Here is a 55603-nt window from a genome sequence, read left to right as displayed (position 1 = left end):
ACGGGCCGTTGTCGTAGCTTGCGCCGACGCTGACCGTGTTGTTCGCGCCGACCGACCCCGCGACGTTGCCGAAGCCGTACAGCGCGCCGAACGTGAGGCCCGCCAGCGACGGGCTCGTGTACTTGACCGAATTCGCGACGCGATTGCTGCCCGCGACGCGGTCCCAGTCGAAGGCGCCGGTCGGGTTGTTCGGCAGCGCGAGCTTGTCGAACGGCCCGTTGCGAAAGCCGTACAGGCCGACGAGATCCTGCGCGATCTCGTTGCCGCTCGCGGCCAGCGAATCGACCATGAACTCGTACTGATTGCCTAGTGTCAGCGTGCCGTAGCGATCGTTCTGCAACCCGACATAGGCGGTGCGGGCAAACAGCCCGCCGCCGATGATCGACCCGTTGCCGAGCGAATACTGGTTGACGAGCCGGAAGATCGCACGCGTGCCCGCGCCGAGATCCTCCTTGCCTTCGAAACCGAGCAAGTTCGGAAAGAAGATGTTGTCGTCGAATTTCGCGGCGCCGTGGCCGCCTTGATTGCTGACATAGCTGATGCCGGCGTCCATCAGCCCGAACATCGTCACGCTGCTCTGTGCGAACGACGCGGCGGGAATGGCACATGCCGCGAGCGCCAGAAGGGTCTTTTTCGTCATCTCCAATGTGCTCCTCACATGTTTCAGATCGGGTCGGATATTTTTTGATTGGACTACTGATTAGTATGAGCAAACCTGAATCGGCCGAGGTGCCGATTCGACCGCGGCCGAAGAAAGCCGCGGCCCGCGCGCACTGCACTAGACCGTCGAATACCCGCCGTCGACCGGCACGACCGCACCGGTCACGAACGACGCACCGGGCGAGCACAGGAACAGGATCACGTCCGCGACTTCGTCGGCCGTTCCCCAGCGCCCGAGCGGCGTGCGCTCGAGGATGCGCCGCGACGCGTGCGTGTCGGCCATCAGGCCGCGGCTGAGCGGTGTATCGATCCAGCCGGGCGCGACCGCGTTCACGCGGATGCCGCGATCGGCCCACGCCTGCGCGAGCGAGCGCGTGAGCTGCGCGATGCCGCCTTTGCTCGCGCTGTACGCGGGGCGGTCCTTGCTGCCGAAGTACGTGTACATCGACGCGACGTTGACGATGCTGCCGCCGTGCGCGGACAGCGCTGGCCGGGCGGCGTCCGATGCGCGCATCACCGACGTCAGGTTCACGTTCAGCACGAGCTCGAACTGGTCCATCCGGTATTCGTCCGCGTGCCGGCTGATGCCGACGCCGTTGACGAGCACGTCGAGCCGCGGCAGCGCCGCGATCGTGCGCGTCAGCGCATCGCTGTCGGTCACGTCGAGTTCCACACACCGGATGCCCGCATGCACGGGCGCATGCGGGCCGGCCGCATCGAGCCCGAGCGCGACGACCGACGCGCCCGCTTGCGCGAACCGCAGCGCCGTGCGGGCACCGATGCCCGACGTGCCGCCCGTCACAACGACGGACCGGCCCTCAAACGTCCACTGACGACTCATGCTCGATGCTCCCGGTGAGGTGTGCGCGACGGGCCGGCCGCTGCGCGGGTGAAACGAGGATCTTGATCTGCGTGCGATCGGCGAGCAGTGCGTCGAAGCCGTCGGTGATGGCGTCTTCGAGCGACACGGTGCGCGTGACGATCGACGTGAGGTCGAGCGCGCCCGATGCGACGATACGCAGCAGGTCTTCGTACGCATGCCGGTAGCCGACGCTTGCCGTGAAGGTCAGCTCGTCGTTGACCGCGCGGAACGCGTCGAAGCCCGCATGCGGCATCAGGCCGACCATCACGACGCGGCCGCCCTTGCGCAACGCCCGCATCGCCGATTCGAACGTGGCCTGCAGCCCGGCCGCTTCGAAACTCGCGTCGACGCCGAGCCCGCCGGTGGCCGCGCGGATCGCGTCCTGCAGCGCCGGTGCGTCGTACGCCCGCGCATCGAACGCATGCGTCGCGCCAAAGCGCGTGGCTGCCGCGAGCCGTTCGGGCGATACGTCGACGGCCACGATCGTGGTTGCGCCCTGCAGCTTCGCGAGCGTGATCAGCAGCAGGCCGATCGGCCCGAGGCCGAATACCGCACAGGTTTCGCCGAGCCGCAGTTGGCCGCGGCGCAGCGCGTGCAGCGCGACGGCGGCCGGCTCCATCACCGCGGCCTGTTCGAGACTCACGTCGTCCGGCAGACGATGCAGCATGTAGGCCGGCACGACCGCGAAGTCGGCCATCCCGCCGTCGCCCATCAGTCCGGCGAAGCCCATCGACACGCACAGGTTGTACGACCCCGACCGGCAGTACGCGCACTGGCTGCAGCGGTATTCGGGTTCGACGGCGACACGGTCGCCCGCGCGCAGTGACGTCACGTCTTCGCCGACTTCGACGACGGTGCCGCAGAACTCGTGGCCGAGCGTCAGCGGCGCGGTGCGGCGCGACAGCGGATGCGGTGCGTCGACCGGGATCGCATGCGGGCCGTCCGCATATTCGTGCAGGTCGCTGCCGCAGATCCCGCAATATGCGACCGCGATGCGCACGTCGCCGGCGCCGACGCGCGGCGTGTCGATTTCCACGAGACGGACGTCGCGCGGGCCATGCCATTGAAGTGCGCGCATGTCAGCGTCCTCCGAGGTTTGGCGTGTCGAGGCGGCCGGCGGCGCCTGCGGGCGCGCGCTTGCGCAACACGGCGGGCGCGGTTTCGACGAGGCCGAACGACAGCACGCACGCGAGGATCGCGCCGGTGGTCGACGTCCACATCGCGAACTGCAGGCCGTACCTGTCCGCCGCGAAGCCAGCGACGGTCGGCGCGACGAAGCCGCCGATCAGCTCGCCCGCGCCCATGATCAGCCCGAGCGCGCTCGCGATTGCGCGCGGCGGCACCGTCTCGGCCGGGATCGTCGCCATGAACAGCGTGAAGCAGCCGAGGCCCGTGTAGGTGACGAACACGAGCGCGCCGAGCGCCCAGACCGAGCCGACGTGGATCATCACCATCGGGCATGCGGCCGCGATCAACGCGAACACGATCATCGTCGGCTTGCGGCCGATCCGGTCGGAGATCGCCGGCACCGCGAAGCCCCAGAACACCCACGCGGCGCCGAGACAGGTCATCACGACGCCCATGTCGGACGGCGACAGGTGGCGGCTCTCCACGAGGAATACCGGCGCGAACGAGATGATCACGACGAACCACGTGAGAAAGAAGCAGCTGATCAGCACGCAGAGCAGGATGTTGCGTTCCTTCAGCAGTGCCCAGCGGCTGACCGCGGCGCCGCTCGCGGCCGCCGCGCCGGCGGTATCGGCCTGTGCGTGCCGCACGCCGCCGGGCGGCACTTCGCGCACCCAGCGCCAGATGCAGAACGCGATCAGGAAGCCCGGAATGCACGACACGTAGAACGCTTCGCGCCAGCCGTACACGGTCGCGATGCCGATGACCACCGGCGGCCCGATCATTGCGCCGAGCAGGCCGGCGGCGGAGCCTTGCAGCAGGCCCATGTTCAGCCCGCGGCGGCTGGGGGTCGAACTCTCGACCATCAGCGACTGCGACAGCGGCAGCACGGGGCCTTCGGCGATGCCCATCAGCGCGCGAAACGCGATCAGGCTCGCGAAGCCGCCGACGAGCCCGGACAACGCCGAGCACACGGAAAAACCGAGCACGGCCGCGACCAGCAGCGGCTTGCGCGTGCCGCGCGCGTCGGACCACGCGCCGGTGGCGGCGCCCGACAGCGCCCACGTGAGCGCGAGCGCGGACGACACCATGCCGAGCTGCGCATTCGTCAGGTGCAGCTCGGCCGACATGAACGGGAACAGGAACGACAGCGCGAGGCGGTCGAAGAACACGAAGCCGAACGTCATGAACAGGATCAGCAGCAGCCTGTTCTCGTACGTCCAGGCGGATCGGGACGAAGAAGCGGATGTCATGGCGGGCCTCGTCGCGCGTCAGCGGAACAGCTTCTCGATCGCGTGCGCGCCGAGGCCGACCTTCTCGTAATGCGCCTTGCACATCGCGATGTACGAATGCACGTCGAAGTAGCCGTCGGGATTGCCTGCTTCGTCGAGCCAGATCAGCGGCCCCTTGACGATGAAGAACGCGCGCATCGGTTCGGGGTGGTCGAACGCGACGAGCGTGTGGCCCTCGCCCGGTGTCTCGTACACGAAATCGCCGCGCGTCGCAGTCCATTCGTGCTCCAGATAGCCCCATTTCCCTGACAGCGTGTAAGCGAACACCTCGTGCGGGTGATAGTGCCGGTTCACGAGCCCGGCTTCCTTGGCCATCAGGATGTCGCACCATTTGTTCTGCGACGGCGAGATCCACAGCGGCCGCGACGAAACCGTTTCGGTAAACGGAACGTAATAGCGTTCGTCGTCGGTGGCCGCGTTCGCGATGTACGCTTCGGGCAGCGCATCGGGCTTGAACGGATTGGCAATCGGCGGAATGTTTTGCCAGAATTCGGATACGGCTTTGTCGACCACGGCGTGTCTCCTTGTGTATCGGTTGTCGTGGGCTCGACTTTAGCCAGCCGGTGCGCGCCGCTCTTGACTGGGCGGGACGAATTGCTTGCCCGCGCCGGACATTGCATCGCACCGGAATCCAGACGAACCATCCCCCAATCCGCGCCGCTCCGCACGACAGGCGCCCGCAGGAGGCGACGTGACGAATTCGACCGTTCTTTCACGCACGCGAGGCTCGACGGCCGACGTGCCGGCGCGCGACAGGATGGCGTACTGGGACGCGTTCAACGCGGCGACGCTGGTCGGGTTGCGTTGCTCGTCGCTTTCGCCGGCCGGGCTCGAGGTCGAGAAAACCGACATCGCGCTGCCGGGCCTCGGCGTCGCCGACATCAGCGGGCAGGATCACGTGATCGAGCGCAGCCCCGCGCTGGTGCGCCAGTTGCCGAAGGAATCGCTGTTCGCGTGCCAGATCCTGAGCGGGCGCGCGTATTTCATCCAGCGCGAGCGCTGCCTGCTCGCGGAAGCGGGCGATGTGGTCGTCTACGACACGCGCGTGCCCTATCTGTTCGGATTCCTGACACCGATGCGGCAGTTGCTGATCGATATTCCGGTCACGACCTTCGACGACCGGCTCGATGCGGAACTGGCCGCGCTGCCGCTGCGGATCGCGCCGAAGCCCGGCGCGGGCGCGATGCTCGGCACGACGTTGCGCGCGAGCGTCGAGCGGTTCATGAAGGAGCCGCTCGAGCGCGACGCCGCGCGCTTCGCCGAACACACGCGCACGCTGATCGCCGAGCTGATCGATGCGGAGGTGAACGGCGCGGGCGCATCGCGTGCGTCGCTGTCGTACCTGCTGACCGCGAAGCAATACATCGCGACGCATCTCGGCGATCCGGAACTCGGGCCGCAGGCGGTCGCCGACGCGGTCGGGCTGTCGCTGCGGCATCTGGGCCGGCTCTTCGCGGCCGAAGGCGAATCGATCACGCAGCACATCTGGTCGGAACGGCTGTCGCATGCGCATCGCGAACTGACCGATGCGCGGCTGCGCAAGACGAGCGTCGGCGAAATCGCATTTCGCTGGGGCTTTTCGAGCCAGGCGCACTTCAGCCGTGCGATCCGCGAGCGCTACGGCGCGTCGCCGATGGCGCTGCGCGACGCGGCGCGCGCGAGCGGTTGAACCGAACGCGGGTCGGATGCGGCTGCGGCGGCGCGTGAATCACGCGCCGCTTTCGCTTTCGGCGCGGGGCCGCGTCACGCCGCCAGCATGAACTCGGCGCAGCGCTCGGCGATCATGATCGTCGGCGCGTTCGTGTTGCCGGACACGATGCGCGGCATCACCGACGCATCGCAGATCCGCAACCCGTTGACCCCGCGCACCGCGAGGCGCGGCGTCACGACCGCGTGCGCGTCGTTGCCCATCCGGCAGGTGCCGGCCGGGTGATAGACGGTTTTCGCGCGGTGCCGCACGTAGTCGGCGAGGGCCGTATCGGTCAGCGTCTCGGCTTCGCGAACGATGCGCGCGAGCGACGGCGCGCGGAGGATCTGCCGTGCAAGCGCGACGCCGCGCACGAGCCCGTCGACGTCGGCCGGATCGGACAGCGCGCCGCTGTCGAACAGGATCGGCGCGGCCGGATCGTTGCCGCGCAGTCGCACGGCACCGCGCGAGCGCGGCCTGAGCAGGCACGGGTTGATCGACAGGCCGTGGCCGGGCAGCGGTGCGCGATCGACGTCGCCGACGAGCGTCGGCAGCACGTGGAACTGGATGTCCGGGCGGCCGCTGCCGGTCGTATCGACGAATGCGCCGGATTCGACGACGTTCGACGTCAGCAGGCCCGTGCGGCACAGCATCCACTGCAGCCCGTGGCGCAGCGCCTTCAGCCCGCGATCCTCGCCCAGCAGGCTGACCGGCGCGTGACTGCGGCCGTAGATCGACACTTCGAGGTGGTCCTGATAGTTCGCACCGACGTCGCGGCTGTCGTGCAGCACGTCGATGCCGTGCGCGTGCAGGTGCGCGCCGGGCCCGATACCCGACAGCATCAGCAGCTTCGGCGTGCTCAGCGCACCGGCCGCGAGCACGACGTCGGCGCGCGCGGCGGCCGAACCCGTCGCGCCGCTTTCCGTGCGCCATTCGACACCGGTCGCGCGGCGGCCGTCGAACCGGATGCGCGTGACGCGGCAGCCGGTCAGCACGCGCAGGTTCGGGTGGCCGATCGCGTCGGCGAGATAGGTGGCCGCGGTGCTGCCGCGTTGTCCGTCGAAGATCGTCGTGTGATAGAAACCGACGCCGTGCTGCGCGGCGCCGTTGAAATCGTCGTTGTACGCGATGCCGGCTTCCTGCGCGGCCTTCACGAACGCGAGGCTCAGCGGATGCCGGAAGCGCGTGTCGCCCACCTTCAGCGGCCCGTCGGTGCCGTGAAACGGCTCGGCGAGCCGCAGATGCGATTCGGCGCGCTTGAACACGGGCAGCACGTCGTCCCAGCCCCAGCCGGTGCAACCTAGCGCGGCCCAGTCGTCGTAGTCGTCGCGCGTGCCGCGCACGTACAGCATCGCGTTGACCGAACTGCCGCCGCCGAGCGTGCGGCCCTGCGGCACGTAGGTCTTGCGTCCCGCCGCCCCGGGCTGCGGCTCGCTTTCGAACGTGACCGTGCGCCGCGTGCCGAGCACGCGGATGAACGTCGCCGGAATCCGGATGAACAGGCTGTCGTCCTTCGGGCCGTCTTCGAGCAGCAGCACACGCCTGCCGGCCTTCACCAGCCGGTGCGCGACCGTGCAGCCGGCCGAACCGCCGCCGACGACGATATGGTCGTACGTCTCCATCCCGCTTCTTCTCCTTGCAGTCGGGCGGCGAAACGAATGCCGCCGCGCAGGAAGCCAGCTTAGCGAGCGGGTTGCGGGCCGATTTGACCGGGACGGACGCCGTGCTTGCCTCGCACGGACACGCTCAAACGTGACGACGGGCGGACTATCGCGCGTCAGCCGGCGCCGGCGCGGGCGCGCGCGTCTCGCTCGGCGTCTCGCCGAAGCGAGCGCGATAGCTGCGGCTGAAATGGGCGCTGTTGTTGAAGCCCCAGCGGAACGCGATCTCGCTGACCGTCAGGTGCCTGAGCGACCGGTCGCGCAGGTCGGCGCGGCAGCGTTCGAGCCGCCGCGCGAGGATGTAGCGCGTGAGCGGCATCCCTTCGATCTCGAATACGCGCGCGAGCTGGCGCGGCGACAGGTTGATGGCGCGGCTGACCGACCGGCTGTCGAGGTCGTCGTCGGCGAGATGGCTGTCGATGAACGCCTTCGCGCGCGACAGCGTATGCACGGTCGACTTGGTCGGCGACGCGTCGCCGTCGCGTAGCCGCAGCGTCGAGCGCACGAGATCGAGGATCGCGGCGGCGCGCCCCTCGCGCGCATCGGGCGTCGGTTCCGTCGGCGCGGCGAGCAGCGCATAGACCTGTCGCATGGCCGACGACGCGATACCGTCGTCGCGGTCGATCTTGACGAGGCTGCGGTAGCGCCACGGGCCGACGCGCGCTTCGAACACGTCGCGCGGCACGTCGAGCACGGTCATCGCCATGTCGGCGGGAAAGCCGTGGCCGTACGGCATCGACGTGTCGTACATGACGAGGTCGCCGGGGCCGTGCTGCATGCAGTCGACGTCCTGGAACGTATAGCCGTGCCCCGCATGCATCAGGCAGATGAACACGGCGTCGCGCGGGTCCACATGGATGGTGTGCGGCGTGCGCACGACCGCGTGCCGGTTCGCGACGATGTCGCACGCGCCGAACAGCCCGAGATCGCGCCTGCGCATCGACGCGTCGATGCCTTCGGACGACTTCCCGCTGCATTCGATCCGCACGAGCGTGCGCGCGACGTGGTCGACCCAGAAGTCGACGCGCTCGGCGCCGCGTACGGCGCGCGTCGACACCGTGACGCTCTCCGTGCTGGTGTCCGGCATGACGTTCTCCCAATGACCGCCTGAGCGGCGCAGTCTCGGGCACTCCGAACGGCGCGGTCAATCCGTGAAAGACCCGGGACGGGCGTGTGACGCGCGTGCAGCGGGGCGCTGCGGGCGGACGCGCGATCGATGTCCGGCCGGGTCAACGGAAGCGGCCGTTTCAGTCAAAACATCGATGCGATTTTGGGTTAGGTCGTGCCGGTTTACTTCGATGACGACGATTGGAGCCCGAGCGACACGTCCTGCTCGTCGCCCATCTTGCCCCGCGGAACGCGACGCTGCCGTGGCCGGGCCGCCGCGCATCCGCGCGGACTGTGCAAATCGCGCGATCGTGTCGGCGGCCCGCTACCGTCGGCTTCAGCCCGCGCTGGCCGCGTCGATCCGTCGAATGTCGTCCTCGTCGAGCTGCACGCGGATCGCATCGCCGAGCGATTTCAGCTGCGCAAGCGACGTCGCGCTCGCGATCGGCGCGGTGATCGTCGGCCGTGCGATCTGCCACGCGAGCGCGATCGCGGCCGGTTGTGTGCCGTGCTTCTCCGCGGCCGCGTCGAGCGCCGCGAGAATGCGCAGCCCGCGTTCATTGAGATAGCCGGCGACGCGATCGCCGCGCACGCTCTTCTTCAGGTCGGCCTCGCTGCGGTACTTGCCCGACAGGAACCCGCTCGCGAGCGCGTAATAGTTGACGACGCCGAGCTTCAGGTCGCGCACGACCGGCTCGAGATCGCGTTCGTAGTCGGCGCGGTCGATCAGGTTGTATTCGGGCTGGATGACCTGGTACGCGGGCAGCCCGTCGCGCTCGCTGATGGCGGCGGCTTCGCGCAGGCGCGCGCCGCTGTAGTTCGATGCGCCGATGATGCGCACCTTGCCCGCGTCGATCAGCGTTTGATACGCGCCGAGCGTTTCTTCGAGCGGGGCCGTATCGGCGAGGTCGCGGTGCGAGAAATACAGGTCGATGTAGTCGGTCTGCAGGCGGCGCAGCGAATCGTCGACGGCCTTCAGGATGTTGTCTTTCGACAGCCCCGCGCGCGCGGCCAGCAGGCCGACCTTGGTCGCGATCACGACCTGCTCGCGCTTGCCGGAGCGCTTGAGCCACTTGCCGATGATCGTTTCCGATTCGCCGCCGTGGTTGCCGGGAACCCAGGCCGAATAGACGTCGGCCGTGTCGATGAAGTTGATGCCGGTGTCGGCGAGCGCGTCGAGCAGCGCGAACGACGCGTTTTCGTCGACGGTCCAGCCGAAGACGTTGCCGCCGAACGCGAGCGGCGAAACCTGGATGCTAGATGTACCGAGGGTGCGATGTGCCATGTTCTGCTCCGTAAGCTGCGGGTGACGGGAGGGGACTGCGGGACGTGAAGCCGGTCGCGTTGAGACGGCGAAGCGCGTGGCAGGTTCCGTCGCCGGCGCACCCACCGGCGAGTTTCGTGCGCGCGCGCCGGCATGCCGGACGAGGCGACGTCATCGCGGCGGCGATCTCCGTTCGAGCGCCGGCGCCGCCGCGCGCAAGGTACTGTATTTATTACCGATTTTCCGTGCCGAGGTAGGGAAATGACGTACGGCGTCAACGTTGTCGCGACGCGATGTCTACGATATCCTTTCATCCCAAAATCAAGGGAGGCAGCGGCCGCTGCCACACGAACGAAAAATCATTCTGAGGCGGTCATGGCTGACCTGGCGGCATTCACTCGAACCCCGTTTTTCCTGCAGGACAAACGCCTGCTCGCGCTGTCTTTTCCTCACGACGACGCGCCGTCGGTGACCGACTCGTACGGCCGGCAACGTCCGGCGCGGCTGGTTGCCGAGCGTCTCGTCGCGCACGAAGGGCTGGGGATCGATTTCACGTTCGAGGTGACGCTGCTGTCGGGCGAGGCGGGCGTCACGCTGGCCGACATGCTGGGCAAGCTGCTCGCGGTGTCGATGGTGCGACCGGACGGCGGCTTGCGTTATTTCACCGGTTACTGCACCGAGTTTTCGCTGGTCCGCAACGACGATTCGATCGCGGAGTATCGCGCGGTGCTGCGCCCGTGGAGTCATTTCCTGCTGACGCGCGTGAACAACCGCCTGTTCCTCGGCCAGTCGCTTCAGCAGCAGATCGGCACGCTGCTTGCCGACTACCAGGGGCTCGCGCCGTCGTGGGAGTGGCGCGTGCGCGGCGACGATCCGGCGCGCACGATGAACGTGCAGGGCGGCGGGCTCGGCGAAAGCGACTGGAACTACATCGTTCGCCATCTGGAAGCCGCCGGGTTCCTGTACTGGTGGGAGCACGACGAGAAAGGCCTGAAGCTGATCGTCGGCGACGACAGCACGGTGCAGTGCCCGGCCATCGACGGCCGCTCGCCGCAGATCCGCTTTCAGACGCACGACGGCCCGATGGCCGCCGACGCCATTTCGCAATGGTCCGCGGTACGGTCGTTGTCCGCCGGCAGTTACAGCGCGACGGCGTTCGACTTCAAGGCGCCGCATGCGGCCAACGCGCAGATTCCGACGCTGCATCCGTCGGGTGTCGCGCCGCAGGTCGAGCATCACGAATACGTGGGGCACTACGGCTTCGCGAAGCAAACGCGCGCCGGCGACGCGCTCGCGCGCGTGCGGATGGAAGAGATCGAGGCGACCGCGACGCGTTTCGACGCGGCCGGCAATCATCACGGCATCCTGCCCGGGCGCTGGTTCCAGCTGTCCGATCACTCCAGCGTGGCGTCGGGCAGCCCGCAGGATCACGAGTACCTGATTCTCGAAGCCCGCCACGAAGCGGCGAACAACTACCTGCAGGCCGACGGCAAGCCCGAGTATCGCAACCGCTTCGTCGCGGGCCATCGACGGACGCCGTGGCGCCCGGGGCGCGGGTTCAACAGCGAACCGGTGCGCGTGCTGGCGCCGCAAACCGCGACCGTCGCCGGCGCGAAGGGAACCGGCAGCGTCGACGTCGACGAATACGGCCGTGTCTGCATCGTCTACCACTGGGATCGTGCGGCGCAGATCAGCGCGCGGATTCGCGTGGCCGCCGGCTGGGCGGGCGGCGAGAAAGGGATGATCGCGCATCCGCGCGTGGGCAGCGAGGTGCTCGTGATGTGCCTCGACGGCAATCCCGACCGGCCCATCGTGTCGGGCACCACGTACAACGCGGAACGGATGCCGCCGTGGGCGCTGCCCGACCAGCACGTGCTGACCGGCCTGCGCAGTCGCGAGCTGTCCGGCGACAGCGGCAACGCGGCCGGCGGACGCTCGAACCACGTGCTGCTCGACGACACGCCGCAGCAGCTCCAGCTGAAGCTGCGCAGCGATACCGACGCGAGCGAACTGACGCTCGGGCACAACGTCCGCATCGACGCGACCCAGGGGCGCACCGATCAGCGCGCCCGCGGCTTCGAATTGCGGACCGACGCGCATGGCGCGGTCCGGGCGGCCAAGGGCCTGCTCGTGACGAGCGAAGCGCGCTACGACGCGCGTGCCCATGCGACCGACATCGGCGAGACCGTCGCGCGCCTCGACAAGGCGCACGACCTGCACGAATCGTTGTCGGGGTCCGCGCACGACGTGAAGGCGCAGGAGTCCGGCGATCAGGACGCCGTCCATCAGGCGCTCAGAACGCAGAACGACGGGCTGAGGGGCAGCGGCGGCAATCCGCAGCAGGGCGAGTTTCCGGAGTTCGCGCAGCCGTTCCTGGCCCTCGCCAGCCCGGCGGGGATCCTGGCCACGACGACGGGGTCGACCCACGTCGCGAGCGATCAGCATGTCGCGTTGACGAGCGGCGCCCACACGAGCATCGGCGCGGGCAAGAGCATGCTGGTCAGCGCGCAGGAGGCGGTGCGCGTCGCCGCGTTCGAGAAGGGCATCCGGCTCGTGGCCGCCGCCGCCGACATCGACATCCAGGCGCTGAAGGACAGCATCAACGTGCTGGCCAAGCTGGACGTGAAGGTCGATGCGAACCGCATCACCATCACCGCAAAAGAAGAAGTCCTGATCAACGGCGGGACCAGCTATACGCGCTGGAACGGCAGCGGCATCGTCCACGGGACGAAGGGCGGATTCACCGCGCATGCGGCGTCGCATACGTTCATCGGGCCGGACAGCCTGCCGGTGCCCGCGCGCGCGTTCCCGGGCACGGCGTGCGCGCCGTGCATGGTCAACGCGGCATCGATGGCGTCGCCGTTCGCCGCCAAGGCGTGAAGCGGGGCAGCGCATGACGAACGACCCGATCGCCGCGCAGGCGGCCGATGCGCTGCAGGCGGCGCTGGCGTCGCAGGACGGGCTGCGCGCTTACGTCCTGATCGATGGCGCATTGCTGGATACGTTGCCGGACGATGACAAGGCGTCGTGGCCCGCGTTCGTCGCGGCTTCGCTGCTCGACGCCGCCGACGACGATGCGAGAATCGTCGGACCGCTGCTGTACGAATGGCAGCCCGGCGCCGACGGTGCCGATGCCGCGGATGCCGTCGAGCCGCGCAGCATTCCGTGGCCGGCGGCGAGCGTGCTCGTGTCGCCGCTGTCGCTCGAGCGACTGGCCGCGCATCTGGCGCCGATGGTGGACGTCCAGCTCGAGCAGATGGAGAGCGTGATGCTGATGCGCTTCTTCGATCCGCGCGTGCTGCCGTTCTGGCTCGACATGCTGCCCGCCGCGCATCGCGCGTATCTGGCGCAGGGCGTGCGGCACTGGATTCACCGGGATTCCGCACTGCAGATCCGGACGGTGGAAATCGCCGCGCCCGCCAACGTCGGGCAGGCCGCCGAGTTTCCGCTGCAGTTGACCCAGGCGCAGGAGGACGATCTGCTCGCCGCCTGCTATCCGTACACGATGCTCGAGCGGCTGCGTGTCGAAAAGCCCGCGCTGCTCGCGTCGTTGCCGGCCGAGGCGCACTACGGCTTCGTGCGCGATCAACTGGTACGCTGCCGGGCGCACGGCGCCGAAAGCGCGGCGTCGCTGCTGATCTATTGCGAACTGGCGTTGCGCTACGGCGCGCGCTTCGACGAGGATCCGGCGATGGCCGTCGTGTTCGACGCGGTCGCGCAAGGGGAGGCGTTTCCGGAGGCGCTGGCGCGGGTGCCGGCGGAAGACTGGCGGCGGATGCAGGAAGCGGCCGGGTGATGGCGCGTACGCGACGCGACTCGAATGAAATCGACTGGAAGAGAAGGAAGTTCAATATGAACCGCTGCTGGATCACCCTGCTGTCCGTGATGGTTTTTTCCACGGCTGCGTGCAGCAAGAGCGTGAACGATGCCGAAAAGGACAGCCTTGCGCCCGGCGAAGTGAATAAATGGAACGACCCGAACTACGACATCATCACGGCCGGTTCCTTCAACTATACGGATTACGACATCTACGGCGTCTATCTGCTGCCGCCCGACAAGAACAGCCTCGACGATGCGGCAAGCGCCGATGGCGCGAGTGCGACGCCGCGGAGCGCGAAATACTGGACCGGCGGCGGCGGGCAAAGACCGAGCCTCGCATGGGATTTCCGCTGGAAGACCCCGAAGACGTTCAAGGTGTGGTGGGAACGCGTGGTCGACAAGCGCGCGATGGAAGCGTCGTCCTCGAACTACGACCCGTACACCCACCGGGAAACCCAGCCGGGGATGGCATGGTGCGAAGGCGAGATCACGGTCACGCGCCCGCCCGTCAAGGGCAAGAGCGGCGGTATCGTGCTGCACTTCTTCCCCGATGGCCGGGTGGAAGGCGACATGGATTTCGAAGCCGACGGCCCGGACCCGAAGGTGGCCCTGTCGAAGCGCGACGCACAGCGCAAGCTGACCGACCGCGCGTGCCTGAAGGAAATTCCCAATCCGTTCTATGGGCGCAAGAAACCGGCCCAGTGGAACTGACGCTGGACGCGTGACCGGAACAGGAGCGTAACCGCCATGAGCAATCCCCCCCTCATTCGACGCATCACCGATATCACGCCGGTCGAGGAGTCGATCCGCAACGGGCACCGCGAGGCGCTCGATCCGCTGCGGGTCGAGCAATGCAAGGAGTGTCCGAAACCCGTGTGGTTTACGGCCTTCTTCGACGGCACGGGCAACAACTACGGCGAGGACGGCAACGGTTCGACGGACGTCGCGAGGACCAAGTACAGCAATATCGCCAAGCTCGCGATGTTTGCCCATGTCCCGTTCAACAAGGCCAATCCGCGCACGATGGGCCGGTACGTCGAGGGCGTCGGCACACCCTGCAGCAAGGTCGGCGATTCGGGCAAGGGTATCGACGGCGCGCTGGGCATGGCGGCCGCGAGCAAGGGCGAGGCGCGCATCCGCTGGATGCTCGGCGAGCTCGAAAAACATGTGGCGAGCCACATGCCGGCCGTGAGCCAGATCAACGTGGCCGCGTTCGGCTTCTCGCGCGGCGCCACGGAGGCGCGGGCGTTCGTCCGCATGCTGACCGAGCAGCTGGCCGAGAACATCGGCGGCCGGCTCTGGTGGAACAAGAAGAACATGAAGGGGATGCGTCCCGAAGTGGTCGTCTACTTCATGGGCATCCTCGATACGGTGGCGTCGACAGGCTTCGGCGGCAGCCGCATGGAGAAGGCGGCCCCCTACATCGTCGGCGGGATCCTGGGGCCGGTATACGGCGGCCTGCTTCACAGCATCGACAAGGGCGGCCACGCGGAATGGGCGAACGACATTCGCATTCCGGACTACGTACGGCAATGCGTTCACTATGTCGCGTCGCATGAAGTCCGCGAGAAATTCCCCGGCGATTCGGTGCGCGAGGACCAGACGCTTCCAGCGAACTGCCGCGAGGTGTATTACCCCGGCATGCACTCGGATGTGGGCGGCGGCTACGAGCGCAACTACCAGGAAGGGCGCACCAACGAACTGGCCAACGTCGCGTTGAACAATCTCTACATCGAGGCGTGGAAGGCCGGCGTGCCGTTTCGCGAGCCGAAGGAGATCGTGGAATCGGCCGGCGGGCTGTTCGCGATTTCCGCTGAGCTGGAGGCGGCCTGGAACGTGTACATGGGGCAGGGCAACGAGCGTCGCGCGGGCGTGGCGTCGAACAGCGACAGGCTCGAGTCGCAGATCATCTGGCACATGAACCGCTACTACCAGTGGCGCGCGAGCCGCAGCCGGCGCCTGCACGACGGCCGGATGAAGCCGCCTGGCGGCGTGGACGCCCACATGGCGATTACCGACCGCGAATGGAACGAAGATGCGGATCTCATCCGTCGCGCCAACGGGGGCGTCCTGACGCGGACCATCTCGGAGCAGTACAAGGCGATCGACGCGGCCACGCGGGTCACCGGCAACTGGCTGGGGGGCATCGATCCGGCGGCGCGCGCGACGTTCGACCGATTCTTCGATCACTACGTGCACGACTCGATCGCGGGCTTCAAGAAACAGATGGAAGACGGTCACGTCGGTTTCGCCGAATCGAGCCGCTGGTCGGTCAACCGTCAGTACTTCATGGGCAAGCGCGGCAAGAAGTTCCTGTTCTGGCGCTACGAGGGCGACAAGGCCGAGCAGGCCGCCACGCAACTCGCGAAGGCCGATCCGGCGAAGCAGTCGGACCCGACGGCGGCCAACGAACCGCAACTGGCCAGCAACCAGCCCGCGGCGATCGGCGGCACGCTGCCCGACGCGACCTCGACGGCCTGACGCCGAACGCGATACCGGTCGCGACCGCGACCGTCTGACCTGACGTCGCGGCAGACAGGATCTGCCGCGACACGCCCCGCCCTACCGCAACTGCACCGCTGCGAGAAACAGCACCATGCTGCCGATCGCGCCATCCAGCACGCGCCATGCCACGGCCTTGCGGAACCACGGCGCCAGCAAGCGTGCGCCATAGCCGAGCCCGAGGAACCACACGACGCTGACCGTCATCGCGCCGATCGCGAACGCGAGCCGCGCGCCTTCCGGCTCGCGTGCGCCGGCCGTGCCGATCAGCAGGAACGTGTCGAGATACACGTGCGGGTTGAGCCACGTGAATGCGAGCGTCATCAGCACGATCGCGAGCGCGCCTTGCGGCGGCGGCGCGACTGCGTCGCCGCGCACGTCGAGCGTGTCGTGGCCCGGCTTGAACGCACGACGCAGCGCGTTGATGCCGAACCACGCGAGATACGCGAGGCCGACGTACAGCACCGCATGGACGAAGGTCGGATAGCGTTCGACGAGCACCGATGCGCCGCCGACGCCCGCGCCGATCAGGATCATGTCGGACACCGCGCACAGCAGCACGATCTTGCCGACGTGCGAGCGCATGATGCCCTGCCGCAGCACGAACGCGTTCTGCGCGCCGATGGTGACGATGAGCGACGCGCACAGTGCGGCGCCGTGGGAAAAAGCGAGCCAGTTCAGCCAGTTCATGATGGGGGACAGCCGTGGAAGCAGTAGACGAATGAATCGGGTAGCGCTAGTCTGCGGTCGGCAGGAAAATAAGAGAAGCTAAATCACCTAATGCAGATTAAGGAAATCTAATGCTCGACTACGCGTTGCTCGATGCCCTCGCGGCCGTGATCCGGCACGGCTCGTTCGAGCGGGCGGCCAAGGAGCTGAATGTCACGCCGTCGGCGGTGTCGCAGCGCGTGAAGCTGCTGGAGGAGCGCGTCGGCAGCGTGCTCGTCAAGCGCGGGCAGCCGTGCGTCGCGACCACGTCGGGCGCGCTGCTGTGCCGGCATACCGAACGCGTGCAGCTGCTGGAAGCCGAACTGGGCGGCCGGATGCCCGCGTTGCCGGGCCAGATCGCGAGCGCGTGGCCGACGTTGCGCGTGGCCGTCAACGACGACAGCGTCGCGACGTGGTTCATCGATGCGGTCGGGCCGTTCTGCACGGAGCGCGAGACGCTGCTCGACCTCGTGATCGACGACCAGGATTACACGGCCTCGCGCATTCGCGACGGCAGCGTGCAGGGCGCGGTGACAGCGCAGGCCGAGCCGATCCAGGGATGCCGGTCCGAGCGGCTCGGGCGGATTCGCTATCGCGCGGTGTGCTCGCCGGCGTTTTACGCGCGTTATTTCGACGCGGGGATCACGCGCGATGCGCTGCGCCGCGCGCCGTGCGTGATGTTCAATCCGAAGGACGGGCTGCAGGCGCGTTTCATCCGGCGGGTGACGCGCGCGGATCTCGATCCGCCGCAGCACTGGATACCGCATGTCGCGGGCTACCTGCGCGCATGCGAAACGGGATTGGGATGGGGGATGTGCCCGGACCGGATGGTCGACCGCCAGCTGGCGGCGGGTGAGCTGATCGACATGTCGCGCGGCCGAACCATCGACATCGATCTTTATTGGCAGAGCTGGCGTCTGTCGATCGGCTGGCTCGACGATTTCAGCGCGGCACTGAAAGCGCGTGCCGCGCTGTTTCTCGATTGATTCGCAGTGCGATGCTGGCGGCGCGCGAGGCGCGCGCCGTGCGGTGTGATCAGAGGTGCTGGAGGCCGTCGAAATCGACGATCTGCACGTGGCGGCCCTGCATTTCGATCAGGCCGCGCTTCTGGAATTTCGACAGCGTGCGACTGACCGTTTCGAGCGTCATGCCGAGATAGCTGCCGATGTCTTCACGGGTCATCCGCAGGTTGAATTCCGACGGCGAGTAGCCGCGTTTCAGGTAGCGCGACGACACGTCGAGCAGGAACGCGGCGACGCGTTCTTCGGCATTCAGCGAACCGAGCAGCATCGTTTGCGACGTTTCACGCACGATCTGTTCGCTCATCAGCTTGTGCATGCGCAACTGCATCGAGCCGGCTTCCGAGCACAGCGCCTTCAGTGCGCTGTACGGAATCACGCAGACCGAGCTGTCTTCCAGCGCGACGGCGGTGCGCGGATGGGTATCGTCGCAGATGCCGTCGAGGCCGAGCGCTTCGCCCGCGAGATGCAGGCCGGTGACCTGTTCGCGGCCGTCGTGGCGCGTGGCGACGGTTTTCAGCGAACCCGAGCGTACCGCGTACAGGTTGTCGAATGCATCGCCTTCGCGAAACAGCGCCTCGCCGCGCTTGACGGGGCGCGCCGCGCAGATGACCGATTCGAGGCGACTGAGCGCTTCGGGCGCCAGGCCCTGCGGCATGCACAGGTGCCGCATCGCGCACGTCGAGCAATGTGCAGCCTGGCGAGGCGCCCAGCTACCGGCATGAGGTGTGGCAGCGGGACGTGTGGCGACGGGCGTCAGCATGATCGTTTACTCCGGCGTTGAATCGACGGAATCATTGTCCCACCGCAACTTGCCGCTGTCGGGTGACAAAACGTCGCGACTGCCCGCGCATGCCGAATGCCGTTCACGCGGCCGGTTCGTCGGCGTTGGCGGCCGCGGGAATCAACAGCACGGGCAGCGTGGCGTGGCGCACGCATTGTTCGGCGATGCTGCCCAGCACGAGACGACGGAAGCCGCGGCGGCCGTGCGTGCCGAGCACGAGCAGATCGGCATCGAATGCTTTCGCGCCGTCGAGGATCAGCGACGACACGTCGTTGAGCGACGTCGCTTCGCTCAGCCGCGTCTCGCCCTTCACGCCCGCGGCCTGCATCAGCGCGGTGAAATCCTTCGCGAGCGCGTTGCCCTGCGTGACGAGTTGATCGCGCAGCACGGACGGATCGTAGCCGGGTACGTTGTAGTAGATCGCGGCGTTCTCGACGACGTAGAACGGCTGCAGCTCGGCGCCGTGCGATTTCGCGAGCGCCAGCGCGGCATCGAACGCGTGGCGGGACGTGTCGCTGCCGTCGACGGCAACCAGAATGCGCTTGTACATAGTGTCTCCGAGTGGCGGGTTGAAACGAAGTCGGCCGAATGGCCGATCAGGCTGGGCAATGCGCGATGCTGCGGGGCAGAGTAAACCAACGGCCGGGACTTTGCAGTGAGGTGCCGGTCGTGATGGGTGGCGCCGCCGCTTGTGCTGTCGCAGCGCGCAGACATGCACGTGGCGCATGCCGCATCGCGTGACGCGTCGCGGGTTGGCGCCGCGGCTGTCGTCCGTAGCGTGGGCGCAAACGCATGCGCGCACGCATCGTCGCGCACGCCGGTCGAATCGACGCGATACGACGCGATACGACGGCTGCAAGGAGGCATCGCCCGCATTGCCATTCAATCGCAACCGCGCCGTGTCGACATGACCTCGATCAACACCCGTGCATCGGTGCGTTTCGCGGCATGCGCGACGCTGCCGCTGCCGCTGCGCGGAAGCGTTCGCTCCTGCATCGCGCAGTTGCCGGTGCAAGATCGGCGCACCGGAGCAGCGCACCCGATCGTCGCCATCGGCTCGCGCCGCATGCCGGTCCGCAAACGAACGATCGATTCAAACGCCGCGCCGGCTATTTCGGGACGGCCGTCAGCTCGAAGATGCGCTCCGGCCGCCGCTGGTGGCCGGGCCAGTACGCGCTGCCGTACATCCGGTGAACCGGGCCGAACAGCGCATCGCCGATCGGCGGCGGCGCGTCGAAGCCTTTCTCGATCACCATGTAGCCGGCGCGCAGTGCGAACGCGGGATGATTGCCGCCGGCGCGGCTGTCGAAACCGGCGAAGCCGTCGGCGGCTTCGGGCATCGCGCCGACGAGCGACGCGTTGCTGCGCGTGATCTCGTCGGGCGAGATCGGCCCGCCGCCGGCGAGGCGCGCCGCCTCGCGGTTCTTGCCGTCGGTATCGACCGTGCTGTCGTGCGTGTCGTCGTTGTCGAGCTCGATGCTGCGCGGGCGCGAACGACCGGTTTGACCGGATGATTCCATCGCGGCTCTCCTCGCGGCGAAGCGTGCCGGATCGAAGCAAATCCCGTTCCGGGCGTGACGGGAAAAGGCGCGCGGGCGATCGCCGCGGTCGCGCGGCGCGCACTGATTTGTCGTGATTTATTTCAGCTAGAAGACGCGTTTTCTACAGAGTATGATTCTTTTCCTGCGAAGCGGCGAGAGGGGATTCGGTCGCGCCGCCTCTGCCCGCGCCGGGGGCCGCAGCACCCCTTAAAGACGGGTAGTGAACAACAAAGCAAGGGACTAGAGGTGGCGGATTCATGCAAGCGACTACTGCCTTCACGCACCGCGGTTATCTGTTGAATTGCGCGCCCGCGCGCGCCAGCGACGGTTCGTTCAAACCCTACGTCGTGATCTCCCGATCGAGCGACGGGGAACTCGTTGCGAACCGTTTTTTTCCGATCGAGCTCCAGTTCCACGACGAAGACGCCGCGATCGCGCACGCGCGCGACTGGGCCGTGCGATGGATCGACGCGAGCAGCATCGCGATGTAACGCCGCCGCACTTGCGCGGCATCGGCCATCCGGCCGATCCCCGGCGTGCCGCTCGCGGACAAAAAACGCGGTAATCTTGCGGAACCCGTCACTTTATTGGCGGCCGTGCGACCGAGCGCGGCCGCTTGCATTGGCATATGTCGACATCACCCGCCCGTCAGTGGGGCCTTGAAGAAATCGTTGCCGGCTTGCGCGAGTCGCGCGAGGAACTCCATCGCACGCGCCATCCGCGCGGCATCCGCGAACTGCCGTCGCGCGATGCGATCTGCAAGATTGTGACCGGCCTGCGCGCGTCGATGTTTCCGACGCACTACGGTGCGCCCGATCTGACCGACGAAAGCGTCGATTTCTATGTCGGCCACACGCTCGAAAGCACGCTGCGCATCCTGTCCGAACAGATCCGCCGCGCGCTGCCGTTCCTGCCCGAGCATGCCGATACGCCGTTCGCCGAACTCGACGAACGCGCGTTCGAAATCGCCCGCGAATTCGGCCGGCAGTTGCCGGCGGTCCGCGCGCTGCTCGTCAGCGACATTCAGGCTGCGTATGCGGGCGATCCGGCCGCGCAGCACATCACCGAGATCCTGCTGTGCTACCCCGGCGTGCTGGCCATGATGCATCACCGGCTCGCGCATGCGCTGCACCAGCTCGGCGTGCCGCTGCTCGCGCGGTTCATCAATGAAATCGCGCACTCGGCCACCGGCATCGACATCCACCCGGGCGCGCAGATCGGCCCGAGCTTCTTCATCGACCACGGCACCGGAGTGGTGATCGGCGAGACGGCGATCATCGGCGAGCGCGTGCGCGTGTACCAGGCCGTCACGCTCGGCGCGAAGAGTTTCCCGGCCGATGGCGAAGGCGCGCTGGTGAAGGGCAATGCACGCCACCCGATCGTCGAGGACGACGTGGTGATCTACGCGGGCGCGACGATTCTCGGCCGCGTGACGATCGGGCGCGGCTCGGTGATCGGCGGCAACGTGTGGCTCACGCACAGCGTGCCGGCCGGCACGAGCGTCGCGCAGGGCAAGGTACGGGAAGGCGGCAGCGCGGAAAAGCCGTAACGCGGCGGCGCGCCCGGTTCGCGCGGGCGCGTGCGTCAGTGCTTGCTGTCGGGCGCGCGGTGCTTGTACAGCACGTCCTGGTCGACGCGGATCAGGTTCTGCCCCGCATCGACGACGAAATCCACGCCGTTGTATGCGTTGCCCGTCAGCATCAGGATCGCGCTCGCGACGTCGTCGGGGCCGGCGATGCGCGCGAGCGGCGTCGATGCGCGGCTCGCGTGCTCGAAGTCGGCCTGCGTCTGGTCGTCGCTCGGCAGCATCAGCCCGGGGAACACCGCGTTCACGCGCAGCACCGGCGCGGACGACAGCGCGAGCATCTGCGTGAGGTTGCCGAGCGCGGCCTTCGCGACCGTATAGCTGAAATGGTCGCGGTGGAAGTTTTCCTTGATCTTCTGGTCGACCACGTTCACGACGACCCCCTGCGTGCCGGCCGCGCGGGCTCGTTCGTAGAACGCTCGCGTGAGCAGGATCGGCGCGCGGCAATTGACGGCCCACGCCTGGTCGAATGCCGCGAGGTCGAAGCTCGGGAAATGGTCCTGCCAGAACACCGACGCGTTGTTGACCAGCACGTCGAGGCGCCCGAAGCGCGCATACACCTGGTCGATCAGCGCGGCGATCTGCGCCGCATCCGACAGGTCGGCCTGCAATGCAGCCGATTCGTGCCCACGCTCGGCGATCGCGCGGGCGGCCGCCTGCGCGGCATCGGCCGAACGGTCGTAATGCACGGCGGTGCGATAGCCGTGCGCGGCGAAATACTCGGCGAACGCGCGCCCGGCCCGGCGCGCGGCGCCGGTCACGAGCACGACGGGCGCGTGCGCCGTTTGCTTCGTCTGCTCCATCAGGTATTCGTCAGGTTGACCGAGGAAGGATTCGCGACGATCGACAGGAATTCGCGTCGCGTCGACGGATCGGTGCGGAACGTGCCGAGCATGCGCGACGTGACCATTTCGACGCCCGGCTTGTGCACGCCGCGCGTCGAGATGCACTGGTGCGCGGCTTCGAGGATCACGCCGACGCCCTTTGGCTGAAGCACGTCGAACAGCGTGTCGGCGATCTGCACGGTCATCTTTTCCTGGATCTGCAGGCGCTTCGCGAACGCGTCGACGAGGCGGGCGAGCTTCGAGATGCCGACCACGCGATGATTCGGCAGATACGCGACGTGCGCGCGGCCGATGATCGGCACCATGTGGTGCTCGCAGTAGCTCTCGAAGCGGATGTCCTTCAGCACGATCATCTCGTCGTAGCCGTCGACCTCGCTGAACGTGCGCGCGAGGATGTCGCGCGGCTCCAGCGCATAGCCGGCGAAGAACTGCTCGTACGCGCGCACGACGCGGGCGGGCGTGTCGAGCAGGCCTTCGCGCGCGGGATCGTCGCCGGCCCAGCGCAACAGCACGCGCACGGCGTCTTCGGCTTCTTCACGGCTCGGCCGGGATGCGGCGGGCTCGGGCCGCGCGGACTTCTTCTTACCCATGTTGTAGTGGCTCCATCGAAGGCCGCGAGCGGCGGCCGATATCCGGGCATTGTTTCATGGTTTCGCGGGGCGTGTGTACGGGCCGCCGCTCATCGTTCGTCACTTCGGCCATTCGTCCTGCTCGTCGTTGAACAGCGACGCGACGACGCCGCGCAGCCACGCGAGGCGCGGGTCGTTGTGGTACTTGCGATGCCAGTGCTGCTTCAGGTCGAAACGCGGCAGCGCGAGCGGCGGCTCGACGGGCACGATGAACGCGTGCTCGGCCGCATACGCATAGCCGATCGCGTGCGGCACCGTCGCGATCAGGTCGGTGCGGCTCAGGATGAACGGCAGGCTCATGAAGTGCGGCGTCTCGAGCACCGCGCGGCGCTGCATGCGCTGCTTCGCCAGGTATTTCTCGAGCACTTCCTGGCTGCGGCCTTCCGCACGCACCACCGCGTGCCCGCACCCGAGGAACTGCTCGACCGTGAACGGCGGCGCCTGCTCGAACGGATGGCCGCGCCGCATCAGGCACACGAACCGGTGCGTGAACAAGCGCTGCTGGAAGAAGTTGTTGCCGTCGAGATCGGGGAAGTAGCCGACCGCGAGATCGATCGACCCGGCTTCGAGGCCGCGGCCGACTTCGTCGTGCGCGAGCGAGACCGAACGCAGGTTCGCGTGCGGCGCGCGCGTCGCGAATGCCTGCAGCAGTTTCGGCAGGAACACGATCTCGCCGACGTCCGACAGCGCGATCGAGAACGTATGCGTGCTCGCGGCCGGGTCGAAGTCGTGCGGCGCGACGAGGCCGCGCTCGATCTGCGCGAGCGCGTCGCGCGCAGCCGGCAGCAGCGCGAGCGCGCGCGGCGTCGGCTCCATCCCGCGCGACGTGCGCACGAACAGCGGATCGCCGAAATAGTCGCGCAGCCGGCCGAGCGCCGTGCTCACGCGCGGCTGGCTCACGCCGAGCAGGTCGCCCGCGCGGCTGACGTTGCGCGTGTCGTCGAGCGCGACGAGGTAGGGAATGAGGTTCAGATCGAGCGCTTCCATCGCCGGGCCAGTATCTTCAAAACGTATACAACATATCTCCTGAATCGCGTTGCCGCATAGTCGGGAAAGCGCTCAAATGTGTTCCATTACTCGAACCAATGTTCAGGAGACGAACAATGCGCACCCAAGTCGCGATCATCGGCGCCGGTCCGTCCGGCCTTCTGCTTTCCCATCTGCTGCGCCTGCAAGGCGTCGATTCGATCCTCGTCGAAGCGCGTTCCCGCGAATACTGCGAGAACCGCATCCGCGCCGGCGTGCTGGAGCAGGGCACCGTCGACACGCTGAACGAAGCCGGCCTCGGCGACCGGATGCGCCGGGAAGGGCTCGAACACCACGGCATCGAGCTGCTGTTCTCGGGCCAGCGCCATCGCATCGATCTGTCCGCGCTGACCGGCGGGCGCGCGATCACCGTCTACAGCCAGCACGAAGTGGTGCGCGACCTGATCGCGGCCGGCGTCGAGCATGGCCACGCGATGCATTTCGAAGTGAGCGACGTGGCGCTGCACGATGTCGAAAGCGAGCACCCGTTCGTCACGTTCAAGCACGCCGACGGCCGCGAAGACCGCATCGACTGCGACTACATCGCCGGCTGCGACGGTTTCCACGGCATCGCGCGCCAGACGATTCCCGCCGAGCGGCTGAACACGTTCGAGCGCGTCTATCCGTTCGCATGGCTCGGCATCCTCGCCGACGCCGCGCCGTCGCTCGACGAACTCGTGTACGCGCATCACGACAACGGCTTCGCGCTGTTCTCGATGCGCTCGCCGACGGTCACGCGCCTGTATCTGCAGTGCAAGCCCGACGAGGATCTCGCCGAATGGTCCGACGCACGGATCTGGGACGAACTGCACACGCGCTTTTCGAACGACACCGGCTGGACGCCGACAGAGGGCCGGATCACGCAGAAGAGCGTGACGCCGATGCGCAGCTTCGTGTCCGAGACGATGCAGCATGGCCGCCTGTTCCTCGCCGGCGACGCCGCGCACATCGTGCCGCCGACCGGCGCGAAGGGGATGAACCTCGCGGTGGCCGACGTCCGCGCGCTGTCCCGTGCGCTCGGCGCGCGCTATCGCACCGGCGATACGGCGCCGCTCGACGCGTATTCGGCAACCTGCCTCGAACGCGTGTGGCGCGCCGAGCACTTCTCGTACTTCATGACGAACATGCTCCATGCGTCGCCGGACGACTCGCCGTTCGTCAATCGCCTGAAGTTTGCCGAGCTGAAATACGTGACGCGCTCGCGGGCCGCCGCGCAGTCGCTCGCCGAAAACTACGTCGGGCTGCCGTTCGACGACGCGACGCCCCCCGAGGCAACCCGCCTTGACAACGCGCTGTGCGCGACTCTATGATCGGCCATCGTTCGCTAATCGAATCTAGGTTCGAATAGCGAACAAAACCGGAGTCGACATCGGCCCCGGCGCGGCACGCGGCACGCGCGTGTCCCCTCGACAGGCCGCGCATCGAGCCGCGGGTTCGTATCAGGAAGAGACATGGTCAACAAGATTTTCGAATCGCTTCAGTCGGCGGTGGCCGACATCCACGACGGCGCGACAATCATGATCGGCGGCTTCGGCACGGCGGGCATGCCGTCCGAGCTGATCGACGCGCTGATCGAACAGGGCGCGCGCGACCTGACGATCGTCAACAACAACGCGGGCAACGGCGAAACCGGCCTCGCGGCGCTGCTGAAGGCGAAGCAGGTGCGCAAGATCATCTGCTCGTTCCCGCGCCAGAGCGATTCGCAGGTGTTCGACGGGCTGTACCGGGCGGGCGAGATCGAGCTGGAACTGGTGCCGCAGGGCAACCTCGCGGAGCGCATCCGTGCGGCGGGTGCCGGCATCGGCGGCTTCTTCACGCCGACCGGCTACGGCACCAAGCTCGCGGAAGGCAAGGAAACGCGCGTGATCGACGGCAAGCCCTACGTGTTCGAGACGCCGATCCACGCCGATTTCGCGCTCGTGAAGGCGTACAAGGGCGATCGCTGGGGCAACCTCGTGTATCGCAAGACCGCGCGCAACTTCGGGCCGATCATGGCCAGCGCCGCGAAGGTCGCGATCGTGCAGGTGTCGGAAGTCGTGCCGCTCGGCGCGCTGAACCCGGAACACATCGTGACGCCGGGCATTTTCGTGCAGCGCATCGTCGAGGTGCCGCAGGCCGCGCACGCGGCCGAGCTGGCTGCCGAACACGCTACGTCCCACGCCGCCTGACCGCCCGAGGAGCATCCAAATGAAACGACTGACCCGCGATGAAATGGCCAAGCGCGTCGCCCAGGACATCCCCGAAGGCGCGTACGTGAACCTCGGCATCGGCGTGCCGACGCTGGTGGCGAACCACCTCGATCAAACCAAGGAAATCTTCCTGCACAGCGAGAACGGCCTGCTCGGCATGGGCCCCGCGCCCGCGCCCGGCGAGGAAGACGACGAACTGATCAACGCCGGCAAGCAGCACGTGACGCTGCTCACCGGCGGCGCGTATTTCCACCATGCGGATTCGTTCGCGATGATGCGCGGCGGCCACCTCGATTACTGCGTGCTCGGCGCATTCCAGGTGTCGACGAGCGGCGACCTCGCGAACTGGCATACGGGCGCGCCCGACGCGATTCCGGCGGTGGGCGGCGCGATGGATCTCGCGATCGGCGCGAAGCAGGTGTTCGTGATGATGGAGCACCTGACGAAGCAGGGCGAGAGCAAGATCGTCGCGCAGTGCTCGTATCCGGTCACCGGCGTGCAATGCGTGAGCCGTATCTATACCGATCTCGCGGTGCTCGACGTGACGGCCGACGGCCTCGCGGTGAGCGAGATCTTCACCGACCTGTCGTTCGACGAACTTCAGAAGCTGACCGGCGTGCCGCTGATCGACGCGACGCGCAAGGCCGCCGCCTGAACCGCCGGCGTGCCGGCGCGTGCGCTCGCGCGCATCCCGGCACGCTTGGGTGGACAATAGGCGCACGCCGTTTCCCCAATCAGATGCCATGCTCGAAGACAGCGCCCGCCTGACCTCCCTCATCTGCGGCACCGAGCCGCTCAACCGGATCTGGTCGCCCCGCGCGACGATCCAGCGGATGCTCGACGTCGAGGCCGCGCTCGCGCGCGCGCTCGCCGCGCATCAGGTGATTCCCGCCGCCGCGGTCGCGCCGATCGAGCGCGCGTGCGACGCCGGCCGGCTCGACGCCGATGCGCTCGCGCACGGTGCGGCGCTCGGCGGCAATCTCGCGATTCCGCTCGTCAAGCAGCTGACCGCGCAGGTGAAGGCCGACGACCCGGAGGCCGCGAAGTTCGTCCACTGGGGCGCGACGAGCCAGGACATCATCGATACGGCCACCGTGCTGCAGCTGCGTGACACGCTCGACGTGCTCGAACCGATGCTCGACGAAGCCTGCGCGTCGCTCGCGGCGCTTGCGCGCACGCATCGCGCGACGCCGATGATCGGCCGCACGTGGCTGCAGCAGGCGCTGCCGATCACGCTCGGCCTCAAATTCGCGCAATGGCTCGATGCGCTGCTGCGCCATCGCGCGCGCTTCGCCGAATTGCGCGCGCGTGCGCTCGTGCTGCAGTTCGGCGGCGCGGCCGGCACGCTCGCGAGCCTGCGCGAGCAGGCGGCCGGCGTCACCGCCGCGCTCGCGGCGGACCTGCAACTCGCGGCGCCGGCCGTGCCGTGGCACACGCAGCGCGACCGCATCGCGGAAGCCGCGTCGTGCTTCGGGATGCTGACGGGTACGCTCGGCAAGATCGCGCGCGACGTGTCGCTGCAGATGCAGACCGAAGTCGGCGAGCTCGGCGAGCCGGCTGCCGCCGGCAAGGGCGGCTCGTCGACGATGCCGCACAAGCGCAATCCGGTCGGCTGCGCGGCGGTGCTCACTGCCGCGGTTCGTGCGCCGAGCCTCGTCGCGACCGTATTCGCCGGCATGGTCCAGGAACATGAGCGCGCACTCGGCGGCTGGCAGGCCGAATGGGATGCGCTGCCCGACCTCGCGCGCCTGACCGGCGGCGCGCTCGCGCAGATCGCGCAGATCGTCGCGGGCCTCGACGTCAACACCGAACGCCTCGCCGCGAACCTCGGCCTGACGCGCGGGCTGATTCTCGGCGAAGCGGTGATGCTCGCGCTCGGCGACAAGATCGGCCGGCTCGATGCCCATCACGTCGTCGAACATGCGTCGAAGGAAGCCGTGCGCACGGGCGCGACGCTGTTCGACGTGCTCGCGGCCGATCCGACCGTGACCGCACACCTGTCGCGCGACGCGCTCGCGCGGCTGCTCGATCCCGCTCATTACGTCGGCGAGGCGCAGGCCTACGTCGACGCCGTGCTCGCGCTGCATGCGGGCGCGCAATAACCAGGAGAACATCGATGCCTTTCGCCACTGTCAACGGCGTGAAACTGCATTACCGGATCGACCGGGCCGCGCGCGACGATGCGCCGTGGCTCGTCTTCTCGAACTCGCTCGGCGCCGACCTGCAGATGTGGGCGCCGCAGATTCGTCCGCTCACGCAGCACTTCAACATCCTGCGCTACGACACGCGCGGCCACGGCCATTCCGACGCGCCGGCCGGTTCGTACACGATCGACCAGCTTGCCGGCGACGTGATCGGCCTGCTCGACCACGTCGGCATCGAGCGCGCGCATTTCTGCGGGATCTCGATGGGTGGGCTGACGGGCGCCGCGCTCGCCGCACGCTTCCCGTCGCGCATCGTGCGCGCCGTGCTGTCGAATACCGCCGCGAAGATCGGCTCGCCCGAAGTGTGGGCGCCGCGCGCGCAAAGGGCGCGCGCCGAAGGGATGGCCGCGCTCGCCGACGCCGTGCTGCCGCGCTGGTTCACCGACGCGTTCGTCGAGCGCGAGCCGCGCCTGTTCGACGCGATCCGCGACACCTTCGTGCACACCGACAAGGACGGCTATGCGGCGAACTGCGACGCGTTGAATGCCGCCGACCTGCGCGAAGAAGTGAAAGGCATCGCGCTGCCGGTGCTCGTCGTGACCGGCGCGACGGACATGTCGACGCCGCCCGACCAGGGCCGCGCGCTCGCCGCCGCGATTCCGGGTGCGCAGCACGTCGAATTCGACGCCGCGCATATTTCGAACATCGAGTGCACCGACGGCTTCAACCGCGCGCTGCTCGATTTCCTGAACGCGTGAGGTAACGGCAATGGACGACCAGGAACGTTACGAAGCAGGGATGAAGGTGCGCCGCGCGGTGCTCGGCGACGCGCATGTCGACCGTTCGATCGAGAATCGCACCGAGGTGACCGACGAATTCCAGAACCTGATCACGCGCTATGCATGGGGCGAGATCTGGACGCGCGACGGCCTGCCGCGCCATACGCGCAGCCTGCTGACCATCGCGATGATGGTAGCGCTGAACCGTGGCGAGGAACTGGCGCTGCATCTGCGCGCCGCACGCAACAACGGCGTGACGCGCGACGAGATCAAGGAAGTGCTGCTGCAGACCGCGATCTATTGCGGCGTGCCGGCCGCGAACTCCGCGTTCCATCTCGCGGACAAAATCTTCAAGGAGCAGGATGCGGCCGGTTGAGTGCCGGGCGTAGACCGATCCCGATTCGAGGCCCGCTGACGGTTGGCGGGCCGTCGATATCGAATGATCGTGCCGGCAGCGTATCGGCGCGTGAACAGAAGAAAGGCGCGGCTGGGAGGCCGCGCTTCTTGCATCTATATCGGTGTTGCATGGGACTGGCGTAACAACGCCGGCCGACAAGGAGACTAGCGATGAATCGCACACCCGTGGTCGATGTCCAGACCTTCATCAACGAGCAGCCGTTCGGCGGTTTTCAATGGCTCGTGTTCCTCATGTGTTTCGTGATCGTGCTGCTCGACGGCTTCGATACGGCCGCGATCGGCTTCATCGCGCCGTCGCTGCTCGGTGAATGGAACCTCACCAAGCCCGATCTCGCGCCGGTGCTGAGCGCCGCGCTGTTCGGCCTCGCGTGCGGCGCGCTCGTGTCGGGGCCGCTGTCCGACAAGCTCGGGCGCCGCTCGCTGCTGCTCGGCTCGGTATTCCTGTTCGGCATCGCGTGCCTGATGTCCGCGTTTTCGACGACCATCGGACACCTGACGATCCTGCGCTTCGTCACCGGCGTCGGGCTGGGCGCGGCGATGCCGAACGCGGTCACGATGATGGGCGAGTTCTGCCCGGACAAGCGCCGCGCGACCGTGATCAACCTGATGTTCTGCGGCTTCCCGCTCGGCGCCGCGTTCGGCGGTTTCCTCGCCGCATGGATGATTCCGCATTTCGGCTGGCGCAGCGTGCTGATCCTCGGCGGCGTGACGCCGCTGCTGCTCGGCGTGCTGTTGCTGCTGAAGATGCCGGAATCGGTGCGCTTCATGGTCGCCAACGGTCACGCCGTCGACAAGGTCCGCGCGACGCTCGCGCGCATCTCGCGCGATGCGCTGAACGCAGGCTCGTTCGCGATGACCGAAGCCGCGCCGCAGACCGGTAGCAAGGGCCTCGGCGTCGTGCTGTCGCGCCCGTACATCGTCGGCTCGGTGATGCTGTGGATCGCTTACTTCATGGGGCTCGTGATCTTCTACGCATCGATCAACTGGATGCCGATCCTGCTGAAAGATGCCGGCCTGGCGCCGAAGAGCGCGACGCTGATCTCCGCGCTGTTCCCGCTCGGCGGCGTGGGCGCGGTGCTGTGCGGCGTGCTGATGGACCGCTTCAACGCGAACCGCGTGATCGCCGTGTGCTACGCGCTGACGGCAGTGAGCGTCTATGCGATCGGGCAGGCGGCCGGCAACGTCGGGCTGCTCGTGCTGGTCGTGTTCGTGGCCGGCGTGTTGATGAACACCGCGCAATCGTCGATGCCGGCGCTCGCCGCTGCGTTCTATCCGACCGAAGGGCGCGGCACCGGTGTCGCATGGATGCTCGGCGTCGGCCGATTCGGCGGGATTGCGGGATCGTTCCTCGTCGCCGAGCTGACGCGCCGGCATTTCACGTTCGCCGGTGTGTTCGCGACGATTGCCGTCGCGGGCCTGCTCGCGTGTGTCGCGCTGCTGATCAAGCAGATGGCGCGCCCGCATGGCGTGGCGCAGCCGGCAGGCAAGATCGAATCGCTCGGGCATTGAGCGAACGCGGGCCGGTGTGACGCGCCGGCCCGCCGATGCGGCGGCCGTTGGCTGCCGCTATTCCTCCGCGTCGTGTTCCTTCACGAAGTTGCGCAGATACGCGCGCAGCGCGGCCTCCCGGCTGCGATGATCGGCGAGGTTCGCGGCGCCCATGTCCTCCTCGTCGCCGAACATCGTCGGCGGCGCGCAGTAGACGCCGATCTCGATGTCCTCGCGCAGCACGCGAATCTCGTGCGTGAGCGGGTGATACTCGGCAATCCAGTGCATGCCCTCGATGTGTTCGCCGGCCCTCAGCTGTGGCTTCATCGGTACTCTCCCGGCAGCGGCGGCGCAACCGGGGAAGCGGTTGCGTGCGCCCATGCCGAAAGGGTACGCCTGCGTCGGATGAATCTCAACGGGCGCGCGGTGAGCGCTCACTGCGGCAGCAGGTGCGCGACGAGCGGGTAGAGCGACAGGATCAGCAGCACGGCCATCGTCACGTTGAAGATGCGCAGCGCGCGCGGATTCGACAGGAAGCGGCGCAGGCCGAGCCCGAACGCGGCCCACAGGCAGATACACGGGAAACCGATCAGGATGAACACGACCGCCATCCATGCGGCGTTCATCCCGTAGTCGGCGGACAGGCGGATCGTCGTCGCGGCCGTCAGCACCATCATCCAGGCTTTCGGGTTGACCCACTGGAACGCGGCGGCTTCGGTGAACGTCATCGGCCGCGGCTTGGCGCCGTGCGCCTTCACTTCGCCCGACGTGCCGATGCGCCACGCGAGATACAGCAGGTACACCACGCTCGCGGCTTCGAGGATCGTATACAGCAGGGGCAGGCGCTTGAACGCTTCGCCGAGGCCGAAACCGACGCAGAGCATCAGGATCGCGACGCCGATGCTGATGCCGAACAGATGCGGCATCGTGCGGCGGAAACCGAAATTGACGCCGGAGGCGAGCAGCATCGTGTTGTTCGGGCCGGGCGTGATCGACGTGACGAGCGCGAAAAGCATGCCGGCGGGCAGCGCGCTGAGTGTGAGGAATTCCATCGCGAAGGCTCCATTCGTGTTCGAGGCTGGGATGGAATCAGTGTAGCGACGGTTTTCTGTACAGTACCGGTACGGTTTGATGGATGGATGCCGGTACGGGGCGTTCGAGGAGCGCTATCGGGACGCTCATGCGGTCGAGCTGGTGAGCGGAGGCTGGCTTGACGAAGTGATTCGGACAATGTCGCCGGATTGTCGGCGCGCTCATGTGAACTCGTTGCATGGGCAGGGCATTGCCGCCCTGGCGAACGGATTGAGTGTCGATGCATATGCCGACGACGGCACCATTGAGGCGGTATCGCATATCAGGGCGCCGATCTTCGGTGTGCAGTGGCATCCTGAGTGGTATGTGCGGGATAGCGTGCTGAACCGTGCGGTCTGGGCACGGTTCGGTCGCGAATGTGCAGCTTATTTTCGCCGTCGATTCGACGCCCGGTCCTGTCGGGACACGCCGACGCGGGCGGGCAACATTCCCAAAGACGACTTTTCTGGGAATATCGGAGGCCACGGACATCTTTTCTGAGACGAAGGGCAGGCAGGCTTCTCAAAAAAGATGTCCGAGCCCTTGATCTCTCTAGGGGGCCAAAGACACCTTTTCTGAGAGCCCACAAGTGTGTGGTCTCTCAGGAAGATGGGTTCTGCCGCACTACCCGCGCTTCCGAACCCGCGCCTTCGCGCACTTGAACCACAGCCGTACCGCACCGACACCGCCCGCGACCGGAATCCGCGGCAACAGGAATCGGTCGTCGTATGCATCGGCGCAACCGCGCCGGGTCGTCGTCGCGTTGCCGTAACCGGCGGCGGCGACCTGGTCGCGCACGCGCGGGTCCAGATCGCCATACGGGTAGCAAAACGATTCGACGTGCTCGCCGCTCAACGCCTCGAGCCGTTGCTTCGATTCGACGATCTGCACCTCCGACACATGCGCCGGCACGTGCGACAGCGCGACGTGGTCGAGCGTATGCGAGCCGATTTCGTGGCCGTGATCGCGCCACGCGAGCATGTCCGCATGCGTCATGAGCGGCGCGCGCGCGGTATCGGCGCCCGCATCCCAGTCGTTCTCGCCGCCGAACCGGCCGGCGACGAAGTAGCAGGTCGCGGTGAAGCCGAGCGCGTCCAGCACGGGCATCGCGTGCGTCAGCACGTTGAGAAAGCCGTCGTCGAAAGACATGCCGAAGACTTTCCCGCTGCGCTCGCCGCGCAGGTACGGCTGCAGTTCGCGCACGCTCAGGCCGCGGTAGCCGAGCCGCCTGAACAGCGTCATCTGGCGGCGGAATGCGTCGGGCGCGACGCTCAGGCCGCGCAACCGGTCGGACGGCGGCGGCAGCGTGCGGATCTGGTGATACATCAGGATCGAGTAGCGCGTGGCGTGCAGCATGAGCGGATCGCGGGAGGAGAACTACGCGGCCTTGCGGAAAATCCGCAGGGTCTTGAAGTCGCCGACTTCGGCGAAGTCGGCATTCGCCGCCCATTGCGCGATGATCGGCTCGGCCTTCCGGTACGCCGACGAGCCCTTGTAGAACAGCAGGTGTCCGTCGCGCGCGGTATGGCGTGCGAACAGGTCGAGCACGTCCGCGTCGGTCTTCGCGCCGTAGCGGCTGTTGGTCTCGTCGCGGAATTCGCACAGATGGAACAGCGTGACGACGTCGAACGCCGGCAGCAGATCCGAATTGCTCGTATAGATGTCGCCGAAATACGCGAGATAGGTCTTGCTCACTTCCGGCTGCCGCGTGACGAGCTCGACGTACGACTTGTATTCCTTCGGCGACGCGGTCACGCCGAACACCGTGTTGTTCAGGTGCGGCCGCGCGCATTCCACGCCCACGTGGTGATGGCCCCCGGTGCCGAAGTGGTAGATGCGGATGCCGCTGAGGCGCGCGGCTTCCAGCCATTCGACGAAATGCACGTCGCACGGGCACTCCTGCGTGCGCAAGTCCCAGTATTTCTTCCAGATGTTCATTGCCATCAAACGGACCTCAAGGATGTCACCCGACGATACGGGTTGTGTCGAATCGATTTCTGATAAACGGACAGCGTCGCGTCGACGAATCTTTCGAACGAGAACTCGCGCTTGCCCTTCAGCCGCGCGCTGCGTCCCATCGCGCGCACGCACGCGGGATCGCGCACGATGTCCCGCAGGATCGCCTCGATCGCTTCGGGTTCGCGCGGCGGGACGACCCAGCCGTCCACGCCCGGCTCGACGTTCTCGGGCAGCCCGCCCACGCGCGTCACGATCGCGGGGCAGCCGAGCGACATCGCTTCGCGGCACGCATACGACAGGCTCTCGTGGTACGACAGCACGAACGACACGTCGATGATCGAGAACGGCGCGCGTACGTCGTCGAGCCGGCCGGTGAACGCGGTGCGCGACGCCATGTGTTGCCGCGCGAGCTGCTCGCGTTGCTCGTCGGACGGCTCCGCGCCGACCAGCAGCACGCGAAACCGCTCGCGCTCGTGCTCGGGCAAGCGGCCGAGTGCCGCGATCAGGTCCATCCAGCCTTTTTCCGGCGCCGTGCCGGCGCTGCTGCCCAGCACGATCGCGTCCGCGCCGGCCGGCCCGAACAGCGCGACCTTGCGGCGGCGGATTTCGTCGTCGGCCAGCCGTTGCGCGGCCTGACGGCGCACGCCGTGCTTGACGACCGTGACGTTGCCGTACGGCGAGCGCAGCGCGAGCATGCCCGCCACGTAATCGCTGACCGCGATGGTGTGGTCGGTTGCCAGCCGCGCGCGAAGCACGTTGCCGATGCTGTCGGCGCGATAGGTGTTGTGCTTGGTGAGCACGACGGCCGGCCGATACCGGCAGCCGAGCAGCGCGAGCATCACCTGCCGGTGATCGGCGGACCCGTTGACGTGGACGACGTCGAAGCGCTCGTCGACGAGCCGTCGGCGCAGCCGGACGATTTCGTGGCACAGCCGGTTCCAGCGCGGCTTGAATTCCATGTCGAAAATGGCCACGTCGGGGCTGTCCTGCAACAGTCGCGACAGGCGGCTGCCTTCCGGCGACGCGACGGTCACGCGATGATGCCGGCTCATCGCGGCAGCGAGATCGCGGACGTAGGTGTCCTGGCCGCCGCCGTAGTCGCCGTGGAAGTTGGTATACAGAATGTTCATCGCGATGCCGCCGTTACTCGCGGATTCATTTGCAGGACTCCTGAGAAAATGAATGCGTCAATCCGTTGAAAGCCGTGACTTGGGCCCGCTTCCGCGTGGCCGACGCATGATCGCGCAGCGACGCCGGGGCATCGTGGTAACGCGAATCGTTTCCAAATATTACAGAGTGATTACGCGTCGTAGTGTCGAGGTCTGCGCATCTTTGTGAGAATGTGTCGCGATCGCTCGCGGTGTCGTTACGCGCAGCACATCAACGGTGGAGGGCGCGGGAACCCGGCGATACGGCGCCCGCGCCGGTGCGTGAGCCGTGGCAGGCCCGGGGGCGGCCCGATTGCGCCGCCGACGCCACAGGAAGCGGACGGAATCGCGACAAAACGCGCCATTTCGACGACATCCGGACGCAAATCAACCCGCCGGACTTTCAGATTTGAAAGCCGGGGTGTCATTTGCGTTAGAATGCCCCCCCTTGTCCGCCATGGCGATCGCCAACGGCGGACTTGTCGCACCCAGAGAGACGTGGGTTTCGATTCGTAGCCGGGCGCGAAAGCTGTGCCAGCCGTTAGCAACATACGCTTTGTGATTTGGATTACTAATGAAGAAAAAGCACAACATCACCAAGTACATCGTTGTCGCGATGATGCTTGGTATCGCCGTGGGTTACGCCTGTCATAGCGCGTTTCCCGATCCGAACATGGCGAAGGAGGTCGCCGGCTACGTGTCGCTGCTGTCCGACGTGTTCCTGCGCCTGATCAAGATGATCATTGCGCCGCTGGTATTCGCGACGCTGACCGTCGGGATTGCGCAGATGGGCGACGGCAGCGCGGTGGGCCGGGTCGGCGTAAAGGCGTTCGGCTGGTTCTTCATCGCGTCGTTCACGTCGTTGCTGCTCGGGCTGCTGACCGCCACGATCCTGCAACCGGGCAGCCATCTGAGCCTGCCGCTGCCGGCATCCGATGCGGCGCTCGGCCTGAAGACGGGCGCGTTCACGCTGAAGGACTTCGTGGTCCACCTGGTGCCGAAGTCGATCGCGGAAGCGATGGCGAACAACGAAATCCTGCAGATCGTCGTGTTCTCGATCTTCTTCGGCACCGCGCTGTCGGCGCTCGGCGAATCGGGCAAGCGCCTGACCGGCGTGATCGACGATCTCGCGCAGGTGATGCTGAAGGTGACGGGCGCGGTGATGTGGTTCGCGCCGGTCGCGGTGTTCGCGGCGCTGGCGTCGACGATCACGACCCAGGGGCTCGGCATCCTGCTCACGTTCGCAAAGTTCATGGCGAGCTTCTACCTGGCGCTGGCGCTGCTGTGGGGCGTGCTGACGCTCGCCGGCGTGACGTTCCTCGGCAAGCGCGCGTTCACGCTGATCCGGTTGATCCGCGAGCCGTTCCTGCTGTCGTTCGCGACGGCGAGCTCCGAAGCCGCGTATCCGAAGCTGCTGGACGCGCTCGACCGCTTCGGCGTGAACCGCAAGATCTCGAGCTTCGTGCTGCCGATCGGCTATTCGTTCAACCTCGACGGCTCGATGATGTACTGCACGTTCGCGGTGCTGTTCATCGCGCAGGTGTACGGCATCCATCTGCCGCTGGGCACGCAGATCACGATGCTGCTGATGCTGATGGTGACGTCGAAGGGGATGGCGGGCGTGCCGCGCGCGTCGCTGGTCGTGATTGCGGCGACGCTGAACCAGTTCAACCTGCCCGAAGCCGGGCTGCTGCTGATCATGGGCGTCGACATGTTCCTCGACATGGGGCGCTCGGCCACCAACGCGGTCGGCAACTCGATCGCGGCGGCCGTGGTTGCGAAGTGGGAAGGGCAGCTCGACGATCCGCGCGACGACGATCCGGACAACGGACGCGCGATGCAGGTGAAGGTGCCGGAAACGTCAGCATCGGCATGATGCACGGCGGTGCTGCAGCGCAGCGATAGCGGTGTGCTGCCCGCCCCGCAGTCGCGGACGATCGCCGGTCTGGATTCGATACGGATTCAGGCCGGCGATTTTTCTTTGGCGAAATGATTCCGCGTTGAATGGGGTGGTTTTCCCCGATTCTCCGAAACCGACGCTCGCCGTTTCGATCGGCCGTCGTTAAACACGCGCCGATATTCCGATAGGCATCGGCCTGATTTTTCCTCTCCCCGCTTCCGCATGTAAGTGACCATTCACTGTCGCGCCCTCCCGCGCGCCGTCGACGCGCGCGGGTGCCACGGGCGTCGAACGCAACGTCATCGGCGCCAGACCCGGGAAAAGCGCAGCGCCGCGAGCGATCCGCAATTTTTTTCGATTTATATGACGCTATTCTCGCGCTGCGCATTCTCGAATGCATGCTGCACGTCATACCGACTGCGCCGGATGATTCAGGGGAAGAATTTACGCATCGCGGTTTTCAAGTCATCCGGCCGGCCCTTCATTTGAATGTTCGCACCATTCAGGAGAGCATCCGTCATGGGCGCCAGACACCGGTTTCACGCTGCACTGCTCGCCGCGGCGATCGTCGCGATTCCCCCCGCCGTTCATGCAGGCAACACCACCGACTGGCTCGCGAACACGTACGGCACGCTCGCGGCGCACGTCGGCAACGTCGCGCGCGCGATGTGGGTCGCGCCCGAAGGCGTGATCTACACGGCGTCGATGTGGGACGAGGATGAAGGCGGTGTCGCGATCTACCAGAACGGCAAGAGCGTCGGCTCGATCGGCGCGCACTCGGAGTTCCAGGGCAGCGCGATCACGGGCAACGCGACGTCGCTGTTCGTCGCGCTGCAGCCCGGCAAGACCTATGGAAGCGGCGCGGTGGGGCGCTACAACCGCGCGACAAAGTATCGCGATCGCGTGATCCAGGTCAGCGCGGCCACCAACCAGCCGCGCATCGACGTCGTCACCGGGCTTGCGACAGCCGGCACGCTGCTCTATGCGAGCGACTTCTACGGCAATCGCGTGCGCGTGTTCACCACCGACGGCGTGTGGCAGCGCGACATCGGCGTATCCGGGCCGGGTGCCCTCGCGGTGGACGGCGCGGGCAACGTATGGGTCGCGCAGAAAAGCGCGGGCGCGATCGTCGGCTACAGCGCGGCCGGCGCGCTGCTGAACACGATCCGGATGCCGGCCGGGTCGCAGCCGGCGGCGCTGTATGTCGATGCGGCGGCCGGCCAGCTGCTGGTGGGCGACGAAGGCCCCGACCAGAACATCAAGCGCTATTCGATCGCGGGCCGGCCCGCACTCGTCGGCACGTTCGGTGTGCGCGGCGGCTATCTCGACACGACGACGGGCATCAAGGGGCAGGTCGGCGCGCAGCGTTTCACGCGCATCGTCGGGATCGGCAAGGACGCCGGCGGCAATCTCTACGTGCTCAACAATCCGTGGGGCGGCAGCTGGGATCTCGGCCGCAACGGCGCCACCGACATTCATGCGTACAGCAGCACCGGCAGCCTGCGCTGGACGCTGCAGTCGCTGAACTTCGAAGGCATCGCCGCGCCGGACCCGGTGACGGACGGCGCGCTGTTCTACGGCGCCACGCACGTATACCGCGGCGGCGCGGGCGGCACGTTCGTCGCGAACACGGTCGATCCGTTCACGTATCCCGCCGATCCGCGCATCGACATGAACGATACGCAGCGCGACGAGCATTTCGGGCTGCTCACGTCGGTGGGCGCGAACCGGATTCTCGTCGCGGCCGGCCAGAACCCGCCGGTCTTCTACTTCTTCCACTTCAACGCGGCGAACGGCTACATCGCGATTCCGGACGGCTCGATTCCGGGCCCCGCGTTCAACACGACGCGGCGCGTGACGAGCGGCTTCAGCCTCGACAGCCAGGGCGGCGTGTGGGCCGGCCTCGACAAGACCGGCGCGATTACCTACTACCCGCTGACGGGCTTCGACGCGAGCGGCAAGCCGTCGTGGGGGCCGGGCGTCGCGACCCGCGTGCCCGACAGCATCCAGCCGCTCACGCGCATCGTGTATCTCGCGGACAGCGACACGATGGTGCTCGCGCAGGGAGCGCTCGGCAGCAACGACTGGACGTCGATCGGCACGCGCATCGAGGTGTATCACGGCTGGCGGGCGGGCAACACGACGAAGCCCGACCCGGTGATCGCGCTGCCGCACAGCGGCGCGAAATCGATCGACGCGGTGGGCAACCATCTGTTCGTCGGCTACTGGTTCAGCAGCAGCGGGCCGCTGTGGCCGAACGTCGACGCGTTCAACCTCACCACCGGCCGTCTCGACACCACGCTGGTCAACGCGAGCCCGGCAACCGTCGATACCAGCAGCGCGATCGATGCGATGTACAGCATCCGCGCCTACCGCCGGTCGAACGGCGAGTACGTGGTGATGAAGAACAACGTGAAGGGCAACAGCATCACCGTCTACCGGTGGACGCCCTGACTTCGACGATGGATGCGCGGCCGCCTCGACCTCGGTCGGCGGCCGGGGATGCGTAGCGGTGACGGTGTTCATCGCGATTTCCTCGGTGTTTCCACGGAATTTCCACAGAATTTCCACATCGCGCGTTCGTAATGAGCGGCGTGCGCAATGCACGCCTCACCGTCCGCCGGGCGGCTGCTCCAACCACACGACGCGGAAAACCGGTTACGGGCACAATGGCAGCGGCATCGGCAGGCACTGCGTGTGCCCAGGACGATGAACCGAATCGACTGAATGGTTGCGCCGGCGCGTTGCCGTGCCGGCGAAGGTGCGCGGCCGCCCATCCCGCGTTTTTTGAGCCGAAGTGACGAAAAAATGAAGACGAAAACGACACCGAACCGCCTGTTGCTGATCGCTGCGCTGGCCGGCGCGCTGAGCGGACCCGCCCACGCAGAGACCGCGGCGACCGTCGCGACGGTCAACGGCACGCCGATCACGCAGGCCGACGTCGATGCGCTGCTGCGCGCGTCCGGGCAACCCGATTCGCCGCAGATCCGCCAGGCGATCAAGAACCAGCTGATCACGCGCGTGCTGGTTCAGCAGGCCGCCGAGAAGGCGAACTATGCGGACCGGCCCGAGGTCAAGGCGGCGGTGCAGCAGGCGAAGGCGAATGCCGAAGTGCAGCTGTACCTGCGCGATAACGTGAAGCCCGAGCCGGTGACCGACGAGCAGGTCAAGGCACGCTACGACGAACTCGTGGCCGCGCTCGGCAAGAACGAGTACAAGCCGCGCGTGATCGTCGTCCAGGATCCGCTGACGGCCGCGACGGTGCTGAGCGAGCTGAAGGCGGGCAAGTCGTTCGATGGGCTGGCGCGCCAGTACAGCATGGCGCCGAGCCGCGATGCCGGCGGCGAGCTGCCGTGGGTGAGCTTCCACACGCCGGCGACGGAAGGCAGGACGTCCGGCTTGCCGCTGCCGATCGCGCAGGCGCTCGAGAAACTGAAGGTCGGTGCGGCGACGAGCGATTCGATCCCGGTCGACGGCGTGCGGGCGATCGTGAAGCTCGATGCGAAGCGGCCGACGCAGGTGCCGGGCTTCGCGACCGCGAAGCCGGCGCTTCAGCAGCAGTTGCAGGCGGCCGCGGTGGAGAAGGCGAGTGCGCAGATGATCGGCAACCTGGTGAAGGACGCAAAGATCACGCAGTAATGCCGCGGCGTCGACGCGCCGGCGTCACGCGCGCCAGATCATCGTCGCGCTCGTTTCGGTTTCCGACGTGACGCGAAAGCCTAAGCGTTCGTAGAGCAGCCGCGCCGGGTTGCCGTGCAGCACGCTGAGCGACACCGGCACGTGCGCGCGTGCCGCGTCGGTCAGCAACGCGTTCAGCACGGCTGCGCCGATGCCGCGCCCCTGGCATTCGGGAAGGACCTGAATCTGGTGCACGTGCCAGTCGTCGGCGGCGCGGGTCACCTTCAGCAAGCCGATTGCTTCATCGCGTTCGCAGACGATCATCGCATCGTCGAAGTGCGCGCGAATGCGCCGGTCGTGCGCGTCGTCGTCGGTCGGCGCGCCGACGCGCTGCAGGTGCTCGGTCATCGTGAGCCGGCGCAGCGTCAGCAGAAACGGCAGGTCGGCGGCAGACGCCGCGCGCAGGCGGATTGCAGGTGTCATCGTGCGAGCTCGTTCGTTCGGGATGACCGGCGGGAAGGTCGAACCCCGACGCGCATGATTGCCGATTGCCGGCAGCCGGTCAAAGCCCCGGCAACGGAATCTGCAGCCCGGCCGGGCGATGTTCGAGCACATCCGTGACCTCGTATTCGGTTTTTGCACCGTCCGAGGTTTGCCACTGCTGCATGCGGACATTGCACAGGAGCACGTCGCCCTTGCTGAAGCTGATCTGACTGTTGTTCACGCGCGACAGGAAGCCGGCATCCGTGATCGCCGCGTGAATCGTCGACGTGCCGTCGTACAGCCGCCACTTGTTGTCGTACTTGAATGCGAGCGACACGATCGAGAACGCCATCTTTCGATGCTCGTCGAGGATCGTGACCGCATTCGCGAGCGCCGTGCCTTCGTGGCCGCTCAGCATGTCGCGCATGCGGCCGGGCAGCGAGGTCGCGAGCGTGAAGTCGATACCGAAGCTGCCGGTCTTGAAGCTGCCGCGCACGTTCACCTGCGGCCGGACCTGATTGCCGCACAGCGCGCGGGTGGACGCGTCGAGCAGATCCCCGATGGCAAGCAGCGCGGGCGCGAGTTCGCGCACGTCCATTTCCGACGATTCGAGCGCGGGCCCGGCGTAGGTGGCGCGAAATCGGCTCATGGCGCCGAGGGGACCGATGTCGGCCGGGCCGGGACGGTTTTCATGGTGGGTGGTCATGTGGAAAGTGGGCCGATGACGTCGACGATACCTGAAGCGGATACTTTCGGATGTCTTTCATGCTAGATGCGATTCACCGGCCGCGGATGATTTTGGCCATCCGACCAGCACGACGTTCCGACGTGTCCCGGCCGTACCGGGCGCGCACCGAACTTTTCCGATATTTCCCCGGTCACAACCAGCCAGCTGGCGGGCGTGCCGCACGCGCTTGCAGCCCCCGGTATTCCCCGGCCCGCCCCGTCCGCCTATCATTCGCACATCGCGCACCTGCCCACCGCAGGCGCAGCACACAGGGATTCTCGATGGACACCAAACGATCGCGGCCCGGCCTCGTCGCCGCGCTGCTCTGGGCGGCGCTGTATCTCGCGACCGGCTACATCTCGCACGAGTTCAACGGCCCCGTCCGGCTGACGGGCTACATCTGGCTGCCGGCCGGCGTGACGGTCGGCGCGTTCATGCTGCGGCCGATGCGCGAATGGCCGATGCTGGCCGCCGCGTTCCTGGCCGGGCAGCTCGCGCTGACCGGCATCGAACACGGCAGCCTCGTCAACGCGGTGCTGTTCACGCTCGACGAAGTCGGCGCGGCCGCGCTTGCGGTGTGGCTCGTCCAGCGCGTGCGCTTTTCGCTCGAAGGGCTGTACTTCCTGCGCTCGGTGATCCTCGCCGGCCTGATCGCGGGCGTGGTCGGCGCGATCGGCGGCGCGGCGTGGTACACGGTGGTCAAGGGCGCGCCGTTCTTCGACGTGTGGTCGGTGTGGGCCGCGTCCGATTTCGTCGGCGTGCTGCTGGTCACGCCGGTGCTCGCGTCATGGTCGCGCTTTCGCGCGCACCGTTCGGGCGACCACGAGCGCTTCGACCTCGTGCTCGGCCTGGTGTCGTTCGTGCTGCTCGCCGTCGTCGCGCTGGTGATCTTCGACGGCGACACGTCGCGGAAATTCGGCACCGGCGCCGGCTTCGCGCTCACCTATATCCCGCTGTTCCTCACCGTCGCGGTGACGCTGCTGCTCGGCGGCCGCGCGGGCTCGTCGTCGGTGCTGGTGCTCGCGCTGATCGTGATCGAGCAGACCGCGCAGGGTGACGGCCCGTTCTCGTCGTTCCACGAGCACTACGGCAGCGCGCTGCTCGAAGCGCAACTCTATCTGGCGGTCGCGTCGCTGCTGGTGCTGACGGTGAGCACGCTGAAGACCACGCGCGAACGCGTGCACGAGCATGCGGCGGTGCTCCGGAACAACATGGAACTCGCGCTCGCGAGCGCCGGCCAGATCGCGTACGTGCTCGATCCGGCGTCGGGCCGGATCGAGTGGAGCGGCGACGTCGAGCGCGTGTTCGGCGTCGGCGTCGACGCGTCGCAGATCGCGAGCGTGCCGCTCGTGCTCGAACGCGTGCAGCCGGGCGACCGCGATGCGCTGCGCGACTACTGGAATGCGGAGATCGCGGGCGAGGATCGCGCGTCGCTGTCGCTGCGTGTCGTGCAGCGCGACGGCGGCACGCAGACGATCACCGATCACGGTGCGCCGCTGCTCGATTCGAACGTCGACGTGACGGTGGTGGCGGGCGTCTGGCAGCTCGAACGCGTGTGGCCGGCGGACGAATGAGCGCAGACGCATCATGACGGCCCGCACGGGCGTGCTGCTGATCCACGGGCTCGGCGGCACGCAATACGATCTCGGTTCGCTGCACAAGGCGATGCGGCGCGCGGGCGCCGATACCCACATGATCACGCTGCCGGGGCACGGCACGCAGCCGGAGGATCTGGTCGGCGTGCGCGCCGAGGCGTGGCTCGACGCGGTGACCGAGCAGTATCGCGCGCTGGAGAACGAATACGACACGCTGCATGTCGCGGGCATGTGCATGGGGGCGCTGGTCGCGCTGCTGCTGTGCCATCGCGTGCAGCATGCACGCGGCCGGCTCGCGCTGCTGGCCGCGCCGGTGTTCATCGACGGCTGGTCGACGCCGTGGTATCGGGCGTTGCGCCACGTGCTGTACCGCGTGCCGGGTGTCGCGGAGCGGATGCGCGTCGAGGAAGGCGATCCGTTCGGCATCAAGAACGCGACGATCCGCGCGATCGTGAAGAAGAAGTTCGAGCGCGAGGACGGTTTCCACTATGCGTGGGTGCCGCTCGCGTGCGTGCGGCAGGTCGACCGGATGCGCGGCTGGGCGCGCGACGCCGCGGCCGGCACGCCGTGCCCGACGCTCGTGCTGCATGCGCGCGAGGACGAACTGACGAGCCTGCGCTCGGCCGATTTCCTGCTCGCGAAGATGCCCGACGCAAGCGGGATCGTGCTGGAGAACAGCTACCACATGATCTGTGCGGACAACGATCGCGACGACGTCGCGCGCCACGTGCTCGCATTCTTCGGGTTCGATCCGGTGCATGCGGTGAGCCCGGCGATGGCGCGCAGGATGGGGCGGGAGGCGTCGTGACGGCGACGCGCCCTGCTCGGGATGCCCGATCGGCCTCCGTCGGTAACGCATGCGAACGCCGGAGTCCGGCGAATTCAGGCCGGTTCCGTCGCGCGTCGAGCCAACAGGGTCGACGCGGCCAACTGGTCACGTGCCGCCTCGATCGCTGCTTCGTGCGGCGCAATGCCTTCGAGGTAGATGAAATCGACGGTCGAAAGGCCGATGACGGCCAGCACCTGCTTCAGATACGGCGTCAGGAAATCGGGCTGCCGTGCCGCTGGCCCCGTGCAGATGCCGCCGGAGCGTACCAGCACGAGCACGGGGCGATCGGCTAGCAGTCCGAACTTGCCTTCGGGCGTGGCCGTGAACGTGCGGCCGATGCGCAGCACGAAATCGATCCACAGCTTCAGCGCGGCCGGTACCGTGAAGTTGTGCATCGGCGTGCTGATCAACACGCCGTCGCTCTGTTCCACTTCCGCGATCAGTTGTTCGGAGTACGCCAGCGCGGGATCGGAATCCGGCTGCCGCGCGACCACCGCATGCGCATAGTCGGCCGATAGCGACGGCAACCCGGGTTGACCGAGGCGGCGCGACACGACACGTGCGTGGGGGTGGGTCGCCTGCCAGTGCGCGATCGCTTCGTGCGCAAGGCGTGCGCCCAGCGAATGGCTGCCATGCGGACTGGCGTCGACAAAAAGAAGGTTGTTCATCAAAGCGCCTGTAGAGACTGGCTGAAATGCATGCCGCGGGACAACAGCCCCTGGCGGAAATAGAAACGTTGCGCGAGCGCGTTGGACAGGCCGGTATCCAGTACCAGGTGCCGGCAGCCGTGTTGCCGCGCGTCGTCGCGCACCGCATCGAGCAGCCGCTCGCCCAGCCGTTGACTGCGCGCGTGCTCGGTGGCGACCAGATCGTCGACATAGACGAAGCGGCCGTACAGCGTGTTTTCGACGTGACGGTATCCGGCCAGCGCGAGGACTGCACCGTCCGGGCTGCCGTGCCGCGCGGTCAGCAGGACATAACCCTGTTCGGACTGGCGGTGCATCTGCCGCACGAACGCATCGGAATCGGTCAGGTGCGGGCGCAGCTCGCGCATCACGTCGAACGCCGACCGGTAATCGTTGTCCGTCACGGCGCGTTTCAAATGGATCTCCGGCATCTCGATTGCTCCACGGTAACGTCGTTACTGTACAAAGCGGATGGCGTATTCTGAAGGTCCAAAAAGTGACTATTTGACTGGGACATGAACTTCGACGATCTGATCCCGGACCGTCATCTCGACATGCCGGTCTATCGGCAGCTGGTCCGGCGCTTTCGCGATGCGATCGAGACCGGCAGGCTGGCGCCGGGCAAGCGCGTGCCGTCGGTACGGAGCCTGGCCAGCGAACTCAACCTGGCACGGGGCACCGTCGAGGCGGCTTATCAGATCCTGATCGGCGAAGGGTATCTGGTCGCACGCGGGCCGGCCGGCACCGTCGTGTCGCCGCAGTTGCCGCGTGGCCGCGCGCCGCGCGCCACCGCGCCCGGGCCGGACGAGCCGCCGCGCGGCGATCCGGCGGCGAGCGGGCCGAAACCGTTCCAGATGGGCATTCCCGCGCTCGATGCGTTTCCGCGCATGCCGTGGATACGGCTGACCGGGCGTCATGTGCGGGAGATGGCGGTGCCGTCGCTGGACTCTTCGCCGCCCCAGGGGCATGCCGCGCTGAGGCGTGCGCTGTCCGCCTATCTCGGCGTGTCGCGCGGCATCGACTGCGCGCCGGCGCAGATCTTCATCACCGCGGGGTATCGCGGTGCGCTGGATCTGATCTGCCGGACCCTGCTGCGCCCGGGCGACACCGGCTGGTTCGAGGACCCGGGCTATATCCATGCACGCCGCGTGCTCGAGCACGCGGGGATGCGGCTCCTGTCGGTGCCGGTCGACGACGACGGCCTGTGCGTGGAAGCGGGGCGACGCCGTGCGGACGACGCGCGTTTTGCCGTGGTGACCCCGACCCATCAAAGCCCGCTCGGTGTCGCGCTGTCGCTGCCGAGACGCCTCGCGTTGCTCGACTGGGCCCGTCGGCAGCGGGCCTGGATCGTCGAGGACGATTACGACAGCGAGTTCCGTTACCACGGCCGCCCGCTGCCCGCGCTCAAAAGCCTGGATCGCCACCACCGCGTGCTTTACACCGGATCGTTCAGCAAGGTGCTGTATCCGGGCTTGCGGCTGGGCTATCTCGTTGTTCCCGACGGGCAGGTCGACGCTTTCCGCGAGACTGCCGGCTGGCTCGGCGGAAGCGGCCAGATGCTGATGCAATCCGTCGTCGCCGACTTCATGGAGCAAGGGCACTTCGCACGCCACCTGAAGAAAATGCGCACGCTCTACGCCACGCGCCGCGCGTGGCTGATCGATGCGCTGGTCAAGGTCTTCGGCGATACGCTGCACATTCCGCCCCGCGCGGGCGGCCTGCATGTCGCGGCCTACTGGCGCACGACGGTCGACGATCGTGCCGTCGCACGCATGGCCGACCTGCAGGGGTTTGCGATCCAGCCGCTGAACGACTGGAGCCCGGGCGGACGGATGCCGCCCGCGATGCTGCTCGGCTTCACGAACCTGACGTCGGCGCAGCAGGCATTGACCCAGGTTCGGCGCCTGCACCGGCTCATTCGCGCGTGAGCCAAGGGTGGCGGATCACGCACCCGTCGGGCGCGGGAGTCCGTGCGACGGGTGCCACGGCTTTGTGACCGTGCGACCAAACGACCGCGACTGCGCTGTATAGGCTCCCGAACAGTTGTCGGGGCATGAAACGTCAAGCCCGCCGTGAAGCGGGCTCAACGATCGTCGGTCGAAACAGCTCGCCTATGCGGCAAATCGGCGCTCGGTCGTTGCAGCGGCCGTCTTTCTCTCGACAACGGCTGGCGCAGTTTCCTTGATCGCCAGTGCGCAGCAGGCGGACACGATGCCCAGCGACGAGAACATGAGCGCAGGCCCGATCCATCCGAACGCGCCGTACATGAAGGTCGCGACGATCGGCAGCAATCCCGCGACGACCGACGCGCCGTTGTAGCCCAGCGAAATGCCCGACGAGCGCACGTTGGCCGGAAACTGCTCGGAGAACCAGCTTGCCTCGACGGCGAAGATCGGATCGTGGCTGAACAACAGCGACAACGCGATTGCGACGATCACCATCATCACCGCGCCGGTGTTGATGAGCATGAACATCGGCACACCGAAGACGATCGTGAACAGCGCACCCATCATGAACACGGGGCGGCGGCCGATCTTGTCGCTCAATGCGCCATAAATCAGATGGCTCGCGAGCCCGAGTGCAGAACCGATCAGCGTGCCCCACAGGATGTGCCGTGTCGTCGACACATGCGCGAGCGCCACATACGACAGCATGAAGCTCGTCGTGATGTAGTAACCGCCGGTTTCCGCCATGCGCAGGCCGATGATTTTCAGAATGCTGCGCCAGTCGCTCTTGATCACTTCCAGCGCGGGTTGCTTCATCACCTTGTTCTCGGCCTTCACCGCTTCGAATTCAGGGGATTCCGACACGCTCATCCGGATGAAGATGCCGATCGCGACCATCACGAACGACAACAGAAACGGCGTGCGCCAGACCCAGTCGCCTTCGAGCAATGCGCCGGACAGCAGAAACGCGCCATTGGCCAGCAGCAGGCCGAGCGGGATGCCGAGTTGCGGCACCGCGCCGAAGAAGCCGCGGCGCTTCTCGGGTGCGTGCTCGCACGCCATCAGCACGGCGCCGCCCCATTCCGCACCAAAGCCGATGCCTTGCACCATGCGCAGGAGGATGAGCAGGATGGGGGCGACGACGCCCGCTTGCGCGTAGGTCGGCAACGCACCAATCAGCACGGTTGCGCCGCCCATTGCAATCAGCGACCAGAACAACACCGACTTGCGGCCGATGCGGTCGCCATAGTGTCCGGCAAGATAGCCGCCGAGGGGACGCATGAGGAAACCGACGGCGAGCGTCGCGAACGCCGCCATGATCCCGACGATGGGCTCGTTCGTGTGGAAGAAGATCTTGCCGAACCACGCTGCGGCAGCCGTTCCGTAGATGAAGAAGTCGTAGCTCTCGACCGCCGACCCGATCATCGACGCCACCGCGACTTTGACCGCACGGCCTTGCTTGTGTGTACTCATGGATTTCGTCTCCTGTATCTTTGCGGCCGTCTTTCCTTTGCAGGGCGGCCGGGTCGCGTTGCGCTTCTACGTGCGCTTCACACGAAGTGGAAGCTGAACGGTGCAGCGTTCAGTGCCAGGTTTCGATCACGCGGCTGTCGTCGCGCAGGCCGAGCCCGTCGTTCGCCGCTTTTTTGTATCGTGCGTTCGCGATCGAGAGCAGCGGAACATCCGCGTTGCAGGATCGAGCGGCCGCCGCCACGAGATCGCTGTCCTTCACGAAAATGTTGATCGAACTCGTCACGGTCACGTCGGTGCCTTGCAGCATGCGGGGGCCGCGGTCCGACAGCATCCACGAGCCGGCCGCGCCTTGCTCGACCAGTTCGAGCACCGCAGCCGGGTCCAGCCCGAGCGCGCGCGCGAGGCTGAGCGCTTCGGCGGCGGCGACGATATGAACGGAGCAGAGATGCTGATTGACCACCTTGATTGCCTGACCGTCGCCGAGCTTCGAGCCGGTGATGCGCACGCTGCCCATCGCTTCGAGCACCGGGCGCACCGCGTCGATGTCCGCCCGCTCGCCCGACGCGAAGATGACCAGTTCACCGGTCCGCGCGCGGGCCGTGCCGCCGGTAACGGGCGCATCCACGACACGGGCGCCTGCCGCGATCAGGCGCTGGCCGTGTTCTCGCACGGCATCCGGGCCCACCGTCGACATCACGACCCACGTCTGACCTTCGACCGCCTTGCCGACGCTGTCGACGAGGGCGGCCAATTGCTCGGGCGTCGCGACCATTGCGACGACGACCTGAGCCGTCGGGGCCGCGGTGAAGCTTTCCACCGCCGCAAGGCCGCTGTCCTGGGCAAGTTCACGGGCGCGGCTGGAAAGATCGACGCCGGTGACGGTGTGTCCCGCCCGCTGCACCTGGAGGGCCATCGGCAAGCCGATCGCGCCTATCCCGATAAATGTCACGTTCATTGTCCTGGCTCCCTGGATTACTTCAGCCACGTCTTGATGCTCTCGACGATCGACGTGGTCGAGATGCCGTAGCGGTCGTGCAGCGTCGGCAGTGCGCCCGCGTCGAGAAACGCGTCGGGAAGGCCGATGTGACGAAACTCGGGCAATACCCGGTGGCGCACGAGCGCACTCGTCACCGCGTCGCCCAGCCCGCCGATCACGCTGTGGTTCTCCGCGACGATGACGAGGCGCCCGTCTTTCCTGCATTGCTCGATGAGGGTCGCTTCGTCCAGCGGCTTGATCGTCGGCACGTGCAATACGCCCACGCTTGCCGAGCCGTCGTCGAGCGCCTGCGCCGCTTCCAGCGCGCGCATGGTCATGATCCCGGACGAGATGATGAGCACGTCTTTCCCGTCGCGCAGCATCTTGGCCTTGCCGAGCTCGAAGGTGTAGTCGTAGTCGTCCAGCACGGCAGGGACCTTGCCGCGCAACAGACGCATGTAGACCGGGCCGTGGTGGGCGGCGATCGCGGCGACCGCCTGCTCGGTGTCGAGCGCGTCACAGGGATCGATGACCGTCATGCCGGGGATCGCCCGCATCAGCGCCAGGTCTTCCGTCGCCTGGTGGCTCGGGCCATAACCGGTCGTGAGGCCGGGCAGCGCCGCGCAGATCTTCACGTTGAGGTTTTCCTCGGCGATGATCTGATGGATGAAGTCGTACGCGCGCCGTGTCGCGAACACCGCGTAGGTCGTCGCGAACGGAATGAAGCCTTCCTTGGCCATTCCACCGGCCGCGCCCATCAGAAGCTGCTCGGCCATTCCCATCTGAAAGTGCCGCTCGGGGAACGCCTGATTGAAGATGTGCAGGTCCGTGTACTTCGACAAGTCGGCGGTCATGCCGACGATATTTTGCCGTTTCTCCGCTTCGGCGACCAACGCATGTCCGAACGGTGCGGGGCGTGTCTTCTGGCCTTCCGATGCAATCGACGCGATCATCGCCGACGTGGTCAGGCGGGATTTCTTCTCAGCGACGGCGCTCATGCGTTGTCTCCTTGCTGGTTGTGCCGGCGGTTCTGGTCGAGCACGGCGATCGCTTGTTGCCACTCTTCTGCGTCGACACGGATGAAGTGATTCTTTTCTCGGGTTTCGAGAAAGGGCACGCCTTTGCCCATCAGGGTGTCGAGCAGAATGACACGCGGCTTCGCTTCCGTGAGCGCACGGGCGCGGTCGAACGCTTCGACGAGCGCGGGCAGATCGTTGCCGTTTACGCGCTCGACGTGCCAGCCGAACGCAGCCCACTTGTCGGCGAGCGGCTCGAAGCCGAGCACGTCGTGCGACGGGCCGTCGGCTTGCTGGCGGTTGATGTCGACCATCACGACGAGATTGCCGAGGCCGTGATGAGCGGCCGACAGTGCGGCTTCCCAGGTGGCGCCTTCATCGAGCTCGCCGTCCGACATCGAGTTGTAGACGAAGGCCGGATTGCCTTTGACACGCAGGCCCAGCGCCATGCCGACCGCGATGGTCAGGCCCTGGCCGAGTGAGCCGCCCGAAATCTCCATGCCGGGGGTGTAGGTCGCCATCCCCGACATCGGCAGACGGCTGTCGTCGGACCCGTACGTCTCCAGCTCTTCGGGCGGGATCACGCCGGCTTCGATGAGCGCGGCGTAGAGCGCGATCGCATAGTGGCCGTGCGAGAGCAGGAACCGGTCACGGCCTTCCCATTCGGGATCGTCGGGCCGGGTGTTCATCGCGTGGCACCAGGTCACGGCAAGGGCGTCGGCCAGCCCGAGGGCCTGACCGATATAGCCCTGGCCTTGCACCTCGCCCATGCGCAGCGCGTAGCGTCGGATGCGATACGCGTGATCGGCGAGGTTCGCCAGCAGTGTGGAGTCGGCCTGCGGCTCGAGCTCAGTCGTCGTTGTCATGGCTTTTCCTGCGGAAGAGGGGATCGTCGACCTCGACAACCGTCGACGGCTGAAGGTGTCTCCTGTTCAGCAATCGGGCGGTGTGGCAACGAGGTGAACGTACTGTATGCTTGAGCCGGAGCGCCTGACAAAAGAAAAGATTGCAACAGGCGATGAATGCCATTCATGAATAACCGCCCATGAACGTTTTCCGCAAGGTGCCGCTGTCCTACATCCGGGTTTACGAGGCTGCCGGCCGTCTGCTTTCGTTTGCCGCCGCTGCGCGTGAATTGAGCCTTTCGCCCAGCGCCGTGAGCCATTCCGTACGCAAGCTCGAAGACTTGCTCGGCCATCGACTCTTTCAGCGAAGTACGAGAGAGGTCCGACTGACGCGCGAAGGTGCGATGTTGATGGAGCACATTCAGCGCGGGATGGACGAGATGCAGCGCGGCTTTGCGCTGTTGACGAAGGAGGAGCGCGCGCCGCTGCGCCTGCATACGGCGCCCAGCTTTGCGACGCAATGGCTGTTGCCGCGGCTGGCGGGCTTCGTGCGGGACCATCCGAATATCGACCTGCGCTTCTCCGCAAGTACGGAGTACGCGCGGTTCGACGATGACTTCGATCTGGACATCGTCTATGGGGAACCGCGGCCGTCACCGCACCAGAAGATTCCGCTGGCGGTGGAAGGCCTCGCGCCGTTGTGCACGCCGGCGCTGGCCGAACAGATACGCAAACCGGAGGACCTTTACCACTTGCCTTTGATTCAGTGCGAAGTGCAGATGTATCAGTGGGCAGGGTGGTTCGAAGCCAACGGGCTACCGCCGCCGACGCACTACGGGTTGCGCTTCGACCGCAGCGCGATGGCAATCGCCGCCGCGGTCGACAACCTGGGCGTCGTGCTGGAATCGACGCTTCTGTCGGAGCGGGAGTTGCAACGGGGGCAGTTGGTGAGGCCGCTTGCCGGGTCCACGCGGGAGGTGGAGTACGTCGGGCATTACCTCGTGTACCCGAAAAGGCCGGAGCGGCACGACGCGTTCGAGACGTTCAAGGCGTGGTTGTTGGGTGAGCTGGGAATTACTGATGCGGAGTAGGCGGAAGTTGTTGTGGAGGGTGGGGGCCTGACGAAGTGTCGTGCTGGCCGGATGGCGGAGGATTCGCTTGTCAAGATCGACGATAAGCGGGAGAAGCGCGCAATGACTTCATTCGGTCGAATCGAAATCCTCTTCTCTTGCATTCAGGATGCCGCTCAGTGTCAGCAGACCGGCGTCGAGCTGGTCCATTGTCGGCGCCGCAAGCGCGAGCCTGACGGCATTCGGCGCATGGCCGGGCGAGGCTGCGAAGGTGGTCGAGGGCGTCAACGCGATGTCTCGCCGGGCTGCGGCAGCGACTAGCGCCTGCGAGCGCCAATGGGCCGGAAGCGTCAACCACAGATGAAAGCATTTTCCGTTCGTCTGGATATCGAACTCCGACAGACGGTCGGCGGCCAGCTTCTGACGGGCTACGGCGTCGACGCGTTTCAGTCGTGCGAGTTCGGCAACCGTACCGTCGCTCATCAAGCGCTGTGCGGCCGCAAACGCAAATCCCGATGCCGTCCATCCGCCCGAGCGCACCGACGCCATCACGGTTTCACGCAGCCGACGCGGCGTCACGACGAATCCCAGCGTCAACCCCGGCGCGACCTTCTTCGAAAGGCTGTCGATGACGACGCAATTGTCCGGTGAGAGCGCCGCCAGCGGCGGCTCGTCGTCGAGGAAGCCGTACACGTTGTCCTCGATGACGGGAATGCCGAGCGTTTCCACGACGCGCAAGAGATCTTCCCGTCGCGCCGCATTCATCGTCATGCCCAACGGATTCTGGATGGCGGGCTGAATGTAGATCGCCGAAAGATTCGCCTCCCGGTGCGCTTTGAGCACGGCGTCGGGGCGCACGCCGCCTTCGTCCATCGCGAGCGGAACCAGCGTGATACCCAGCCGCGCAGCGATGCCCTTGATAAACGGGTAGGTCAGCGTTTCGACGCCGCAGCGGCCGCCCGTCGGCACAATGGCGCCGACCGCGGCGGCGATGCTTTGCCGCCCATTCCCCGTGAAGACCAGTTGCTCGGGAGAAGGCGCCCAACCATTGCGCGCCAGACAGGCGGCAGAGACGTTCCTGATGGCGGGCGTTCCACTGCTTGTTGCCTGACCCAAGGCGCTCGCGAGTTCCGCAGCTCGTTCGAGCCCGCTCAGGCTTCTCGCGATGAGTGTCGTTTGGTCGGGAAGGATCGGGTAATTGAACTCCAGATCGATCCGTACGTCCCGCGGTTCGCCTGGCGCTGCTGCTCCGCGCCTTGCGTCGCCCGAAACGAACGTTCCCCTCCCTACCTCGCCGACGACGAGTCCTCGGCGCAACAACTCTGCATAAACCCTGCTGGCCGTCGACACGGCGATCTTTCTCTGGTCCGCGAAATTCCGCTGCGGAGGAAGCCGGTCGCCCGGCCTGAGCGTTCCGTCGGCAATTTCTGCGGCGATCGTGTCGGCCAACTTCAGGTATTCCGACTTTGACATTCAATGTACCGAGTTCAATGTATATTGCACCGAGTTCAATGTTTTTATTGCACCGAGTGTTGGGCCGGTGCATTCTGTCTTCACCGCCCGATTGTACCGGGATTGCAAAGCTTCTACGGCCAATGTGCATGCGCGTCGTTTCGGCGAAATCCGCTCAGGCGCCGCATTGACCTCGGAGCATTCGTGGAGACGCAATATGCCTTTCACCGCTTCGATTACTGCCCGTCCCGCCTATGCGGGAAGCACGACGGGATCTTCACGCCTGTCGGGCGGGTGTGACGCCGACCGCGCGAGGTCATCGTGATGATTTCGTCGACCGGGATGGATCTGCAACTGACATTCATCACGCTACTGATCGCCTTTGCTGGTGTGTTCCTGATCTCGTTCATGAAAGGGGCCTTCGGCGGCGGCTTTTCTATCGTCGGTATTCCGCTGCTGTCGTTGGTGATGGATCCGGTTACCGCGGGCGGAATGCTCGCACCGCTGTTCATCGCAATGGATCTGTTCGCATTGCGGTACTGGAAGCCTTCGACATGGTCGAAGCCGGACCTGATCCTGCTTTTGCCGGGGCTCGTGACCGGCATCGGCGTCGGTTATCTGACCTTCCGGCTCCTCGACCACCGCGCGATCGCGATCGTGATGGCGGCGATTACGCTGATCTTCGTCGGATTATGGTTGGGCGCGGGCGCAGCGTTGACGGTTCGTCCGCGTTCCAGGCCGAAGGCGATCACGGCCGGTCTCGCTTCGGGCGTGACCACGATGGTCGCGCATTCGGGCGGGCCGCCGCTCGCCATGTATCTGCTGCCTCTTGGTCTCAGCAAGGAAGTGTATGCGGGGACCACGAGCATGTTCTTTACCGTAGGGAACGCGACCAAGGCAGTGCCATGGCTGCTTCTGGCCAGGCCGACGGGCAATGTCTGGATCGTGATGGCGGTCTGCCTCTGTGCGATTCCTGCCGGTGTCGTGACCGGTTGGCGACTTCACGCGAAACTCGATCAGCGCCAGGTTTATCGAGCCTGCTACGGACTGTTGGTGGTGGCCGCGGTAAAACTGCTTTGGGATGGCGTAACGGGGTATCTCGCGTAAGCGTGGCAAACGAGGCTGTATTTTTCATGCACATCAATAAGTAGTCCTGATATGAAACGCAATCGATAGACGCGCGCGCCGTATTGATTGATTCACCGACTTTCCATGCTGAAAACCGGAGTTCGTATGTCAACTGATGTTTCTCCGACGGCCACATCGCGCCGTCATTTCATGGGCGTCGCAGTGGCAGCCGCCGTGGCGGGTTCGTTCAATGCGGTCACCTTCGCCGGGGCCGATAGACCTGTCGGCGACATCGCCACGTCGGCCGGCGGCGACGAAACCGCGATCCGGCCGTTGCACGTGCATGCGCCGGAGTCTCAACTCGTCGAATTGCGGCGACGCATCAAGGCAACCCGGTGGCCCGAGCGCGAGACAGTGCACGATACGTCGCAGGGTGTGCAACTTGCGACGATGCAAAAGCTCGCCGACTACTGGGCGACGCGATACGACTGGCGCAAGGTCGAGGCAACGCTCAACGCGTTGCCGCAATTCGTTACCGAGATCGACGGGCTCGACATTCACTTCATTCATGTGCGGTCGAAGCATCCAAACGCATTGCCGATCAT

General features: G+C 66.6%; 54 protein-coding genes (2 of these 54 only partly in view). 25 read left to right on the top strand and 29 right to left on the bottom strand.

Annotated features, from left to right (window positions below):
• From HWX08_RS19660 to HWX08_RS19640, 5 genes are all read right to left on the bottom strand, one after another.
• A protein-coding gene (locus HWX08_RS19660; RefSeq protein ID WP_174920079.1) for a porin crosses the window boundary here: on the bottom strand, positions 1–640 show its 5' portion. It extends 452 nt beyond the left edge of the window; the window shows 640 of its 1092 coding nt (coding positions 1–640); its start codon is at positions 638–640; its stop codon lies beyond the left edge, outside the window.
• 138 nt (positions 641–778) lie between these two features.
• Entirely contained in the window at positions 779–1501 is a 723-nt protein-coding gene (locus HWX08_RS19655; protein WP_107310628.1) for an SDR family NAD(P)-dependent oxidoreductase, read from the bottom strand.
• Positions 1479–2600 (bottom strand): 2,3-butanediol dehydrogenase, encoded by a 1122-nt coding sequence (locus HWX08_RS19650; protein ID WP_174920081.1) that lies wholly within the window; start codon positions 2598–2600, stop codon positions 1479–1481. The genes HWX08_RS19655 and HWX08_RS19650 overlap by 23 nt, the downstream gene beginning before the upstream one ends.
• A 1-nt stretch (position 2601) precedes the next feature.
• On the bottom strand, positions 2602–3903 hold the full coding sequence (locus tag HWX08_RS19645; RefSeq protein WP_174920082.1) for an MFS transporter: 1302 nt from the start codon (positions 3901–3903) through the stop codon (positions 2602–2604).
• An 18-nt stretch (positions 3904–3921) separates the two neighbouring features.
• Positions 3922–4455, bottom strand: coding sequence for a 2,4'-dihydroxyacetophenone dioxygenase family protein (locus HWX08_RS19640; protein WP_107310631.1), 534 nt, complete (start codon positions 4453–4455; stop codon positions 3922–3924).
• 178 nt (positions 4456–4633) lie between these two features.
• On the opposite strand from HWX08_RS19640, the gene HWX08_RS19635 reads away from it, so the two are divergent.
• On the top strand, positions 4634–5611 hold the full coding sequence (locus tag HWX08_RS19635; RefSeq protein ID WP_069258871.1) for a helix-turn-helix domain-containing protein: 978 nt from the start codon (positions 4634–4636) through the stop codon (positions 5609–5611).
• Positions 5612–5685: 74 nt separating this feature from the next.
• On the opposite strand, the gene HWX08_RS19630 is transcribed toward HWX08_RS19635, so the two are convergent.
• The 3 genes from HWX08_RS19630 to HWX08_RS19620 form a co-directional block, all read right to left on the bottom strand.
• Positions 5686–7251 (bottom strand): GMC family oxidoreductase, encoded by a 1566-nt coding sequence (locus HWX08_RS19630; protein ID WP_174920085.1) that lies wholly within the window; start codon positions 7249–7251, stop codon positions 5686–5688.
• 145 nt (positions 7252–7396) lie between these two features.
• The gene (locus HWX08_RS19625) at positions 7397–8377 is read right to left on the bottom strand and encodes a helix-turn-helix domain-containing protein (RefSeq protein ID WP_174920087.1); all 981 of its coding nucleotides are present in this window, start codon (positions 8375–8377) and stop codon (positions 7397–7399) included.
• A gap of 357 nt (positions 8378–8734) precedes the next feature.
• Positions 8735–9682: an aldo/keto reductase gene (locus HWX08_RS19620; RefSeq protein WP_069258874.1), complete on the bottom strand. Its 948-nt coding sequence runs from the start codon at positions 9680–9682 to the stop codon at positions 8735–8737.
• 354 nt (positions 9683–10036) lie between these two features.
• Between HWX08_RS19620 and HWX08_RS19615 the strand changes: the two genes are divergently transcribed.
• From HWX08_RS19615 to HWX08_RS19600, 4 genes are read left to right on the top strand one after another with little or no spacing between them, the layout of a single operon-like run.
• Positions 10037–12541, top strand: coding sequence for a type VI secretion system Vgr family protein (locus HWX08_RS19615; RefSeq protein WP_174920088.1), 2505 nt, complete (start codon positions 10037–10039; stop codon positions 12539–12541).
• 13 nt (positions 12542–12554) lie between these two features.
• Positions 12555–13457: a DUF4123 domain-containing protein gene (locus HWX08_RS19610; protein WP_174920090.1), complete on the top strand. Its 903-nt coding sequence runs from the start codon at positions 12555–12557 to the stop codon at positions 13455–13457.
• 56 nt (positions 13458–13513) lie between these two features.
• Positions 13514–14191 (top strand): DUF3304 domain-containing protein, encoded by a 678-nt coding sequence (locus HWX08_RS19605; protein WP_069258877.1) that lies wholly within the window; start codon positions 13514–13516, stop codon positions 14189–14191.
• A 36-nt stretch (positions 14192–14227) separates the two neighbouring features.
• Entirely contained in the window at positions 14228–15961 is a 1734-nt protein-coding gene (locus HWX08_RS19600; RefSeq protein ID WP_174920092.1) for a T6SS phospholipase effector Tle1-like catalytic domain-containing protein, read from the top strand.
• An 81-nt stretch (positions 15962–16042) separates the two neighbouring features.
• Here the strand turns inward: HWX08_RS19600 and HWX08_RS19595 are convergent, their stop codons facing one another.
• Complete coding sequence (locus HWX08_RS19595; RefSeq protein WP_011548718.1) at positions 16043–16663, bottom strand: LysE/ArgO family amino acid transporter; 621 nt, start codon at positions 16661–16663, stop codon at positions 16043–16045.
• 119 nt (positions 16664–16782) lie between these two features.
• Between HWX08_RS19595 and HWX08_RS19590 the strand changes: the two genes are divergently transcribed.
• Positions 16783–17676 carry a LysR family transcriptional regulator ArgP gene (locus HWX08_RS19590; protein WP_006480142.1) on the top strand — a complete coding sequence of 298 codons (894 nt, stop codon included), beginning with the start codon at positions 16783–16785 and terminating at the stop codon, positions 17674–17676.
• 49 nt (positions 17677–17725) lie between these two features.
• Here the strand turns inward: HWX08_RS19590 and fnr are convergent, their stop codons facing one another.
• From fnr to HWX08_RS19575, 3 genes are all read right to left on the bottom strand, one after another.
• Positions 17726–18472, bottom strand: a complete 747-nt coding sequence (gene fnr / locus HWX08_RS19585) for a fumarate/nitrate reduction transcriptional regulator Fnr (protein ID WP_107310637.1) — start codon at positions 18470–18472, stop codon at positions 17726–17728.
• Between the two features lie 103 nt (positions 18473–18575).
• Positions 18576–19043: a universal stress protein gene (locus tag HWX08_RS19580; RefSeq protein WP_069258880.1), complete on the bottom strand. Its 468-nt coding sequence runs from the start codon at positions 19041–19043 to the stop codon at positions 18576–18578.
• 559 nt (positions 19044–19602) lie between these two features.
• Entirely contained in the window at positions 19603–20013 is a 411-nt protein-coding gene (locus HWX08_RS19575; RefSeq protein ID WP_069258882.1) for a DUF3005 domain-containing protein, read from the bottom strand.
• Between the two features lie 278 nt (positions 20014–20291).
• Here HWX08_RS19575 and HWX08_RS19570 point away from each other — a divergent pair, with 278 nt between their 5' ends.
• Positions 20292–20525, top strand: a complete 234-nt coding sequence (locus HWX08_RS19570; RefSeq protein ID WP_069258883.1) for a hypothetical protein — start codon at positions 20292–20294, stop codon at positions 20523–20525.
• 137 nt (positions 20526–20662) lie between these two features.
• Positions 20663–21583 (top strand): serine O-acetyltransferase EpsC, encoded by a 921-nt coding sequence (gene epsC, locus HWX08_RS19565; RefSeq protein WP_069258884.1) that lies wholly within the window; start codon positions 20663–20665, stop codon positions 21581–21583.
• Positions 21584–21618: 35 nt separating this feature from the next.
• Here epsC and HWX08_RS19560 read toward each other — a convergent pair whose 3' ends face one another.
• The 3 genes from HWX08_RS19560 to HWX08_RS19550 all read right to left on the bottom strand — a co-directional run bounded on the left by HWX08_RS19560 (position 21619) and on the right by HWX08_RS19550 (position 24080).
• Complete coding sequence (locus HWX08_RS19560; RefSeq protein WP_069258885.1) at positions 21619–22422, bottom strand: SDR family oxidoreductase; 804 nt, start codon at positions 22420–22422, stop codon at positions 21619–21621.
• The gene (gene folE, locus HWX08_RS19555) at positions 22422–23054 is read right to left on the bottom strand and encodes a GTP cyclohydrolase I FolE (protein ID WP_069258886.1); all 633 of its coding nucleotides are present in this window, start codon (positions 23052–23054) and stop codon (positions 22422–22424) included. Before folE ends, HWX08_RS19560 begins: the two co-directional genes overlap by 1 nt.
• A gap of 99 nt (positions 23055–23153) precedes the next feature.
• Positions 23154–24080: a LysR family transcriptional regulator gene (locus HWX08_RS19550; RefSeq protein ID WP_174920094.1), complete on the bottom strand. Its 927-nt coding sequence runs from the start codon at positions 24078–24080 to the stop codon at positions 23154–23156.
• Positions 24081–24196: 116 nt separating this feature from the next.
• Here HWX08_RS19550 and pobA point away from each other — a divergent pair, with 116 nt between their 5' ends.
• The 7 genes from pobA to HWX08_RS19515 all read left to right on the top strand — a co-directional run bounded on the left by pobA (position 24197) and on the right by HWX08_RS19515 (position 31157).
• The gene (gene pobA, locus HWX08_RS19545) at positions 24197–25429 is read left to right on the top strand and encodes a 4-hydroxybenzoate 3-monooxygenase (protein ID WP_069258888.1); all 1233 of its coding nucleotides are present in this window, start codon (positions 24197–24199) and stop codon (positions 25427–25429) included.
• 141 nt (positions 25430–25570) lie between these two features.
• Positions 25571–26287, top strand: a complete 717-nt coding sequence (locus HWX08_RS19540; protein ID WP_069258889.1) for a 3-oxoacid CoA-transferase subunit A — start codon at positions 25571–25573, stop codon at positions 26285–26287.
• Between the two features lie 19 nt (positions 26288–26306).
• On the top strand, positions 26307–26963 hold the full coding sequence (locus HWX08_RS19535; RefSeq protein ID WP_069258890.1) for a CoA transferase subunit B: 657 nt from the start codon (positions 26307–26309) through the stop codon (positions 26961–26963).
• A gap of 88 nt (positions 26964–27051) precedes the next feature.
• The gene (locus HWX08_RS19530; RefSeq protein WP_069258891.1) at positions 27052–28410 is read left to right on the top strand and encodes a 3-carboxy-cis,cis-muconate cycloisomerase; all 1359 of its coding nucleotides are present in this window, start codon (positions 27052–27054) and stop codon (positions 28408–28410) included.
• 14 nt (positions 28411–28424) lie between these two features.
• Entirely contained in the window at positions 28425–29210 is a 786-nt protein-coding gene (gene pcaD / locus HWX08_RS19525) for a 3-oxoadipate enol-lactonase (RefSeq protein ID WP_174920096.1), read from the top strand.
• 10 nt (positions 29211–29220) lie between these two features.
• Complete coding sequence (gene pcaC / locus HWX08_RS19520) at positions 29221–29607, top strand: 4-carboxymuconolactone decarboxylase (protein ID WP_006480129.1); 387 nt, start codon at positions 29221–29223, stop codon at positions 29605–29607.
• A gap of 191 nt (positions 29608–29798) precedes the next feature.
• The gene (locus HWX08_RS19515) at positions 29799–31157 is read left to right on the top strand and encodes an MFS transporter (protein ID WP_069258893.1); all 1359 of its coding nucleotides are present in this window, start codon (positions 29799–29801) and stop codon (positions 31155–31157) included.
• Between the two features lie 57 nt (positions 31158–31214).
• Here the strand turns inward: HWX08_RS19515 and HWX08_RS19510 are convergent, their stop codons facing one another.
• Both HWX08_RS19510 and HWX08_RS19505 read right to left on the bottom strand, forming a co-directional pair.
• Complete coding sequence (locus tag HWX08_RS19510) at positions 31215–31463, bottom strand: hypothetical protein (RefSeq protein WP_069258894.1); 249 nt, start codon at positions 31461–31463, stop codon at positions 31215–31217.
• A gap of 107 nt (positions 31464–31570) precedes the next feature.
• Positions 31571–32188, bottom strand: a complete 618-nt coding sequence (locus HWX08_RS19505) for a LysE family translocator (RefSeq protein ID WP_069258895.1) — start codon at positions 32186–32188, stop codon at positions 31571–31573.
• Between the two features lie 79 nt (positions 32189–32267).
• Here HWX08_RS19505 and HWX08_RS19500 point away from each other — a divergent pair, with 79 nt between their 5' ends.
• Positions 32268–32708: a gamma-glutamyl-gamma-aminobutyrate hydrolase family protein gene (locus HWX08_RS19500; protein WP_174920098.1), complete on the top strand. Its 441-nt coding sequence runs from the start codon at positions 32268–32270 to the stop codon at positions 32706–32708.
• 123 nt (positions 32709–32831) lie between these two features.
• Here HWX08_RS19500 and HWX08_RS19495 read toward each other — a convergent pair whose 3' ends face one another.
• From HWX08_RS19495 to HWX08_RS19485, 3 genes are read right to left on the bottom strand one after another with little or no spacing between them, the layout of a single operon-like run.
• Positions 32832–33563: a polysaccharide deacetylase family protein gene (locus tag HWX08_RS19495; protein ID WP_174920100.1), complete on the bottom strand. Its 732-nt coding sequence runs from the start codon at positions 33561–33563 to the stop codon at positions 32832–32834.
• A 21-nt stretch (positions 33564–33584) separates the two neighbouring features.
• Entirely contained in the window at positions 33585–34145 is a 561-nt protein-coding gene (locus HWX08_RS19490; RefSeq protein ID WP_069261047.1) for a hypothetical protein, read from the bottom strand.
• A gap of 5 nt (positions 34146–34150) precedes the next feature.
• Positions 34151–35296: a glycosyltransferase family 4 protein gene (locus tag HWX08_RS19485; RefSeq protein ID WP_174920102.1), complete on the bottom strand. Its 1146-nt coding sequence runs from the start codon at positions 35294–35296 to the stop codon at positions 34151–34153.
• A gap of 592 nt (positions 35297–35888) precedes the next feature.
• Between HWX08_RS19485 and HWX08_RS19480 the strand changes: the two genes are divergently transcribed.
• The 3 genes from HWX08_RS19480 to HWX08_RS19470 all read left to right on the top strand — a co-directional run bounded on the left by HWX08_RS19480 (position 35889) and on the right by HWX08_RS19470 (position 40853).
• Positions 35889–37190, top strand: coding sequence for a dicarboxylate/amino acid:cation symporter (locus tag HWX08_RS19480; protein ID WP_069258900.1), 1302 nt, complete (start codon positions 35889–35891; stop codon positions 37188–37190).
• A gap of 543 nt (positions 37191–37733) precedes the next feature.
• Positions 37734–39668, top strand: coding sequence for an NHL repeat-containing protein (locus tag HWX08_RS19475; RefSeq protein WP_174920104.1), 1935 nt, complete (start codon positions 37734–37736; stop codon positions 39666–39668).
• A 354-nt stretch (positions 39669–40022) separates the two neighbouring features.
• Positions 40023–40853: a peptidylprolyl isomerase gene (locus HWX08_RS19470; protein ID WP_174920105.1), complete on the top strand. Its 831-nt coding sequence runs from the start codon at positions 40023–40025 to the stop codon at positions 40851–40853.
• A 24-nt stretch (positions 40854–40877) separates the two neighbouring features.
• Here HWX08_RS19470 and HWX08_RS19465 read toward each other — a convergent pair whose 3' ends face one another.
• Both HWX08_RS19465 and HWX08_RS19460 read right to left on the bottom strand, forming a co-directional pair.
• On the bottom strand, positions 40878–41315 hold the full coding sequence (locus HWX08_RS19465; protein WP_174920107.1) for a GNAT family N-acetyltransferase: 438 nt from the start codon (positions 41313–41315) through the stop codon (positions 40878–40880).
• A gap of 79 nt (positions 41316–41394) precedes the next feature.
• On the bottom strand, positions 41395–42021 hold the full coding sequence (locus HWX08_RS19460) for an LAPAL motif-containing putative phage structural protein (protein WP_174920108.1): 627 nt from the start codon (positions 42019–42021) through the stop codon (positions 41395–41397).
• A 302-nt stretch (positions 42022–42323) separates the two neighbouring features.
• Between HWX08_RS19460 and HWX08_RS19455 the strand changes: the two genes are divergently transcribed.
• Positions 42324–43616, top strand: a complete 1293-nt coding sequence (locus HWX08_RS19455; protein ID WP_174920110.1) for an MASE1 domain-containing protein — start codon at positions 42324–42326, stop codon at positions 43614–43616.
• A gap of 13 nt (positions 43617–43629) precedes the next feature.
• Positions 43630–44445, top strand: coding sequence for an alpha/beta hydrolase (locus tag HWX08_RS19450; RefSeq protein ID WP_174920112.1), 816 nt, complete (start codon positions 43630–43632; stop codon positions 44443–44445).
• Positions 44446–44519: 74 nt separating this feature from the next.
• On the opposite strand, the gene HWX08_RS19445 is transcribed toward HWX08_RS19450, so the two are convergent.
• Together HWX08_RS19445 and HWX08_RS19440 are read right to left on the bottom strand one after the other, a co-directional pair.
• Positions 44520–45134, bottom strand: coding sequence for an FMN-dependent NADH-azoreductase (locus HWX08_RS19445; RefSeq protein ID WP_174920114.1), 615 nt, complete (start codon positions 45132–45134; stop codon positions 44520–44522).
• The gene (locus HWX08_RS19440; protein WP_069258908.1) at positions 45134–45583 is read right to left on the bottom strand and encodes a GNAT family N-acetyltransferase; all 450 of its coding nucleotides are present in this window, start codon (positions 45581–45583) and stop codon (positions 45134–45136) included. Before HWX08_RS19440 ends, HWX08_RS19445 begins: the two co-directional genes overlap by 1 nt.
• A gap of 84 nt (positions 45584–45667) precedes the next feature.
• Between HWX08_RS19440 and pdxR the strand changes: the two genes are divergently transcribed.
• Entirely contained in the window at positions 45668–47080 is a 1413-nt protein-coding gene (gene pdxR, locus HWX08_RS19435; protein ID WP_174920116.1) for a MocR-like pyridoxine biosynthesis transcription factor PdxR, read from the top strand.
• 183 nt (positions 47081–47263) lie between these two features.
• Here pdxR and HWX08_RS19430 read toward each other — a convergent pair whose 3' ends face one another.
• The 4 genes from HWX08_RS19430 to HWX08_RS19415 form a co-directional block, all read right to left on the bottom strand.
• Complete coding sequence (locus HWX08_RS19430) at positions 47264–48571, bottom strand: MFS transporter (RefSeq protein WP_174920118.1); 1308 nt, start codon at positions 48569–48571, stop codon at positions 47264–47266.
• 109 nt (positions 48572–48680) lie between these two features.
• Complete coding sequence (locus HWX08_RS19425) at positions 48681–49526, bottom strand: NAD(P)-dependent oxidoreductase (RefSeq protein ID WP_174920120.1); 846 nt, start codon at positions 49524–49526, stop codon at positions 48681–48683.
• Between the two features lie 17 nt (positions 49527–49543).
• Positions 49544–50545 (bottom strand): transketolase family protein, encoded by a 1002-nt coding sequence (locus HWX08_RS19420; RefSeq protein WP_174920321.1) that lies wholly within the window; start codon positions 50543–50545, stop codon positions 49544–49546.
• Positions 50542–51429 carry a transketolase gene (locus HWX08_RS19415; RefSeq protein WP_174920122.1) on the bottom strand — a complete coding sequence of 296 codons (888 nt, stop codon included), beginning with the start codon at positions 51427–51429 and terminating at the stop codon, positions 50542–50544. The genes HWX08_RS19420 and HWX08_RS19415 overlap by 4 nt, the downstream gene beginning before the upstream one ends.
• Positions 51430–51608: 179 nt before the next feature.
• On the opposite strand from HWX08_RS19415, the gene HWX08_RS19410 reads away from it, so the two are divergent.
• Positions 51609–52499 (top strand): LysR substrate-binding domain-containing protein, encoded by an 891-nt coding sequence (locus HWX08_RS19410; RefSeq protein WP_069258914.1) that lies wholly within the window; start codon positions 51609–51611, stop codon positions 52497–52499.
• 108 nt (positions 52500–52607) lie between these two features.
• Here HWX08_RS19410 and HWX08_RS19405 read toward each other — a convergent pair whose 3' ends face one another.
• Positions 52608–53951 carry an aminotransferase-like domain-containing protein gene (locus HWX08_RS19405; RefSeq protein WP_069258915.1) on the bottom strand — a complete coding sequence of 448 codons (1344 nt, stop codon included), beginning with the start codon at positions 53949–53951 and terminating at the stop codon, positions 52608–52610.
• Between the two features lie 321 nt (positions 53952–54272).
• Here HWX08_RS19405 and HWX08_RS19400 point away from each other — a divergent pair, with 321 nt between their 5' ends.
• Positions 54273–55037 (top strand): sulfite exporter TauE/SafE family protein, encoded by a 765-nt coding sequence (locus HWX08_RS19400; RefSeq protein WP_236858357.1) that lies wholly within the window; start codon positions 54273–54275, stop codon positions 55035–55037.
• Positions 55038–55163: 126 nt separating this feature from the next.
• Positions 55164–55603, top strand: partial view of an epoxide hydrolase family protein gene (locus tag HWX08_RS19395; RefSeq protein WP_174920124.1) — the start only. The gene runs 886 nt beyond the window's last position; the window shows 440 of its 1326 coding nt (coding positions 1–440); the start codon lies at positions 55164–55166; its stop codon lies off the right edge, out of view.

It is taken from the genome of Burkholderia metallica (genome assembly GCF_902832845.1).
In the GTDB taxonomy this organism is placed as follows: Bacteria; Pseudomonadota; Gammaproteobacteria; order Burkholderiales; family Burkholderiaceae; genus Burkholderia; species Burkholderia metallica.
This window is presented reverse-complemented; position numbering and strand designations above follow the sequence as displayed.

What these genes read in the sequence shown, in the direction of transcription:
- HWX08_RS19655 (WP_107310628.1), bottom strand. Translation starts at nt 1,501, where the DNA reads ATGAGTCGTCAGTGGACGTTTGAGGGCCGGTCCGTCGTTGTGACGGGC.
- HWX08_RS19650 (WP_174920081.1), bottom strand. Translation starts at nt 2,600, where the DNA reads ATGCGCGCACTTCAATGGCATGGCCCGCGCGACGTCCGTCTCGTGGAA.
- HWX08_RS19645 (WP_174920082.1), bottom strand. Translation starts at nt 3,903, where the DNA reads ATGACATCCGCTTCTTCGTCCCGATCCGCCTGGACGTACGAGAACAGG.
- HWX08_RS19630 (WP_174920085.1), bottom strand. Translation starts at nt 7,251, where the DNA reads ATGGAGACGTACGACCATATCGTCGTCGGCGGCGGTTCGGCCGGCTGC.
- HWX08_RS19625 (WP_174920087.1), bottom strand. Translation starts at nt 8,377, where the DNA reads ATGCCGGACACCAGCACGGAGAGCGTCACGGTGTCGACGCGCGCCGTA.
- HWX08_RS19620 (WP_069258874.1), bottom strand. Translation starts at nt 9,682, where the DNA reads ATGGCACATCGCACCCTCGGTACATCTAGCATCCAGGTTTCGCCGCTC.
- HWX08_RS19615 (WP_174920088.1), top strand. Translation starts at nt 10,037, where the DNA reads ATGGCTGACCTGGCGGCATTCACTCGAACCCCGTTTTTCCTGCAGGAC.
- HWX08_RS19610 (WP_174920090.1), top strand. Translation starts at nt 12,555, where the DNA reads ATGACGAACGACCCGATCGCCGCGCAGGCGGCCGATGCGCTGCAGGCG.
- HWX08_RS19605 (WP_069258877.1), top strand. Translation starts at nt 13,514, where the DNA reads ATGAACCGCTGCTGGATCACCCTGCTGTCCGTGATGGTTTTTTCCACG.
- HWX08_RS19600 (WP_174920092.1), top strand. Translation starts at nt 14,228, where the DNA reads ATGAGCAATCCCCCCCTCATTCGACGCATCACCGATATCACGCCGGTC.
- HWX08_RS19590 (WP_006480142.1), top strand. Translation starts at nt 16,783, where the DNA reads ATGCTCGACTACGCGTTGCTCGATGCCCTCGCGGCCGTGATCCGGCAC.
- fnr (WP_107310637.1), bottom strand. Translation starts at nt 18,472, where the DNA reads ATGCTGACGCCCGTCGCCACACGTCCCGCTGCCACACCTCATGCCGGT.
- HWX08_RS19580 (WP_069258880.1), bottom strand. Translation starts at nt 19,043, where the DNA reads ATGTACAAGCGCATTCTGGTTGCCGTCGACGGCAGCGACACGTCCCGC.
- HWX08_RS19575 (WP_069258882.1), bottom strand. Translation starts at nt 20,013, where the DNA reads ATGGAATCATCCGGTCAAACCGGTCGTTCGCGCCCGCGCAGCATCGAG.
- HWX08_RS19570 (WP_069258883.1), top strand. Translation starts at nt 20,292, where the DNA reads ATGCAAGCGACTACTGCCTTCACGCACCGCGGTTATCTGTTGAATTGC.
- epsC (WP_069258884.1), top strand. Translation starts at nt 20,663, where the DNA reads ATGTCGACATCACCCGCCCGTCAGTGGGGCCTTGAAGAAATCGTTGCC.
- HWX08_RS19560 (WP_069258885.1), bottom strand. Translation starts at nt 22,422, where the DNA reads ATGGAGCAGACGAAGCAAACGGCGCACGCGCCCGTCGTGCTCGTGACC.
- folE (WP_069258886.1), bottom strand. Translation starts at nt 23,054, where the DNA reads ATGGGTAAGAAGAAGTCCGCGCGGCCCGAGCCCGCCGCATCCCGGCCG.
- HWX08_RS19550 (WP_174920094.1), bottom strand. Translation starts at nt 24,080, where the DNA reads ATGGAAGCGCTCGATCTGAACCTCATTCCCTACCTCGTCGCGCTCGAC.
- pobA (WP_069258888.1), top strand. Translation starts at nt 24,197, where the DNA reads ATGCGCACCCAAGTCGCGATCATCGGCGCCGGTCCGTCCGGCCTTCTG.
- HWX08_RS19540 (WP_069258889.1), top strand. Translation starts at nt 25,571, where the DNA reads ATGGTCAACAAGATTTTCGAATCGCTTCAGTCGGCGGTGGCCGACATC.
- HWX08_RS19535 (WP_069258890.1), top strand. Translation starts at nt 26,307, where the DNA reads ATGAAACGACTGACCCGCGATGAAATGGCCAAGCGCGTCGCCCAGGAC.
- HWX08_RS19530 (WP_069258891.1), top strand. Translation starts at nt 27,052, where the DNA reads ATGCTCGAAGACAGCGCCCGCCTGACCTCCCTCATCTGCGGCACCGAG.
- pcaD (WP_174920096.1), top strand. Translation starts at nt 28,425, where the DNA reads ATGCCTTTCGCCACTGTCAACGGCGTGAAACTGCATTACCGGATCGAC.
- pcaC (WP_006480129.1), top strand. Translation starts at nt 29,221, where the DNA reads ATGGACGACCAGGAACGTTACGAAGCAGGGATGAAGGTGCGCCGCGCG.
- HWX08_RS19515 (WP_069258893.1), top strand. Translation starts at nt 29,799, where the DNA reads ATGAATCGCACACCCGTGGTCGATGTCCAGACCTTCATCAACGAGCAG.
- HWX08_RS19510 (WP_069258894.1), bottom strand. Translation starts at nt 31,463, where the DNA reads ATGAAGCCACAGCTGAGGGCCGGCGAACACATCGAGGGCATGCACTGG.
- HWX08_RS19505 (WP_069258895.1), bottom strand. Translation starts at nt 32,188, where the DNA reads ATGGAATTCCTCACACTCAGCGCGCTGCCCGCCGGCATGCTTTTCGCG.
- HWX08_RS19500 (WP_174920098.1), top strand. Translation starts at nt 32,268, where the DNA reads ATGGATGGATGCCGGTACGGGGCGTTCGAGGAGCGCTATCGGGACGCT.
- HWX08_RS19495 (WP_174920100.1), bottom strand. Translation starts at nt 33,563, where the DNA reads ATGCTGCACGCCACGCGCTACTCGATCCTGATGTATCACCAGATCCGC.
- HWX08_RS19490 (WP_069261047.1), bottom strand. Translation starts at nt 34,145, where the DNA reads ATGAACATCTGGAAGAAATACTGGGACTTGCGCACGCAGGAGTGCCCG.
- HWX08_RS19485 (WP_174920102.1), bottom strand. Translation starts at nt 35,296, where the DNA reads ATGAACATTCTGTATACCAACTTCCACGGCGACTACGGCGGCGGCCAG.
- HWX08_RS19480 (WP_069258900.1), top strand. Translation starts at nt 35,889, where the DNA reads ATGAAGAAAAAGCACAACATCACCAAGTACATCGTTGTCGCGATGATG.
- HWX08_RS19475 (WP_174920104.1), top strand. Translation starts at nt 37,734, where the DNA reads ATGGGCGCCAGACACCGGTTTCACGCTGCACTGCTCGCCGCGGCGATC.
- HWX08_RS19470 (WP_174920105.1), top strand. Translation starts at nt 40,023, where the DNA reads ATGAAGACGAAAACGACACCGAACCGCCTGTTGCTGATCGCTGCGCTG.
- HWX08_RS19465 (WP_174920107.1), bottom strand. Translation starts at nt 41,315, where the DNA reads ATGACACCTGCAATCCGCCTGCGCGCGGCGTCTGCCGCCGACCTGCCG.
- HWX08_RS19460 (WP_174920108.1), bottom strand. Translation starts at nt 42,021, where the DNA reads ATGACCACCCACCATGAAAACCGTCCCGGCCCGGCCGACATCGGTCCC.
- HWX08_RS19455 (WP_174920110.1), top strand. Translation starts at nt 42,324, where the DNA reads ATGGACACCAAACGATCGCGGCCCGGCCTCGTCGCCGCGCTGCTCTGG.
- HWX08_RS19450 (WP_174920112.1), top strand. Translation starts at nt 43,630, where the DNA reads ATGACGGCCCGCACGGGCGTGCTGCTGATCCACGGGCTCGGCGGCACG.
- HWX08_RS19445 (WP_174920114.1), bottom strand. Translation starts at nt 45,134, where the DNA reads ATGAACAACCTTCTTTTTGTCGACGCCAGTCCGCATGGCAGCCATTCG.
- HWX08_RS19440 (WP_069258908.1), bottom strand. Translation starts at nt 45,583, where the DNA reads ATGCCGGAGATCCATTTGAAACGCGCCGTGACGGACAACGATTACCGG.
- pdxR (WP_174920116.1), top strand. Translation starts at nt 45,668, where the DNA reads ATGAACTTCGACGATCTGATCCCGGACCGTCATCTCGACATGCCGGTC.
- HWX08_RS19430 (WP_174920118.1), bottom strand. Translation starts at nt 48,571, where the DNA reads ATGAGTACACACAAGCAAGGCCGTGCGGTCAAAGTCGCGGTGGCGTCG.
- HWX08_RS19425 (WP_174920120.1), bottom strand. Translation starts at nt 49,526, where the DNA reads ATGAACGTGACATTTATCGGGATAGGCGCGATCGGCTTGCCGATGGCC.
- HWX08_RS19420 (WP_174920321.1), bottom strand. Translation starts at nt 50,545, where the DNA reads ATGAGCGCCGTCGCTGAGAAGAAATCCCGCCTGACCACGTCGGCGATG.
- HWX08_RS19415 (WP_174920122.1), bottom strand. Translation starts at nt 51,429, where the DNA reads ATGACAACGACGACTGAGCTCGAGCCGCAGGCCGACTCCACACTGCTG.
- HWX08_RS19410 (WP_069258914.1), top strand. Translation starts at nt 51,609, where the DNA reads ATGAACGTTTTCCGCAAGGTGCCGCTGTCCTACATCCGGGTTTACGAG.
- HWX08_RS19405 (WP_069258915.1), bottom strand. Translation starts at nt 53,951, where the DNA reads ATGTCAAAGTCGGAATACCTGAAGTTGGCCGACACGATCGCCGCAGAA.
- HWX08_RS19400 (WP_236858357.1), top strand. Translation starts at nt 54,273, where the DNA reads ATGGATCTGCAACTGACATTCATCACGCTACTGATCGCCTTTGCTGGT.